We start from the raw sequence: 47,811 nt of genomic DNA on the forward strand, positions 1-47,811 counted from the left end.
CGGCCCGGCTCCAGGCGCACATAGTTGTCCCTGCCCCAGTGGTAGGTATCGCCGGTGAGCTCGTCGCGCACCGGGAAGGACTCGTGCCGGCCGAGGCCGAGTTCCGGCATGTCCAACGACACCGTCGCCTCGTGGGTGTGGTGCGGGTCCAGGTTGACCACCGTGAGCACCGTGTCGCCCCCGGCGCCTTGCCCGGCGCGTTTGGAGAACGCGAGCACGGCGTCGTTGTCGGTGTGGTGGAAGTGCAGATGGCGCAGCTGTTGCAGGGCAGGGTGCCGGCGGCGGATGCGGTTGAGGGTGGTGATCAGCGGGGCGATGGTGCGCCCCTCCCGCGCGGCCGCATCCCAGTCGCGCGGCCTGAGTTGGTACTTCTCCGAGTCGAGGTACTCCTCGCTGCCGCGGCGCAGCGGGGTCGACTCACACAGTTCGTATCCGGCGTAGACGCCCCAGCTGGGGGACAGGGTGGCGGCCAGCACGGCACGGATCTCGAAGGCGGGGCGGCCGCCTTCCTGGAGGTAGGCGTGCAGGATGTCCGGGGTGTTCACGAAGAAGTTGGGCCGCAGATAGGACGCGGACTCGCCGGTCAGCTCCGTGAGGTAGTCGGTCAGCTCCTGCTTGGTGTTGCGCCAGGTGAAGTAGGTGTACGACTGCTGGAAGCCGATCTGGGCGAGGGTGTGCAGCATGGCCGGGCGGGTGAACGCCTCGGCGAGGAAGAGCACGTCCGGGTCGGTGCGGTTGATGTCGCCGATCACCTTCTCCCAGAAGGCCACCGGTTTGGTGTGCGGATTGTCCACCCGGAAGATCCGTACGCCCTTGTTCATCCAGAAGCGCAGCAGCCGCTCGGTTTCGCGCACCAGCCCGCGGTAGTCGGTGTCGAAGGCGAGGGGGTAGATGTCCTGGTACTTCTTCGGCGGGTTCTCGGCGTAGGCGATCGAGCCGTCCACGCGGTGGTGGAACCACTGCGGGTGGAGGGTGACCCAGGGGTGGTCGGGGGAGCACTGGAGCGCGAAGTCCAGGGCCACCTCCATCCGCAGGTCGCGGGCCGTCCGCACGAAGTGCTCGAAGTCCTCGAAGGTGCCCAGGTCGGGGTGGAGGGCGTCATGGCCGCCGGCCGCCGAGCCGATCGCCCAGGGGGAGCCGACGTCGTCCGGGCCGGCCGAGAGGGTGTTGTTGGGGCCCTTGCGGAAGGAGGTGCCGATCGGGTGGACGGGCGGGAGGTACACCACGTCGAAGCCCATGGCGGCGATGGCCGGCAGCCGTTCGGCGGCGGTGCGCAGGGTGCCGCTGACCGCGGTGCCGTCCGCGGTGACGACGGCCCCCTCGGAGCGCGGAAAGAGCTCGTACCACGAGCCGTACAGGGCCCGGCGGCGCTCGACGACCAGCGGCATGGGGCGCGAGACGGTGAGCAGTTCGCGCAGCGGATGGCGGTCCAGGGCCTCGACGACCTGCGGGGAGAGCGCCGCGGCGAGCCGGGTGGCGGCGGGCAGCTCGGGGTTGCGCAGGGTGTCCACGGCGCTGAGCACCGACTCCCGGCCGTCGCTCTTGGGGACGTCGGTGGCCGCCCGCTCGTGCAGTTCGGCGCCCTCGGCGAGCACCAGTTCGGTGTCGATGCCCGCCGGGATCTTGACCGAGGCGTGTTTGCGCCAGGTGGCGAGCGGGTCGGCCCAGGCCTCGACGGTGAAGGTCCAGCGGCCCTCGACGTCCGGGGTGACCTCGGTGCTCCAGCGGTCGGTGCCGGGCGCCCGCTCCCGCATCGGGGTCCAGGGGCCGCAGCGGCCGGCGGGGTTGCGCAGCACCACATTGGCGGCGACCGCGTCATGGCCTTCTCGGAAGACGGTGGCCGAGACCTCGAACGCCTCGCCCACCACGGCTTTCGCCGGGCGACGGCCGCAATCGATCTGCGGGCGGATGTCCAGAACAGGGATGCGACCGATCATGGGCTCACCTGGGCTTGTGATGCTTTGCGGGGTTTTGTCCTTTGTATCCGCTCCGCGGCAGGGGGACCGGGTGCGGGCGGCGGCGCTCCAGCCCGCTTTCACCCGGCTGGCGGAGGGCACGGCCGGCCGGGGTGTACTCGGTGAACCTTCCCCCGGGCGGCGCCCGGGAAATCGGGGGGAAGGTGAACCACTGGTTCGTGGCCGCGGACCCGCCGTGATCCGGCGGACGTACGCCCGCCCCTGTCCGGGCGGCGGCAGCAGTGCGCTGACACGGTCGGCGTTCGCCTCCTCAACTCGGTGTGATCACAGCGGAGTTGCGGTGTGCGGATGTCCGGTGTCGCGCCGGGGCCCGTCGGCGCACACCGCAGCCTCCCCCCAGGAGGGAGTCCGTACAAGGGCGCATGAGGGGGTGGAATCAGCCATATCGGCGGACGCGGCGGTAGGGAAGGTTCCGGAGAGCGTCCCAATGGGTGAACTCCCCATGCTGGGAAGGGAGTTGGGCGTCGGTTTCAGTGGTCTCTTGCGGTCTCACCGTGCGCTTGGAGATCAGGCGGTCGTCGGTGAAGCGGAGCTCGTAGGCTGCGTCGGAGTCCGGGGCGAGGCTGTAGTACGCACAGGAGCGGCCGGGCGGGGGCGGCGGGGTGCCGTCCGGAGGGGCGTCCAGCGCGAAGAACGGCAGCAGCGGCCGCCCGGCGCGGGGGCGGGCACCGAGGCGGCACGGCGCCGGCCAGGCCCAGCGCCTCGCGCTCGCGTCCGGGTCGGTCCGCCGTCCCGGGCACGGGCGGCCACGGCCCGGCTCAACTGCCGCTACCCGCCCCGTCATACGTGCGGGCGGTGCCCGGATGATCTCCGGACACCGCCCGCGTTCTGGGGTCATCTCACCCCGGGACGATCAGCGCGCTGGGGCGCTTGCGTCACTTGACGGCGACACCGGCCCAGGCGGCCTCGACGCCCTTGACCTCCGGGCTGCCGGCCTTGTACAGGTCGGTGGCGGCCTTGACGGTCGCCTCGCGCGCGGCCTTGTAGTCGGTGTTCGAGGTCATGTACTCGGTCAGGGCCTTGAACCAGATCTTCTCGGCCTTGTCCCGGCCGATGCCCTCGACCTTGGAGCCGTCCGCCGTCGGGCTGTCGTACTTGACGCCACCGATCTCCTTCGGACCGCTGCCCTCGGACAGCAGGTAGAAGAAGTGGTTGGCGACGCCCGAGGAGTAGTGCGGGTCGAGGCCACCGGTGTTGGAGTCCCAGTTGTCCTGCGACTGACCGTCCTTGGACGGCTTGTCCATGTAGCGCAGCGGCTTGCCGTCACCGTTGATGTCGATCTTCTCGCCGATGAGGTAGTCGCCCGGGTCCTTGTCGTTCTTGGCGTAGAACTCGACCGAGGTACCGAAGATGTCCGAGGTAGCCTCGTTGAGGCCGCCGGACTCACCGCTGTAGGTCAGGTTGGCGGTGGCGGAGGTGACACCGTGCGACATCTCGTGCGCCGCGACGTCGATGGCGGTGAGCGGCTTCTTGTTGCCCTCGCCGTCGCCGTACGTCATGCAGAAGCAGCTGTCGTCCCAGAAGGCGTTGACGTAGCTGTCGCCGTAGTGGACGCGGGACGAGGCGCCCTTGCCGTCGCCCTTGATGCCGCTGCGGCCGTGCACGGTCTTGTAGTAGTCCCAGGTCTCGGCCGCACCGTAGTGCGCGTCGACGGCTGCGGTCTGCGGGTCGTCGGGCTTGCCGGTGCCCCAGGTGTCGTCGTCGTCCGTGAACGGCTTGCCCTCGCCGTTCTCGCTGTTCTCCAGGTTGGTGGTCTTGTGACCGCCGCGCTCACCGTCGGTCAGCGTGAAGCCGTTGCCCTCCTTGGAGGTGCCCAGCTCGACGCTGCCGCTGTACTCGCTCTCGCCCTTGCCGGTACGGATCTCGTCGTACTGGAAGAGCTTCTTGCCGCTGTTGGCGTCGGTGATGACGTGCATCCGGCTGGGCGTGCCGTCCTTCTGGACGCCCTTGACGACGGTGTCGTAGGCGAGGACGGGGGTGCCGGAGGCGGCCCAGACGACCTTCTTCGGGGCCTGCGCGTCGGCCTTCTTCGCGGCGAGCGACTTCGCGGCGGTGCCCTGGGCCGACGTCGCGGCGGCCGACGGGGCGATCTTCGCGGTCGTGGAGGCGACCTTGATGCTCTTGTCGGTCGCCTTGGTGGTGGACTTGATCGCGCCGCCCTTGGCGCTGTGCACGACCAGGTCGCCGCCGAGGACCGGGAGTCCGGCGTAGGTGCGGTCGTAGCGGGTGTGCGTGGTGCCGTCGGCGTCCTTGATGACGTCCTTGGCGACCAGCTTCTCCTGCGAGCCGAGGCCGAGCGCCTTGGCGGTCTGCGCCCGGACGGCGCCCGCGTCACGCAGCAGTTCCGCGCGGTGCGAGGCGCTGAGCTTGAGCGGAGAGGCGTCCTTCGCCGGCGTGGGGGCCGGGGAGGCGCCGGCGGTACCGACGGTGATGCCGGCGGCCAGCAGGGCCGCGGCCGCGAGGGCGGTACCGGTCACACGGGTCTTACGGGATATGTGGGGGGTCACGCGTGCTCCTTCAACTTTGCCAAGTGGTGGGGGTGCAAAGCGATGCGGGTGTGACATGCGTCGGGAAGACTGCCATTCGAACGCGTGCATGTCATGAGGTTGTTAACAACTTGGCCAGAAATCGTCCGTAGAGAGGGGCGCGCTGTCCGTATAACGGAGCCGGGCGCCGCCCCCGGAAATCCGGGAGCGACGCCCAACTTGTTTGCTCAGCAGACCAGTTGTGATCCTTTGCGGCCTGCCCGGCGGCTTATTTCACACCAGGGTGACGCCCAGATGATGCCGCACCGTCAGAACGTCAGCTTCCAGCCGTTGATGTAGCCGCTGTCCTGTGCGTAGACGTCCTGGACCCGCAGCTTCCAGGTGCCGCCGGCCGCCTTGGAGGAGGCGTTGACGGTGTACGTCGTCTTCACATTCGCCGCGTCGTCGTACGCGTTGGAGTTCTTCAGGCGGTAGGCCGTACCGTCCGGGGCGATCAGGTCGATGACCAGGTCACCGCGGTAGGTGTGGACGATGTCCACCCCGACCTTCAGCGTGCTCGGCGCATTGCCGCTGCGGGTGACGGCGAGCGGCGAGGTGACCGCGGCGCCCGCGTCCGGGATCGGCACGTCGTCGGAGTTCTCGAAGACGCTGCCGCCGCCGCCCGTGTTGACCGTCCAGGTGAAGGCGGCCGTACCGGTCTTCTTCGCGGAGTCGGTGACCGTCACCGTGACATTGCTGGTGCCGGCCGTGGTCGGGGTACCGGAGATCAGACCGGTGCTCGTGTTGAGCGACAGCCCGGCCGGCAGCCCGGTCGCCGCGTAGGTCAGCGCGCCCGCGGTGCCGCTGGTCGCCTTGATCTGGAGGCTCGCCGGCTGGCCCACGGTGCTGGTCTGGTTGCCCGGGTTGGTGACGGTGACCCCGCCGCCGTCCGGGACCCGGGAGCCGACGTTGACCGCCGCCCAGGTGTTGGCGACCGTGTTGTACGACGCGCTGCCCTGGCCGAAAAGGTCCGCCGCGGCCTTCAGGGTGGCGGTGCGGGCGGCCGCGTAGTTGGTGTTGGCGCTCATGTACTGGCTGAGCGCCTTGAACCACACCTTCTCGGCGTTGGCCCGGCCGATGCCCGGCACCGGCAGGTTGTCGAAGGTCGGGCTGTCGTAGTGGACGCCGCCGATGTCCTTCGGGCCGCTGCCCTCGGACAGCAGGTAGAAGAAGTGGTTGGCGACACCGGACGAGTAGTGCACGTCCTTGTTGCCGACGTTGCTCGACCAGTAGTCCGCCGAGGCGCCGTCCTTGCTGGGCTTGTCCATGTAGCGCAGCGGCGAGCCGTCACCGTTGATGTCGATCTTCTCGCCGATGAGGTAGTCACCGGGGTCGGCGGAGTTGTTGGCGTAGAACTCCACCGCCGTGCCGAAGATGTCGGAGGTCGCCTCGTTGAGGCCGCCGGACTCACCGCTGTAGGTGAGGTCGGCGGTGGCCGCGGTGACACCGTGCGACATCTCGTGGCCGGCCACGTCGATGGAGGTCAGCGGGTGGGTGTTGCCGCTGCCGTCGCCGTAGGTCATGCAGAAGCAGCCGTCGTCCCAGAAGGCGTTGACGTAGCTGTTGCCGTAGTGGACACGGGAGTAGGCGCCGACGCCGTCGCCCTTGATGCCGCTGCGGCCGTGCACGTTCTTGTAGTAGTCCCAGGTCACCTGGGCACCGAAGGCCGCGTCGGCACCCGCCGTCTGGGCGTTCTGCGGGGTGCCGTCGCCCCAGGTGTCGTCGGCGTCGGTGAAGAGCGAACCGGTGCCGGACGAGCCGTGCTTGAGGTCGTAGGTCTTGTGGTTGCCCCGGGTGGGGTCGGTCAGCGAGAAGTTCGGCGCCGAGCCCGACGATCCGACGGTGACCTTGCCGCTGTACTGGGTGTTGCCGACGCCGTTCTCGATCCCCTGGTACTGGAAGATCTCGGCGCCGGTGACGGCGTCCGTGATGACGTGCAGCTGGCTGGGCGTGCCGTCGTCCTGGAGCCCGCCGACCACCGTCTCGTAGGCGAGGACCGGCTTGCCGTCGGCGACCCAGACCACCTTGCGCGGCGCCTCGGCGGCCTCGGTCCGCTTCGAGCCGAGCGCCTGTGCCGAGGTGACGGCCTTCGCCGCGGCGGTGGCCGGCCTGACCTTCGCGGTGGTGCTCGCGACCTTGAGCTGGGAGCGTACGGCCTTGGTGACGCCCTGGAGCTTGCCGGCCTTGCTCTTGTGCACCACGAGGTCGCCGCCGAGGACCGGCAGCCCGTCGTAGGTGCGCTCGTAGCGGGTGTGCACGGTGCCGTCGACGTCCTTCGAGACGTCCTTGACGACCAGCTTCTCCTTCGCGCCGAGCTTGAGCTGCCGCGCGGTCTCGGCGGTGGTGGCCCTGGCTGCCCGTATCAGCTCCGCACGCTGGGACGGGGACAGCTTGGCAGGTACTGCGCCGGGATCCGGTACGGCATGCGAGGTGCCGGGACGTACCGGAGCCGCCGCGCCGGTACCGGCCTGTACACCGACGGCCAGCATCGCCGTGACGGCGACGAGCGCGCCGGTTGCCACGGCGCGTCTATGGGGGGTGCGTCTCACACTGACTCCTTCTGCGGGGCCGCGACGTGACGGTGCGGCCGAGGGGGACCGGAAGGCGAACGGCCGTCCGGGCAGAGCGAGGCAGAACACATGGAGCGTGTGGGGGGAGACGTACGCGAGGTACTCGAGGTGCTCGGTGCACTCGATGTACGGGTGGGACGGGTGGTGCGCTGTCGGACCGGGGCCGCAGGGAGTGGTGCTGTGGGGGCCGTGCGGCGGCGGTTGCGGGGAAGAGTCCCACTACGCACGGGAAATTGTCAGGCTCCGTTCAACTAATTGGCCGGAAAACGTCCGTTGCGCGAAATCGACGTCCGAAAGCCGGACGATGTGTGAGCGCCGTCACGGCCGCGCGGGCCCGTGCCAGGAGTTCCACAGCGCCGCATAGGCGCCGTTCGCCGCCACCAGCTCGTCATGGGTGCCCAGTTCGGTGAGCCGGCCGGACTCCATGACCGCGACCCGGTCCGCGTCATGCGCGGTGTGCAGACGGTGGGCGATGGCGATGACCGTACGGCCCGTGAGGACGGCGGCCAGGGCGCGCTCGGCGTGGCGTGCGGTGCGCGGATCGAGCAGCGCGGTCGCCTCGTCCAGGATCACCGTGTGCGGATCCGCCAGCACCACCCGCGCCAGGGCGAGTTGCTGCGACTGCGAGCCGTCCGGGCGGTGGCCGCCGGGGCCCAGCTCGGTGTCCAGCCCCTCCGGCAGCTCCTCGGCCCAGTCGGCCCCGACGGCGGCCAGCGCGGCATACAGGGCGGCGTCCCCGGCACCGGGCGCGGCGATCCGCAGATTGTCGCGGACGGTGCCCAGGAACACATGGTGCTCCTGGGTGACGAGCACGACCTGCTGCCGCAGCACTGCGGGGTCCAGCTCGGCCACCGGCACCCGCCCGACCGTCACCGAGCCGCTGATCGGGGCGTCGATGCCCGCCAGCAGCCGCCCCAGCGTGGACTTCCCGGCCCCGGAGGGACCGACCAGGGCGATCCGCTCCCCGGGCCGGACGGTCAGGTCGACGCCGCGCAGCACCTCGCCGGACGCCTGGTCGTAGGCGTAGCGGACGGCGGTGACCTCGATACGGTCGTCCTCGGGGAGCGGGCCGGCCCCGGCGGCCTTCGGGGCCTGCGGCGCGGCCCGGCCCAGGCCCTCGACGCGGGCGAACGCGGCGCCACTGGACTGGAGTTGCTCGACCCACAGCAGAACCGTCTCCAGCGGCTCGGACAGCTGCCGCAGATACAGCGCCGCGGCGACCACCACCCCCAGGCTGACCCCGCCCCGCCCGTGCAGCACCCCGCCGGCCAGCAGCACCCCCACCACCGGGACGACATACGAGACATCCACGGCGGGCAGCAGCACACTGCGCAGGAACAGCGTCCGGATCCGGGTGCGGCGGCAGCGCTCGACCGCCCGCTCGGCCGCCGCCCGCCGGCGCTCCTGGAGCCCCAGCGCCTCCACGGTCCGGGCGCCCGCCGCGGTCGCCGCCAGCAGTTCGGCGAGCTCCGACGTCGCCGCCCCCTCCGCGAGATACGCCTGGTGCGCCCGCCGCAGATACCAGCGGACCGCCAGCACCCCGCCCAGCAGCCCCAGCCCGCACAGCCCGAGCAGGGGATCGAGCACCACCACCGCGCCGAGCAGGCACAGCGCCTGCGCCGACGCGATGCACACCTCCGGTACGGCGTCCCGCAGCGTCCGGGCGACCGAGGTGACGTCCGTCGTGCCACGGGCCGTCAGATCGCCGCTGCCGGCCCGCTCCACGACCGCCGCCGGCAGCGCCAGCGCCCGGTCCACGAACTGCTCGCGGACCCGCGCCACGGTCCGCTCACCGAAGCGGTGCCCGGCATACCGCGCGAAGCGCGCGAGCAGCAGCTGCGCCACCGCGGCGGCCAGGATGACCAGCGCCAGCCGGTCGACCGTGCGCACCCCGCCGCCCGCCCGGACCGTGTCCACGATCCGGCCGAGCAGCCAGGGGCCGGCCAGTCCGGCGCCGGCGGCCAGCGCATTGAGCGTGAGCATCAGGGCGAACGCCCGCCCGTCCCGCCGGATCAGCCGGAGCGCCGCCCGCCGGGTCGTGGCGGGGTCGGCGACCGGCAGCGCGGCGCCGTCCGGCAGGGCACCGGTGCCGTTCCGCCCGCGCCGGGTCGTGGTGGCCGTCGCCGTCATCGTGTGCCCTCCTCTGCCGCGGATGCGGGCCGGGGGAGCAGGACGGTGGCGCCCGCCGGTCCTTCGCCGGCCCCGCCGGCCCGGGCGGTCCCGCCGTCCCCGCCGTCCGTGCCGTCCTGGTGTTCTTCGCCGCGCGACACCAGACGCCGGTACCCGGGCTGCTCGTCGAGGAGCCGGCGGTGGCTGCCGACGGCGGCTACCTCGCCGTCGACGAGGAAGCACACGGTGTCGGCACGGTCGAGCAGCAGCGGGGAGGTGCTGGTGACGACGGTCGTACGGCCCGCCCGCGCGGTGTGCAGCCGGGCCGCGATGCCCGCCTCGGTGTGCGCGTCGACCGCCGAGGTCGGTTCGACCGCGAGCAGCACCTCGGGGTCGGCCAGCAGCGCCCGCACCAGGCGCAGCCGCTGCCGCTGCCCGCCGGAGAGATTGCGGCCCTGCGCCTCCACCGGTGAGTCCAGCCCGTCCGGCAGACCGCGGACGATGTCCTCGGCCATCGCCGTCCGCACGGCGTCCCCGATCGCCTTCTCCGTACGGTCCCGCCGCCCGGCGGCCACCTCACGCAGCGTCCCGGCGAACAGATCCGCCTCGTTGTCCGCCACCAGGATCCGGTCCCGGACCTCGGACAGCGGGACCTCGTCGAGGCGCACCGCGCCCCAGGTCGCCGCCGAATCGGCGAACCGCCCCAGGCGGTCGACCACCGCCGCCGACTCCGCCGGCCGGGCGGCGACCAGCGCCGTCAACTGCCCGGGCACCACCTCCACGCCGGACACCGGATCCCGCAGCACGGCCGGGCCCTCGGGCGCCCGCGCCGCGGCGGCGCCGGCCTCCCGGCCGTCCGCGGTGTCCGGTTCCAGCCGGAGGAACCGCACCACCCGCCCGGCGGCCACCAGCCCCCGGGTGAGGTCGTAGCCGCCCTCGATGAAGAACGACACCGGCACCACCAGCGCCGCCGCATAGCCGTAGACCGCCACCAACTCGCCCACGGTGATCTGCCCTTGGGCCGCCATCCGCGCCGCGAGCCAGACCACCGCGGCCAGGAACAGCGTCGGCAGGCCCACCCCGAGCGCCTGGATCCAGCTCGTCACCGCGCCGACCCGGTAGCCCTCGCGCCGCAGCACCTGTGAATCGCGCCGGTAGCGGTCGGCGAACACCTCCTTGCCGCCCAGGCCGCCCAGCACCCGCAGCCCGCCGACCAGATCCGTCAGCCGCGCCGCCAGCCCGCTCTGCCGCTCGCGGTACCGCGTCTCCGCCCCCTGCAACCGCCCCAGCAGCGGCCCCACCAGCAGCGCGAGCAGCGGTACGCCCAGCAGCACCACCCCGGCGAGCAGCGGCGAGACGTCCAGCAGCAGCACGGCGACCACCCCGTACGCCACGACCCCGCCGACCCCGGGCCCGGTCATCGTCAGCGTCTGGCTGATCACGGCTACATCGCCGATCCCGATCGTGACGACCTCACCGGCCGTCACCTTCTGCGGCAGCGCCGCGCCCAGCCGCAGGGTGTGCGCCACGATCGTGCGTACCGTACGGAAGGTGGCGTCCATCCGGATCCTGGTCATCGTGCGGTGCCGCAGCGTCCCCAGCACGGCGTTGAGCACCCCGACGCCCAGCAGCGCCGCGGCCCATCCGACGAGCACCGGCAGCCGGCCGGGTGCCAGCCCCTCGTCGATCGCCCGCGACAGCACATACGGCGGCAGCATCAGCCCCACCATCCACAGGCTGCCGTACGACGCCCCCGCCGCGACCCGCCACCGCTGACTGAGCACCAGCCACCACAGATACCGCCCGGCACTGCGGCGGACACGGGCACCAGGACCTCCTGGTGTGCCGGCCATTGCTTCCCCCCGTCGTCGTTGCGCCTACCCCACGCTGTCCCGCCACGCCTGGTGCAGCTCCGCGAACCGGCCGCGGTCGGCGATGAGTTGATCCGGTGGGCCGTCCTCGACGATCCGGCCGTCGGACATGACCAGGACCCGGTCGGCCCGCTCGACGGTCGAGAGGCGGTGCGCGATGACCAGGGCGGTGCGGCCCTGGAGGACAGTGTCCATGGCGGCCTGGACGGCGCGCTCACCGGGGATGTCCAGGGAACTGGTCGCCTCGTCGAGGATCAGCACGGCCGGGTCGGCGAGGAGCGCGCGGGCGAAGCCGACGAGCTGGCGCTGGCCGGCCGAGATCCGGCCGCCCCGCTTGCGGACGTCGGTGTCATAGCCGTCCGGTAGGGCGGTGATGAAGTCATGGGCGCCGATGGCCTTCGCGGCGCGTTCGATCTCGGCGCGGGAGGCGTCCGGGCGGCCGAGGGCGATGTTGTCGGCGACCGTGCCGGAGAAGAGGAACGCCTCCTGGGTGACCATCACGACGGCGCGGCGCAGCTCGGTGGTGGTCAGCTCGCGCAGATCGACGCCGTCGAGCAGGATCCGGCCCTCCGTGGGGTCGTAGAAGCGGGCCAGCAGCTTGGCGAGGGTGGACTTGCCGGCGCCGGTGGCGCCCACCACGGCGACGGTCGTACCGGCCGCGAGGGTCAGTGCGAAGCGGGGCAGCACCTCGCCGCCGGTGCGGTAGGCGAAGCGGACGCCGTGGAAGGCCACCTCGCGGCCCGGACGGCCCTCGGCCGGCGCCGGGAGCGAGGCGGGCGCGGCCGGTTCGGGGACCGTGGGGCGCTGGGCGAGCAGTCCGGCGATCTTCTGAAGTGAAGCGGCCGCGGATTCATAGGAGTTGAGGAACATCCCCAGCCGGTCGATCGGGTCGTAGAGCCGGCGCAGATAGAGCACCGCGGCGGCCAGCACGCCGAGCGCCAGGCTTCCGGTGGCCACGCGGTAGGCCCCCCACAGGACGACGGCGGCGATCGCGACATTGGCCACCAGCCGGGAGGCGACGACATAGCGGGCCATCTCCAGGAAGGTGTCGCCGTTGACCCGCTCATGGCGGTGGTTCAGCCGGGCGAACGCGGCCTCGTTCGGCCGCTCCCGGCGGAACGCCTGCACCGGGCGGATGCCGTTGAGGGTCTCGGTGAACTTCACGATCACGTCCGCCATGGCGGTGGACTTCGCGCTGAAGACCCGGTGCGAGCGGCGCCGGTAGGAGCGTACGAGGAGGTACAGCGGCCCGGCGGAGACCAGGGCGGCCGCCCCGAAGCCGCCGTCCAGATACAGCAGGGTGGCGGTGATGTAGACCGTCGCCAGGGCGATCGTGACCAGCTCCTGAAGACCCTCCTCCAGGAGTTCGCGCAGCGACTCGACGTCGGTGGTGGCCCGCGAGATCAGCCGCCCGGACGTATAGCGCTCGTGGAAGTCCAGGCTCAGGGCCTGGCCGTGCCGGAAGATCCGGCCGCGCAGGTCGAGCAGCACGTCCTGGCTGACCCGGGCGGAGAGCTGGATGAAGCCGAACTGCAACCCGCCGGACGTCACGGCGCACACCGCGGCCACCACCCCCAGCGCCAGCAGCGGCCCGCCGTCGCCCGCCCGCAGCGCGGGCACCGCCCGGTCCAGCGCATAGGCGACCAGCAGCGGCCCGGCCTGCACGGCGGCCTGCTGGAGGAGGAGCAGCACGGTCGCCGCACCGACGCCCCGGCGGTGCGGCGCCAGCAAGGAGGCGAGCAGCGCGCGGGCGGCGCCCTTGGGGGCGGGGAGCCGGTCCTGTTCGAAGGAGTCCGCGGGCTCCGGCTGCTGCTGCGGCCCGTCCTGGCGCGGTCCGGGGCGGTTGCCTGGGCTCTCGGACGGGAGGCCGGTCGTGGTGCTCGTCATCGGGCGCCCTCTTCCCCGCCGGACATCAGCGCGGCGTACTCGGGGTTCTCCCGCAGGAGTTGGTGGTGGGTGCCGACGGCGCTGATCCGGCCGTCGGACAGCAGCGCCACCCGGTCGGCGAGCAGGACCGTGGACGGACGGTGGGCGACGACCAGGGCCGTGGTGGTCGCCAGGACCTGGCGCAGCGCCGCCTCCACCAGGGCCTCGGTGTGGACGTCGAGGGCGGAGAGCGGATCGTCCAGGATCAGGAAGCGGGGCCGGCCGACCACGGCACGGGCCAGCGCGAGCCGCTGGCGCTGGCCGCCCGACAGGCTCAGCCCCTGCTCGCCGACCTGGGTCCCGCTGCCCTCGGGTAGGGCGTCGACGAACCCCTCGGCCTGTGCCACCTTCAACGCCCGCCGGAGACCGGCCTCTTGTGACGGGGATGCCTCCTCCGCGCCCATCAGGACGTTCTCCGCGACGGTCGCCGAGAAGAGCGTCGGATCCTCGAAGGCCACCGCGACCAGCGAGCGGGCCTCCTCCCGGCCGATCGTCGCCAGATCGCGCCCGTCGAGGGTGATCCGGCCCGCGGTGGGGTCGTACAGCCGCGGCACCAGCGCGGTGAGCGTGGTCTTGCCGCTGCCGGTCGCCCCGACCAGCGCCATGGTCTCGCCCGGTCTGATGTGCAGCGTGATGTCCTTGAGGACGGGCGGGCTGTCCGGTGGCGCGTCCGGGTAGCGGAAGGCGACCCCGGAGAACACCAGCCCGTCGGGGGGCTCACCACCCCCGGGGCCGCTCCCCTCGCCGCCCCGCTCGACGCCGTCCCCGCCGCCGGGTCTCTGCCCGTCCGTCACCGCCGGCGTGTCCAGCACCTCGAAGTAGCGGTCGGTGGCCGCGGCCGCCTCGGTGCTCATCGCCAGCAGGAAGCCGATCGACTCCACCGGCCAGCGCAGCGCCAGGGCCGCCGAGAGGAACGCGACGAGGGTGCCCGCGGACAGTGCCCCGTCGGCCACCTGGACCGTGCCGAGCACCAGGGCGGCGCCGATCGCGAGCTCCGGAAGGGCCGTGTTGACCCCCCAGATCCAGGCCAGCAGCCGCGCCTTGCGGAGCTCGGACGTCCGCAGGGCGCGGGCCAGCTCCCGGAAGGCGCGGGCCTGACTCCGGTGCCGCCCGAAGCCCTTGATGATGCGGATGCCGAGCACCGACTCCTCGACCACCGTCGTCAGATCGCCGAGCTGGTCCTGGGTGCGGCGCGCCGCCTGCCCGTACTTCGCCTCGAAGACCGAGCACAGCACCATCAGCGGTACCACCGGTGCGAGCAGGACCAGCCCCAGCGACCAGCGCTGGGCCAGCAGGATCACACACCCCACCAGGATGGTCACGCCGTTGACCAGCAGGAACGTCAGAGGAAAGGCCAGGAACAGGCGCAGTGTCTGGAGGTCGGTGGTGCCCCGTGACAGCAGCTGGCCCGAGGACCAGCGGTCGTGGAAGGCGATCGGCAGCCGCTGGAGGTGGCGGTAGAGCGCCTCGCGCATCGCCGCCTCCACACCGGCCAGCGGGCGGGCGACCAGCCAGCGCCGCAGCCCGAACAGCCCCGCCTCGGCGAGCCCGAGCAGCAGCAGGTATCCGCCGCCCAGCCACACCCCGCCTCCGTCGCCCGCCGCCACCGGCCCGTCCACCAGCCACTTGAGGACCAGGGGGATGACCAGGCTCAGACACGAGGCGACCACCGCCACCACCGCGGCGGTACACAGGCGTGCCCGCACCGGGCGCACATACGGCCACAGCCGTAACAGCGCCCGCACGGCGGAGCGTTGGGAGAGGGCGGTCCGGTCGGTCTGATTCGTCGTGAGCGTCGTCTCGGCCATCACTCGCGAGGGTAAGGCGCACCACTGACAACGCTCATGTGGATTTCGGCCGCACCGCCGCGTACCGCCGTCGTACCGCCGCCGCACCGCGGCCGTACCGCAGCGTCAGCCCGGCACCGCCCGGAACAGCACCACCGACCGGCCGGCGAGCGTGAGCGTGCCGCCCGCCGCGTACGGCGGCTCCGCCGGCCCCGGCTGCTGGTCCCGGGCGGTGTCGACCAGGAGCTCGTAGGACTGCGCCCAGGGCGGGCCCGGGAGGGTGACCGCGCGGGGATGCGCGGCGGCGTGCAGCACGGCGAGGAAGCTGTCGTCGACGATGCGGATGCCGCGGTCGTCGCGCTGGGAGATGTCGTTCCCGGAGAGGTACATGCCCAGCGTGGCGCCCGGGGTGTACCAGTCCTGTTCGGTCATCTCCGTACCGTCCGCGGTGAACCAGGCGAGGTCGCGCAGGCCGCCCTGCCCGTGCGGCCGCCCGGAGAAGAAGGCGCGGCGGCGGAGGACGGGGTGGGCGCGGCGCAGCGCGATCAGCCGGGCCGTCAGGCCGGCCAGCGCGCGCCAGTCGGGGTCGTCGAGGAGCGACCAGTCGACCCAGCTGGTGGGGTTGTCCTGGCAGTAGGCGTTGTTGTTGCCGTGCTGGGTGCGGCCCATCTCGTCGCCGGCCACCAGCATCGGCACGCCGGTGGACAGCAGCAGGGTGGTCACCAGGTTGCGCAGCTGGCGGCGGCGCAGCGCGGTGATTTCGGGGTCGTCGGTCTCGCCCTCGGCGCCGCAGTTCCAGGAGCGGTTGTCGTGGGTGCCGTCGCGGTTGTTCTCACCGTTGCCGTCGTTGCGCTTGTGCTCGTAGGTGACCAGGTCGCGCAGGGTGAAGCCGTCGTGTGCGGTGATGAAGTTGACCGAGGCGTACGGGCGGCGGCCGCCCCAGGCGTAGAGGTCGCTCGACCCGGACAGCCGGTAGCCCAGGTCGCGGACGTCGTGCTGGGCGCCGCGCCAGAAGTCGCGGACGGTGTCGCGGTAGCGGTCGTTCCACTCCGTCCACAGGGGCGGGAACGCGCCGACCTGATAGCCGCCGGAACCCACGTCCCACGGTTCGGCGATCAGTTTGACCCGGCGCAGTACGGGGTCCTGGGCGATCACGGCGAGGAACGGGGAGAGCATGTCGACGTCGTGCAGGGAACGGGCCAGCGCGGCGGCCAGATCGAAGCGGAAGCCGTCCACCCCCATTTCGGTGACCCAGTAGCGCAGCGAGTCGGTGATCAGCCGCAGGACATGGGGCTGGACGACGTGCAGGGTGTTGCCGCAGCCGGTGTAGTCGGCGTAGCGGCGGGCGTCGCCGGCCAGCCGGTAGTAGCCGCGGTTGTCGATGCCGCGCAGGGAGAGCGTCGGGCCGAGCTCGCCGGCCTCCGCGGTGTGGTTGTAGACGACGTCGAGGATCACCTCGATGCCGGCGTCGTGCAGCGCCCGCACCATCCGCTTGAACTCGCCGACCTGCTGGCCGCGGGTACCGGTCGCGGCGTAGCCGGCGTGCGGCGCGAAGTAGCCGATGGAGTTGTAGCCCCAATAGTTGCGCAGCCCCCGGCGCATCAGATGGTCCTCGTGTGCGAACTGATGGACCGGCAGCAGCTCGACGGCGGTGACGCCGAGCCGGACCAGATGCTCCAGTGCGGCCGGGTGCGCCAGGCCCGCGTAGGTGCCGCGCAGCCGCTCCGGGATACCGGGGTGACGCATCGTGAAGCCGCGCACATGCAGCTCGTAGAGGACCGAATCCGGCCAGGGCGTCTTGGGCCGGACGTCGTCCTGCCACTCGTCCGCGCCGCCCTCGTCCGCGGTGCCCTCGCCGACCACCACGCCCTTGGGGACATACGGCGCCGAGTCCCGGTCGTCGCGCACGGTGTCGGCGACCTGCTGCTGCGGCCAGTCGCGGACGTGCCCGTACAGCTGGGCGGGCAGCGCGGTCCCGGCGCCGGCCGGCTCCGTACACGCGCCGAAGTCGCCGTCCACGGCCCTGGCGTACGGGTCGAGCAGCAGCTTCGCCGGGTTCCAGCGGGCGCCGGTCCACGGGTCCCAGCGCCCGTGCACCCGGTAGCCGTAGCGCCGGCCGGGGCGGACACCGGGCAGGAAGCCGTGCCAGATCTCATGGGTGAGCTCGGTGAGCGGGTGGCGCGTCTCGTGCTCCGCCTCGTCGAAGAGACACAGCTCCACGGCCTCGGCGCCACCCGCCCACAGGGCGAAGTTGGTGCCCGCGACGCCGTCGGGGCCGGTGCGGTAGCGGGCCCCCAGGGGGGTCGGGCTGCCGGGGCGGATGTCCGCAGGCGGGGCGAGGGGTTCGTCCGCCACCGCCTCCTGCTCGGGTGCGCTCGACACGTGCCGGCCTCCTGCGGCTCATGGCTCGGTCGGGCGGTGTCCCAGCAGGGGGGCACCTCCCAGCGTTGGCTGGGGGAGTCCCGGCCGTGCGTGCGTCCCCGCCCTCCCCGTTGTTCTTCCCGCAACCGGGCGTTGGCTCACGTTGTCCCGCCGCCGGGGCTCATTGTTCGTCCATGCCCTTTCGGGGCCATACCGGTGACATTCCGTTACGCGCCATACCTCCCGACCCGGGTGCTATCCGTCACAATCCGGTATATGACCGCCCATCAGCAGGACCGAGCAGGGGACCGAGCGCAGCACCGCGGGGGCATCAGGGCGCGGGGCCGGGGGCCGGACCGCGCGCGGCGCCAGGCGGCGTGCCACCAGGACGGCGGGCGGGCGGCGCGCCGTCTCCGGGTCGCCCTCGCCGCGGTGGCCGGGCTCGCCGGGGCGGTGACGCTCACCGGCTGCGCGGACTCCGCCGTCTTCGACCCGGGCATCCCGCGCTCCCCGGAGGAGACGATCCAGGTCGTCCCGCACAACGGCGCGCACGGCGTACGGGGCGACGGCCGGTTCGAGATCCGGGTGCCGGAGGGCCGGCTGGAGCGGGTCGAGGTCAGCCGGACCGGCGCGGCCGGGCGCCGGCAGTCCGTCGCCGGCCGGATCTCACCGGACGGCCTGGTCTGGCGGCCGGCCCACCGCCCGCTCCACCTCGGCGCGAAGTACACCGTCGACGCGGTGGCACTGGACGGTGCGGGCCACCGCTCCGCCCGCCGTACGACCTTCACCACCGCCGCACCCGTCCACCGCCTCACCGCCCGCTTCTCGCCCCAGCGCGACGCCACCGTGGGCACCGGCCTGATCCTCTCGATGGTCTTCAACCGGCCGGTCGCCGACCGCGCCGCCGTCGAACGCGCCGTCAGGGTCGCCGCCCGGCCGCATGCCGAGGTCGCCGCCCACTGGTTCGGCCGCCGCCGCCTCGACTTCCGGCCCCGCGACCGCTGGCGGCCCGGCACCGAGATCACCGTGCAGCTGCGGCTGCGCGGGGTGAAGGCCGGACCGCACACCTACGGGACCCAGCACCGCACCGTCCGCTACCGGGTGGCCCGGGACCAGATCAGCATCATCGATGCCGCCCGGCACACCATGACGGTGCGGCGCGGCGGCCGGGTGGTGGCGGTGCTGCCCATCACCGCGGGCGACGCCGAGAACCCCACCTACAACGGGCGGATGGTGATCCTGGAGCGGCATTCGGTGACGCGGATGGACGGCGGCACCGTCGGCTTCGGCGGCGAGTACGACATCGCGGACGTCCCGCACGCCATGCGCCTGACGAGGTCCGGGACCTTTCTGCACGGCAACTACTGGGCGCCGCCTGAGGTCTTCGGCGGCCTGAACACCAGCCACGGCTGCGTGGGCCTCAAGGACGTCAGGGGCGGCGGCACCGGCACCCCGGCCGGCTGGTTCTTCGGCCAGTCGATCCTCGGCGACACCGTGGTGGTCCAGAACTCACCGGAGCGCACGGTCGCACCGGACAACGGCCTCGGTGGCTGGAACATGACCTGGGACCAGTGGCGGGCCGGCTCGGCCCTGCGCTGAGCCGGGGCGGTCACGGCGCCGTGGCGCACGGCCGCCCGCCCCCGGCGCCCCCGCGCCACCCTCGCACTTGGGACTAAACGGTGACATTCGCGGGGAGTTGACTGTCACCGCGGTGTGGTTATCTAACGGCAAGCGCGCGGCTGTCCGCAGACGCGTGCCGGCGACCGCGGGCCGTGCGAGGGGAAAAGGGGCCAATCGTGAACGTCCAGCCGATTCGGGGGGTGCCGGCTCGCCGGCGTCGGTGGCCGCACCGGGGCCGAGGGGGCCGGGGCCCGCTCGCGTTGCTCCTCGGCGCGACGCTGCTGCTGGTCAGCGGGTGCGGCGGCGATGACGGGGAGGACGGCAAGCCGGCCGGCAAGGCGGGTGGCGAGAAGGCCGCCTCGCAGGCCGCCGTGACGATAGCGCCCAAGGACGGGGCGGACGACGTCGCCACCAGCGGTGCCCTCAAGGTGACCGCCCAGAAGGGCCGGCTGAAGTCCGTCAAGGTCAAGGACGGCAAGGGCAACGAGGTCGACGGGAAGATATCCGGCAACGGCGCCCTGTGGCAGCCGAGCGGTCATCTGGGCGCCTCGACGCACTACACCGTCGACGCGGTCGCGGTGGACGGCCAGGGCCGGGAGGCCGCCGAGCACTCCGCGTTCACCACGCTCGTCCCCAAGAACACCTTCATCGGCCAGTACAGCCCGGAGAACGGCCAGCAGGTCGGCGTCGGGATGCCGGTCTCGATCCACTTCACCCGCGGCATCACGGACCCCAAGGCCGTCGAGGACGCCATCAAAGTCACGGCGAAACCGTCGGTCCCGATAGAGGGCCACTGGTTCGGCAACGACCGGCTCGACTTCCGCCCGGAGAAGTACTGGGCGCCCGGCACCAAGGTCACCCTCAGGCTCGACCTCAACGGCGTCGAGGGCCGGCCCGGCGTCTACGGCACCCAGGCCAAGGAAGTCTCCTTCACCGTCGGCCGCAGCCAGGTGAGCACGGTCGACGCCAAGTCGAAGCAGATGACCGTGGTCCGCGACGGCAAGAAGATCAAGACCATCCCGATCACTTCCGGCGCCCCCGGCACCGAGACGTACAACGGCACGATGGTCATCAGCGAGAAGCACCCGGTGACGCGGATGAACGGCGATACGGTCGGCTTCGGCGGCGAGTACGACATCAAGGACGTCCCGCACGCGATGCGGCTGAGCACGTCCGGCACCTTCATCCACGGCAACTACTGGTCAGGGCGCCCGACGTTCGGCACCCGCAACGCCAGCCACGGCTGTGTGGGCCTGTTCGACTCGCGCGGCGGCGGTGACGGCTCCACCCCGGCGGCGTGGTTCTTCCGCAACTCGCTCATCGGCGATGTGGTCATCGTCAAGAACTCGCACGACGAAACGATCCAGCCGGACAACGGGTTCAGCGACTGGAACCTGTCCTGGGAGCAGTGGAAGGCCGCGCAGTAGCGACGGCGGCCGGAAGACGACCGGACCCGGTGCACTGTGACACAGCGCACCGGGTCCGCCGTCGTTAACGCGTACTAACCTTCCGGCATGACTGTGAATCTCGAGGTCGCCGACGGCGTCGGCACCATCCGCCTGGACCGCCCGCCGATGAACGCACTGGACATCGCCACCCAGGACCGGCTGCGCGAGCTCGCCGAAGAGGTCACCCGCCGCGACGAGGTGCGCGCCGTCGTCGTATGGGGCGGCGAGAAGGTGTTCGCGGCCGGTGCGGACATCAAGGAAATGCAGGCCATGGACCATGCGGCCATGGTCGTCCGGTCCAAGGCGCTCCAGGACTCGTTCACCGCCGTGGCCCGGATCCCCAAGCCGGTGGTCGCCGCGATCACCGGATATGCGCTGGGCGGGGGCTGCGAGTTGGCGCTCTGTGCCGACTTCCGGATCGCGGCGGACAACGCCAAGCTCGGCCAGCCGGAGATCCTGCTGGGCCTGATCCCGGGCGCCGGCGGCACCCAGCGGCTGGCGCGGCTGGTGGGTCCGTCCAAGGCCAAGGACCTGATCTTCACCGGCCGGCAGGTCAAGGCCGAGGAGGCGCTGGCCATCGGACTGGTCGACCGGGTGGTGCCGGCCGCGGAGGTCCATGAGCAGGCGCACGCCTGGGCGGCCCGGCTGGCGGCCGGCCCCGCGCTTGCGCTGCGGGCCGCGAAGGAGTCCGTCGACGCCGGCCTGGAGACCGACATCGACACCGGCCTGACGGTTGAACGCAACTGGTTCGCGGGGCTGTTCGCGACCGAGGACCGGGAGACCGGGATGCGCAGTTTCGTCGAGGAGGGGCCGGGCAAGGCCAAGTTCCGCTGAAACAGCTGGTGTTGACGGGACCTATGAGGTTTGACCGGGGTCCGATGCCTCGTGTGGGCGAATCGCCGATGACTTAATTGTGCCTTAAGGCAACCTTGTTGGCCCGCCCGGCCGGCCTCTTCGTACGCCGGGTGTCGTCGCAGGTCAGTCGCGGCATCCCGGAACCTTAACTGCCTTTGGCATATGTCCCGCCGGGGGTCTGGAACCGACGATTCCGGGCAAAGGATTCCGTTGGTTCCGCCCCCGTGACCGCCAAGTAGCAGCCATGATGGGGGGCATGGCGGGCCTCGAAGGAATGGAGCAGCCGCGGCCGCGGAGCGATCCGGCCGCCACACGATGGGGCATCCCCGGTGCGGACAGAAGCCCCGCTCCGGCTCCCCGCGGACCGGCGTCCGCGGCGCTCGATCTGGTCGGTGATCCCACTCTCGGCGAGGTCCGGCTGCCGTCCCGTCCCCAGTCCGCCGGCATCGCCCGCCGGCTGACCGCCTCGGTACTCCTGAAACAGTGGTCCCTCACCCCCCAGCTCACCGAGCACGCCGTGCTGCTCGTCTCCGAACTCGTCGGCAACGCCGTACGCCACACCGGCGCCCGCACCTTCGGACTGCGGATGCTCCGCCGCCGTGGCTGGATCCGCATCGAGGTGCGCGACCCGTCCCGCGGCCTGCCCTGTCTCATGCCCGTCCAGGCGATGGACACCAGCGGCCGCGGTCTCTTCCTCGTCGACAAGCTCTCCGACCGCTGGGGCGTGGACCTGCTGCCGCGCGGCAAGACGAGCTGGTTCGAGATGCGGGTCACCGACCGCTGAGCCGTGTCGGCGGCCGGGACCTGCGGTTCCTCCCCCCCCGCCGTGTTGGCCGGCCACGCGGCCACCCGACCGGGGCAGGCACCCGACGGGCCGCCGCTCGCCGAGCGACGGTGGGTGCGCGGGGCGGGCAAGGACGGTCCGTAGGATGGGCTGTTCATGCTCGCGGCAGATACGGGAAGGAGGGGCATGCACCAGGTGCGCCGGCCGGCGGTGATGCTGCTGCTCCTTCTCACCGTGGCCTTCGGGCCGCTGCTGTGCCGGAGCGGGGGCGACCCGGCCAGGGTGCCCGGCCCGGCCGTGCCCGCCGTGGGCGAGAGCGCACGGACGGCCGTGGTGCAGGGCGGCCGGCAGGCCGAGGCCAACCGCCCCGTCGAGGTGGTCGCCGCGCCCAAGCGGTGCTCGGACCGGCATGCCCCCGGCCCTCAGGAGTCCGCCCCGCTGCCCACACCGCACCGCGGTGAGCCCCTGGCGCCCGCCACCACCGGCGCCGGGCCGCTCGCAGCCGACCTGCCGGCGCAGTTCGCGCTCGCCAGGCCGCCGACCGACAGCGCCGCCGCCATCGACCACACCGCGCTCCTGCCCGTACTGCGGATATAGGCCGGCGCCCGCACGCGCCCTGCCTGATACCCCTCCGTACGTCTGGAGCTTTCGCATGCCCACTTCCGCCTCTCCCACCCGCAAACTGGCCGCCATCGGCGCGGTCATCGCCCTTGTCGTCGCCGTGATCGCGGTCGGCATCGCCGTCGGCAAGGCCGTCGAGGGCGGCCGGGACACCGGCCGCACCGGCGAGCCGGAGGCCGCCGCCTCCGTCGGGGCCGAGAACGACCCCGCACAGCAGAAGTTGTACGACGACCTCGCCCGGCAGACCAGCCGCCGCCAGGACGGCGACCCGCTGGCCGTGGGGAAGAAGGACGCCCCCGTGGTGCTGGTCGAGTACGCCGACTACCAGTGCTCGTTCTGCGGGCGCTTCACCCGTGAGACCCAGCCCGAGCTGATCAAGAAGTACGTCGATGCGGGCACCCTGCGCATCGAGTTCCGCAACTTCCCCGTCTTCGGCGCCCACTCCGAGCGGGCCGCCCGCGCCTCCTGGGCCGCCGGCCGGCAGGGCAAATTCTGGCAGCTGCACGATGTGCTGTACGCCAAGACCCGTAAGGGCGGCGCACTGGCCGAGGACAAGCTGGTCGAAATGGCCCGCACCAGCGGCGTGACCGACCTCGACAGGTTCCGTGCGGACCTCAAGAGCGCGGACGCCGAGCGGGCGCTGAAGAAGGACCAGGACGAGGGCTACCGGCTCGGGGTGCAGTCCACGCCGTCCTTCCTGGTCAACGGCCGGCCGGTGGCCGGGGCCCAGCCCACCGAGGTCTTCGCGCAGGCCATCGAGGACGCGGCGGCGAAGGCGGGTGCGAAGGCCGCGGGGGGCAAGAAGTGACGACCGACATCGGCTACCTCGCGGCGTTTCTCGGCGGGACGCTCGCCCTGGTCAGCCCGTGCAGCGCACTGCTGCTGCCGGCGTTCTTCGCGTACTCCCTGGCGAGCCCCGGCCGGCTGCTGGCCCGCACCGGCGTGTTCTACCTGGGGCTGGCCACGACCCTGGTGCCGCTCGGCGCGGCCAGTACGGCGGCCAGCCGGCTGTTCAACGGCCACCGCGAGCTGCTGGTCGCGGTCGGCGGCTGGGTCGTCATCGCGATGGGCCTCGCCCAGATCCTGGGCCTGGGCTTCGCCTCCCGGCGCGCCCAGTCCGCGGCCGCCCGGATCACCCCGCGCTCGGCGGTCTCCACCTTCCTGCTCGGCTGTGTCTACGGCCTCGCGGGATTCTGCGCAGGACCGATCCTCGGCGCGGTGCTGACCGTGACGGCGGTCAGCGGGAATCCGGTGTACGGGGCCTCGATGCTCGCCGTGTACGCGCTGGGCATGGCGCTGCCCCTGTTCGTCCTCGCGCTGCTGTGGGACCGCTTCCGGCTCGGCAGCCGCGGCTGGCTGCGGGGCCGTGAACTCACCCTCGGCAGGCTGCGGTTGCACACCACCTCGCTGCTGTCCGGGGTGTTCTTCATCGGCATCGGCGTCCTCTTCCTGCGCTTCAACGGGACCAGCGCGCTGCCCGGAATCCTCGACGCGGACGCCGAATTCCGGGTCGAGGAGTGGGCCACCCGGATCGGGGCCGGCGTACCGGACTACGTACTGGTCGCGGTGGGCGCCCTGATCGTGGCCGGGGTGCTGGGACGGATCGCCCTGCGGCCGGAGAAGCGGCGGGGCGACGGGGCGGAGTAGCCGCCCGGCACGGGGACGCGCAGGACCGGGCGGGGCGGGCCGGAAGACCCGCCCCGCCGGCCTCCGGACCCCTCAGAGCCACACGTTGTCGTTCACCGAGCCCAGACCCGTCCCCGACAGCCGCCGGTGCAGCGCCAGCGCCTGGTCCTCGGTGAGCGAGGCGACATGGTCGGCCGCGGCGCGCAGCGGGTCGCCGTGCAGCGCCAGTTCCTCGGCGCGGTCCGGCGGCAGCAGCTCGGGTGCGTCATGGGTCCAGCGCAGCAGCTGGCTGACGATCCGTCGCTTGCCGTGCTGCTGAGTGGCGAGCGCGGGCCGGTCGATGACGTAGCACCACACCAGCTCCTTGAGGAGATCGCAGGCGGCCCGGCGGTCCTCCGGGATCACCAGCCGCGCCCCGTACCGGATCGCCGCGGTACCGCCCACCTCCAGCTCGATGCCCCGGGTGAAGTACGAGATCAGGTCGGCGGTGCGGCGGTTGACCGCGACCGCGTCCTCATGGCTGCCGCTGTACGGGGCGGGCACCGCCAGCCGCTTGCCGATGTCCGCCATCATCACCAGCGCCGCCTCGCGCTCGAAGGGCTCACCCGCGCGCGCCCGCTTGGCCTGCACATAGTCCAGGAAGCGGCGGGTCTCCCGTTCGGTGTCACCGCCCGCGGAACCGTCCGGCGGGAAGAGCGCGGCCAGCGGGATCAGGCCCGTACGGTAGAAGTCCTCCACGTCATGGCAGGCGTAGGTGACATCGTCCGCCCAGTCCATCACCTGCTCCTCGACCGGTACGGCGGTGTCGTCGCGGCCGGCCCGCACCCAGGAGAACGCCTCCCGGTCGGCGACGTAGACGCCCCACTTCACATGCCGCGCCGGATCCTGGTCGACCGGCGCGCGCTCCCACGGGTACTTGGTGGCGGCGTCCAGACAGGCGCGGGTCAGATGCAGTCCGCGGTGGCCCGGGTATTTGTGGGCGGCGAGGAAGGTCAGCACCCGCAGGGTCTGGGCATTTCCCTCGAAGCTGTCCAGCACCCCGTCCGCGAAGTGCAGTTCGTCCATCGTGGCGCGCAGCGCCAGCTCGCCGGCGTGTCCGAAGGGCGGATGGCCGATGTCGTGCGCCATGCACGCCGCCTCGACGAGGGCCGGGTTCGGACCGCCGTACTTGCGCTCCAGCCGCTCCGCCATCCGGCGGCCGAGCTGGGCGACCTTCATCGAGTGCGTCAGCCGGGTGTGGTACGCGCCCAGCTCGGCGCTCGCCACCACCTGGCTCTTGCCGGCCAGCGCCCGCCACTGCGTCGAGTACAGGATCCGGTCCACGTCGTGCTCGAATCCGGACCGCTGCCCGTCGTCGGAGACCCGTCGGCGCAGGGAGTGCTGTTCGAGATCCTCATCGCTGTATCTGGCAGGTCGCATGCGCGGATGGTAGTCCGCTCCCGCTCCGGCCCCGGTAAGTGTCCAGGCCCGTCCGGTGCTCGGATCAGGGCCTCAGGCGCTGAGTGGGCGACGCCAGCGGGGGTGTGGGCGGGCGTGCGGCCGTACATGCGGATGGTGGGCGTCGGCCCGGCGCCGGCGGTCGTTGCACAGCAGGCACTTGCCGTAGCCCGGCGGGAGGGGGTCCTCCGGGTCGCCGTACAGCGGGTCGACCGCGCCGTGCGGATGGAGGGCGCAGCCGGTCGGGCCGGTCTCGGCGCCCAGTGAGCCGGCGGCGGTCAGCGCCTGGCGGAGGACGTCGACGAGCCGGTCCGCATCGTGCCGGGTCGGCGCGGATTGCAGAGTACGGGCGAGGTCGGAGGCGGTGGTCAGCGCGGTCTGGAGTTCGCGCAGGTTTGCGTAACCCATGTCCCGGAGCGTAGGCGGCCCCACTGACAGTTGATCTTCCGATCGGACTTCGCGGCTTCCCATGGCCGGATGCATGCCCGCTCCCGCCCACGATTTAGCACCGGGAGGGTGACTGTCCTCTTGCGGAAGCGTGACATGCGGGGTTCGGCTCTCCCGGCGGGGGTCGGTCCCCTTCCACCGGGGGGGCGGCTCCCCTCCGCCGGGATTCGGCTCCCCTCCGCCGGGGTTCGGCTCCCCGTACCGGGGCGGCTCCCCCCACCCGCGAACCCACCCCCCGCCCCCTCCCCCGGAGGGGGAGGGGGCGGGGGAGAGCTACGAAGGCCGGCTCACGGCGCGATCGGCAGGGCCCGCTTGTGCTCGGTGAAGCGGTAGCGGCGGACGATCGCCTGGAAGGCGGTGGCCTCGACCGGCTTGCCCTCCAGGAAGTCGTCGATCTGGTCGTAGCTCACACCGAGCGCGACCTCGTCGGGCTTGCCCGGGTCGAGCGTCTCCAGGTCGGCCGTCGGCACCTTGGTGACCAGCTCCTGCGGGGCGCCCAGCACCGCCGCCACCGCGCGCACCCGGCGCTTGGTGAGCCCGGTCAGCGGCACCACGTCCGCCGCGCCGTCACCGAACTTGGTGAAGAAGCCGGAGACCGCCTCGGCCGCGTGGTCGGTGCCCACGACCAGACCGTCGTGCGCTCCGGCGACCGCGTACTGCGCGATCATGCGCTGCCGCGCCTTGATGTTGCCCTGGACGAAGTCCTGGTGGTGCGCGTCGCGGAAGGTGAGCCCGCCGTCCAGCACGGACTGGAGCGCCGCATCGCTCGCCGGGCGGATGTCGACGGTCAGCTCCCGGTCGGCCCGGATGAACTCCAGCGCCCGCTGGGCGTCCTTCTCGTCCGCCTGGACGCCGTAGGGCAGCCGCATCGCGTAGAACGTCGCGTCGTGCCCGGTGGCGCGGGCCCGCTCCACGGCGAGCTGGCAGAGCCGGCCGGTGGTCGTGGAGTCGACGCCGCCGCTGATCCCCAGCACGAGCGAGCGCAGGCCCGTGGAGGTCAGCCGCTCTGTGAGGAAGGCCACCCGGCGCTCGATCTCCTGCTCGGCGTCGAAGGACGCGGTCACCTGGAGATCCCGGGCGATCTCCTGTTGCAGGGCCTTGGACGCCGGGTCGGTCACGGCTGCTCCTCTTGGTTCTCTCGCTGCACCGTATGGTGCTCTTCGCGGCTTTTGTCACGGCGTTCGCCGCGGTATGTGCCGCGGCGTGTCGCGGTGGTGTCACAGGCTGTTCCCGGGGCGTGTACGCAGGGTGCGTCGTGGGCGTACGCGCGGTTCCCGGAGGCATGACATCCGCGTGCCGGTAGGAAACCTTATGCCGGGTGCGCCCATTTCTTGAGGGCGGCCTTGCTGGAGAAGTCCGCGACGTCCTTGTCCAGTGGTCGGTCCGTGTACTGGTGGATGCGCCACTTCGCCTTGATCCGCGGATGCCCGGCGGAGACGTAGTCGGCGATCCACAGGCCGTCGGCCGCGTAGGACGTGGTGTCGTGGTGGAGCCAGAAATCGCGGTTGCAGTAGAGCATCACGCGGTGCGTGGGGCGCAGCTTCTTCACCGCGACCAGGAACTGGTCCTTCTGCGCATTACTCGCATATGTCCCCTCGCCGGTGCGCTCCCAGTCGCACGCCAGGATGTCGCCCTGGACCGAGGCGCACTTCTCGACGAAATACCGCGCCTGGGCGGCGATATTTCCGGGCCAGAGAAAGTGGTAGAAACCGACCACGCAGCCTGCTTTACGGGCCTTTGCCGCCTGCGCGTTCTGGTGCGGATTGATGTAGGAGCGGCCTTCGGTCGCCTTGACGAAAACGAAGTCCAGCCCCTCGGCGGAATACGAGGAGTTGTAGGAGCTGACATCGACACCGTGCAGCATGAACGGCCTCCTGCCGATCGGACCTGCGGATTCGAAGCGCCAACTGCTCGAACGGGCAACAGCGTTGAAACGTGTTCCGGTGGTGCTCGCGTTCCGGTGTGTTCCTGTGTTCTGCGTGCCTGCGTTACTGCGTACCTGCGTCACGTTGCCGGCCGGGGCTCTCGGCGGCGATGCGTTCCGTATGCGCCCTGCGTTCCCTGCGTCACCGTGCGATATGACGGTGTGTCGGTTCGTTCCAGCAGTTCAGCATGTCCGGTACCGGAGACGCCAGATACGGGTCGGGAAGTTCCTTGAGAGGCGGTCCTGTTGAAGGCCGCACAACTCGGCGGGCCGCCGTACGGAACGGCCGCCCCGCGGCATGCCCGCCCTAACGCGGACGAGTTCCCCGCAGAGTTCCCGGCAGCGTCCGCCGCAGCAGCCGGCGCGCGCGGGCCCGGGCCCGGCCCAGGGAACGACGGCCGGCGCGGCCGATGCGGGTCGAGCGGAGCTCCTGGAAGAGGAGTTGGTAGCGCTCGGCGATGGGTTCCGGGTCGTAGCGGTGCGCGCTCTCCAGCGCGGCCCCGGCCATCCTCCGGCGGCGCCCGGGGTCCTCGATGAGGTCGAGCAGACCGGTGGCCAGCGCCTGCCCGTCGCCGGCCGGCACCAGCAGTCCGTTCCTGCCGTCGTCGATGATCTCGGCCGGGCCCAGCGGGCAGTTGGTGCTCACGACGGGCACCCCGCAGCGCATCGCCTCGACGAGCGTCATGCCGAACGACTCGGCGTCCGAGGCCGAGGCCACGATCGATGCCTTGGCGAACTCCGCCTCGATCGGCGACCGGGGGCCGGTCAGCTCCGCGTGTCCGTCGAGTCCGAGCTCGTCGATCAGCTCCTGGAGCCGTGCGCGTTCGGCGCCGCCGCCGTGTATGCGCAGCCGCCAGTCGGGGTGCTTGTCGGCGACCGTGGAGAACGCCTCGATGAGCAGGTCGAAGCGCTTGCCGCGGACCAGCCGCCCGGCCGCGGCGATCACCTTCGAGGTGCCCTCGGACGGCGGCCCGGCCGGGGCGGGCACGATGTTGGGCACCGCCAGTACCCGGACGCCCGGCAGCGGCATCCGTGCGCGGTAGACGGCGGCGTCCGCCTCGGTCGTGGTGACCAGGGCGTCCAGCGTCCGGTAATGGCGGGCGAGTTCGGCGCGCAGCCGCTTGCCGTGCGCATCGTGACGCAGATGCTCCTGCGCGATCCGCAGCGCCCGGCGGGGGCCGAAGCGGGCCAGGTAGACGTTGATGCCGGGCCGGGTGCCGATCAGTACGTCCGCGTCCGTGCCGCGCAGGAACTCCGCGGCGCGCAGGTCGATCAGCCGGCTGTACTGGTCGTACCGCTGCTCGGCGAGCGGGAAGTCCCGTGCGGGCTCGCCGAAGAGCGGATCCGCCATGTCCGCGCTGCCGACCCGGGTGTCCACCAGGGGGATCAGCCGCACCCGGGGGTCCACGGTGAACCGGGGGACCTCGCGGTGCCGCATCATCGACACGATCTCGACCTCGTGCCGGTCGGCGAGCGCGGCGGCGAGGTTGAGGGTGGTGCGGATGGTGCCGCCGATGGCGTAGGCGTTGTGCAGCAGGAGGGTGATCTTCATACGGTGCGGCGTCTTCCCGAGAGGCGACCGGTCAATCAGGTCGGCCGGGACCCTGGTCGCGGCCGGGGCGCCGTAACCGATCCGTCCGGCACCGGGGCAACCGTGGCGGTAAGGGGTAAGCCGAGGACGTGCCCGGAGTGAGAGGCCGGTAAGAACGACGGGTGAGAGCCGGGTAAGAGAACCACCGCGGGCCCGCTGCGCTCCCTGCACGCGGCCCCGGCCGGGCGGGGGGACCCCCTCGCCCCCTGCGTGATCTTGGCAGACTTGCCGCGTGACCCATTCCGTATTGCTCGCCGAGGACGACCGCCCCATCCGCACCGCGCTGGAGCGTGCCCTGACCCTGGAGGGGTACCGGGTCACCGCCGTCGCGGACGGCATCCAGGCGCTCGCCGCCGCGCACCGCGAGCGGCCGGATGTGATCCTGCTGGATGTGATGATGCCCGGCATCGACGGGCTCCAGGTGTGCCAGGTGCTGCGGGCCGAGCAGGACCGCACCCCGATCCTGATGCTGACCGCCCGGGTCGAGACGGCCGACCGGATCGCCGGACTGGATGCCGGGGCCGACGACTATGTGGTCAAACCGTTCGAGGTCGAGGAGGTCTTCGCCCGGCTGCGGGCGCTGCTGCGGCGTACGGCGGGGGACGGCACGGGGGAGGCGGCCGGGACCGGGCCCGGGGCGGAGGCGGCCGGTGAGGCGGCGGAGCCGGACGAGGCGTACGGGGACCGGATGGCGGACAGCGGTGTGGTCGAAGCCGCCGATCTGCGGATCGACGGGCCCTCGCGCCGGGCCTGGCGCGGCGGCAGGGAACTGGAGCTGACCCGCACCGAGTTCGAGCTGCTGGAGCTGCTCGCCAGGAACGCCGGGATCGTCCTCGACCACTCGACGATCTACGACCGGATCTGGGGCTACGACTTCGGGCCCGGCTCCAAGAACCTCGCGGTGTACGTCGGTTATCTGCGGCGCAAGGTCGATGTCCCGGGCAGCCGGCCGCTGATCCACACGGTGCGGGGCGTCGGCTACGTCCTGCGGGAGGACTGAGATGCCCGGGCCGCGCGGCGGTACCGGGACCGGAGAGCCCGGCACCCGGCGCGGGCGCCGGCCGTACGCCCGGCTGCGGTCCCGGATCCGTTCCTGGCGGCGCGGCGGGCAGGCCGCCTGGCTGCGCACCCGTAGGCCCGCCAGTCTGCGGACCACCTTCGCGGTGGCCTTCGCCGTCGGGGCCGCGGCGGTGACCGTGCTCGTCGGGTTCCTCAGCTATGACGCGGCGGCCCGGCTGGTGCGGGTGGACGAGAAGTCGGTGTTCTCCGAGGTCGTACGGGATCTGCGGACCCAGGTCCAGGAGAAGCAGTTCGAGCCCGCCGACTATGCGAGTTCGGACCCCGACCACGACGGGCCGCGCGACGACCTCACCCGCCCCACCCGTACGGACGTGCAGATCCTGGGCGCCGGCGGCCGGATCGTGGAAGGCGGGCGCCCCGCCCTGCCGGCCGGTCCCGCGGAACGCCGGATCGCCATGGACCGGCACGCCGGCCGGCACATGCAGCGCGAGGCGGACATCGGCGACGAGGAGTACCACGTCGCGACCGTCGCGCTCGGCGGCGGCCGCGGGGCGGTCCAGGTCGCCCAGAAGTTCAGCGAGACCGAGGACCTGCTCTCCGCGCTCCAGCAGCGCACCGCGCTGCTGGCGGCCGCGGTCATCGCGCTGGCCGGGGCGGCCGGGTGGTGGCTGGCGCGCCGGATCACCGGCCGGCTGGTGCGGCTGACCTCGGTCGCCGAGAGCGTGGCCGAGCACGGCCGGCTGGACGTACCGGTTCCGGTGGCGGGCCGGGACGAGGTCGCCCGGCTGGGGCGGGCCTTCGACGACATGCTCGGGCGGCTGGCCAGCGCGGTGCAGGACCAGCAGCGCCTCGTCCAGGACGCAGGGCATGAGCTGCGCACACCGCTGACCTCGCTGCGTACCAACATCTCGCTGCTCAAGCGGTTCGACGAACTGCCGCCGGAGGCCCGCGAGGAGCTGCTCGCCGACCTCGCGGGCGAGGCCAGGGAGCTCACCGACCTGGTCAACGAGCTGGTCGACCTGGCGGCCGGACAGCACGACGACGACCCGCTGGCCGAGGTGGGACTGGCCGAGGTCGCACAGAAGGCGGCCGCCTCGGCCCGCCGCCGCACCGGCCGCGAGATCACCGTACGGACCGTGCGCCCGGCCGTGGTCGAGGGCCGGCCGGGAGCGCTGAACCGGGCGCTGACCAATCTGCTGGAGAACGCCGCCAAGTTCGACGCGGGCGGGACGGAGCCGATCGAGGTCCAGGTCACCGGCGCCCGTATCGCAGTCCTCGACCGCGGCCCCGGCATAGCGGAGGCCGACCTCACCCGGGTCTTCGACCGCTTCTACCGGGCACCGGCCGCCCGCGGCCTCCCCGGTTCCGGGCTCGGCCTCGCCATCGTCCGGGAGATCGCCACCGCACACGGCGGCCACGCCTTCGCCGCCCACCGTCCGGGCGGCGGCGCGACCCTGGGCTTCACGGTGGGGCGGGGGAAGCACACGGGGGCCGCGGCAGGCGACCGGGGCAGGGCGGGCGACTGAGGGCGGGGCGGGGTGTCGGCCACGGCCGGGCGGGCGACCACGGCAGGGCGGGCGACCGCGGCGGTGCGGCGCCGCTCAGTGGGCGGCCGGTACCGCCGCCAGCGGCATCAGCGGCGGAACCCCTGCCGTGACGATCATGGTGCGGCGCCGGGGCGCGGGCCGGCGTCCGGCGCCTGGTCCGCGCTGTCCTCCGCGCCCACCAGGAGGGAGCGCAGCAGCTGTTCGTCCTCGCTGGTCAGCTGGGAGACGAAGCGGGCCAGTGCGGTGCCCCGGTCGTGCTGCTTGTCGAGTTCGCTGCGCATCCGCCGGGCGGTCAGCCCCGCGGAGTCCTGTATCGGCGAGTAGGCGAAGCCGCGGCCGGCCCGGGAGCGGGACACCGCGCCCTTGTCGTGCAGCCGGGTCAGGATCGTGGTGACGGTGGTACGCGCCAGCCGGCCGCCCAGTGCGCTCTGCACCTCGGCGGGGCTCAGCGGCCCCTCGGCCGCCCAGAGCGCCGCGAGCACGCTCGCCTCCAGCTCGCCTGCGGGGCGCCGCTGCACGGGTGATGTCTCCGACATGGAACGCCCTTCGCCTGCAGGTCGTCTACAGTTCCGTAGACCGTCTACGTGACTGTAGTCGGTCGGGCCGGCCGTTCAGCAGGCCCGCAACCCATTATGGGAGGGCCCACCGACATGGCCGTAGCCGCCGCATTTGCGCAGGTGACAGGCGGGATGACAGGCGGGAAGGCGGGTGCGGCGGCGGTCCGGACGACCCGGTCCCGCTGATCCCTCGCCCCCGAAGTGCTGCGCTCCCGCCGCCGCCCGGCAGCGACGTCCGCCGACGGCACGACGTCACCCCGCAGCCGACCCACCGTGCCCGCGCGCCCCGCACCACGTACGACCTCGCATGCCGCCAAGGAGCACCCGTGAACCACCTCGCCTTCGGCGGAACCCCGCTCGACCGCCGCGCGGCCCCCGCCGTCGAGCGGATCCGCGCCACCCGGCTGCGCCCTGTGGGGGCCGCGCGGTGACGGGGCCCGAACGCGGACCGGAGCCCGGACCGGAGCGGGCGCCGGGAACGGGGCCGGGGCGAGGCTCCGTTCCGGAGGCGTGGGGTGGTCCCCCCGACTCACGCCCCGGACCGCACGCCCGCCCCACCGCCCGGTCGCTCCTCACCCTCGCCGCGCTCTGGGCGGTGCTGTTCACCGCCGTGGCCGTCACCGTCTCCGTACGGCACGGCCTTCCGCTCGCCCCCGAACAGGCCGCCCTGCGCTGGTCGCTGGCGCACCGCGGGGAACCGCTGCGCTCGTCGGCCGAAGCGCTGACGGCCACCGGGTCCGGCATGGTCCCGTATCTGATGGCGGTACTCGCGGGCCTGCTGGCCGGACGCGGCAGCCTCGGCCGGCTCCGCGCGGTCGGCGCCGCCGCGGTCGTCCTCGCCGTCGGCCAGGCGCTCCGCTACGGCCTGATGGAGCTGTTCGCCCGGCCCAGGCCACCCGCAGCCGACTGGGCAGGACGCGCCTCCGAGTACGCCTTCCCCTCCGGACACGCCACCACCGCGGCGCTCGCGGCGGGCATCCTGGCCTGGGGCATCGCCCGCCGGGCCCGCCCCTCCATCGCCCGCACCTGGTGCGTGGTGCTCGCCGTCTGGGCCGCCGCCGTCGGCCTCACCCGTGTCTACCTGGGTGTCCACTGGCCGGGCGATGTCCTCGGCGGCTGGCTGCTGGCCGCCACCGTGCTCACCCTCGCCCTGCTGATGGAGCGGTACCTCGACCTGGCCCCCGGCCGCCGCCCGGACCGCTCCCGGCACGGTTCCGGTACGGGGCCCGTGGGGCCCGGGTGAGTCGCGCCGGACGGTGCACGGCTCGCCGCGCGCCCTATTCGAGCGCCCCGCGCCCCTCTGTGGCGCACATTCCCATGAAGAGCTGACGATCCGACCAGGTCTTCCCCAAGGCGGCATGGACGGCGCCCGCACCGAGCACCACTGTCCTGGGTGCCGGGACCGCAGCAATCGCGCCACCGGCACCGCTCATGGCACGCACCACCGCGCCACCAGGGGGACACCACGCAATGAACCAGCCGCTCGACGCCTCCGCCCCGTACCCGACAGCCGAGGGTGAGCCCACCGCACCCCCGGCCCGCCAGGACCGCTGCCCGGCCGCCGCGGCCAAGGACCCCGCGCCCTGCGAGGGGCCGCACGACGCCGCCACCATCGTCGACCGCCACGGCAAGGAGGTCGCCGGCTGCATCCAGCACTGCGCCCGCCTCCTGGCCGGCCTCGAAGGCGCCCGCGTCCACCCGTTCGTCCCCACGGACCAGGCCCTGGACGTCTACTCCCGGGCCCGCGAACTCCCGCCCTTCGCCTGGGAGATCGGCAGATAGCCGCCCGCACGGGAGCCGGCGGCCGTCCGGCCGCCGGCCCGGGCCGTCAGGTCCTCAGCACTCGATGATGTTGACCGTTCGATCGCCCTACCGGGCCGCTGTACTCGTCATGCGTAGGTCTCGGGTTCGAACCCCGAAGGCGGCTCTTCTCAAGACCAGGTCAGATGCCTTCTGACCTGGTCTTCTGTGCTGCGCTCCCGAGGGCTGGTCAGCTGATGAAGTGGCCGCGAGGGAACGCGAGGGGTACGCATTCAGGGGCATCGGCTCTCAGCTCTTGACCTGGGGCTTCTCGCTCTTCGTGCTGCTTCGTCCGGGCGGTAAGACGCTTGATTGAAGCGGGAATATCGGAGAAAAGCCGCTATTTCCCGGCCCGGATCTCCACGGGGCCGGTGCCGGATCGCCATGGGATCGGCGCTGGGTCGCTACGGGACGGGGCGCCGGATCATGATGCGTCGCAAGCTGATCGTCGCGCATCGTCCCGGAGTTCCCGCAGTCGTATCCGCCCCGGTCCCGGATTGAGTCCGTCCTGCCCCTCCCCACCAGGGGGTACCCGGCGGTAATGTCACCGCCCTCCTAAGAGGAGGCGGCGCTTCCGGGGCCGCGGGTATCGATCTCGACAGTGCGAGGGGACCTGATGGCGGCGAACAATCATCCCGCGCATTCCCGTGGGTCGTACGGCGGCTCCGAGGAGCGCTGGCAGCGGATGTGGAGCCATCGCGAGCAGTTGCTGAAGGTGGCTCGCCGGAGGTCCATGAGCCTTGAGGACGCCGAGGACGCGGTGCACGAGGCCATGTTGCGCGCGGTGGAGAACCCCCATGTCGACGAGGAGCGGCTCGGGGCGTGGCTGACGACCGTGACGATGCGGCTGTGCGCCGACCGGTACCGGCAGGTCAACCGCGAGGCACAGGTGGGCAGTCGGTCGACGTTCGCCGTCCCCCCGCCCCCGCCCGTCGAGGAAGAGGTGTGCGACCGCGCGGAGGCCAAGTGGCTGGCGAGCCGGAGCGGTGAGCTGCCCGCGCGGCAGGCCGAGGCGCTCTGGCTGAAGTCGGAGGACCTGGACGTCGGTCAGGTCGCCCGGAAGATGGGGCTGAGCTACCGCACGGTCGAGTCGCTGCTGGCGAGGGCACGGCGGACGCTGCGCAACTCGCTCGCCGCGACGCTCGGGGCCGCCCTGTGGCTGGGCGGTCAGGGACGGCACCGAGCGGCCGGCGGAGGCGCGCAGGTCGCGACCCTGGTGTCCACGGCGGCGACGCTGGCCGTGCTGGGATTCGCCGCGCCCCACTACCCGTACGCGCCGGACGAAGCCCGCCCCGGGACGGCCTCCCCGAAGGAGACGGCGGAGTGGCCCACGGCCTCGTACGACAGCGATGCGCCGGCGTCGCCCTGGGGTGCCACCTCCACGCCCGGCCGTGCGGGTGGGGAGCTCGGCATCGATCTGACCTCGGGAGTGCAGGCGATGCTGCCCGAGGTGGTGACGCTCCCGGCGCTGACGGTTCCCTCCGTGCCCGCCGCCCCGCCCGCTCTGCACATACCGTCGGTTCCGACCGTCCCCTCGGTCCCGTCCGTGTCGTCGCATCCCGACATCCCGGATGTTCCCGGCACCCCGTCGGTCGGTGACGTTCCGTCGGCTCCCACCTCCGACTCGGCTCGGTCGCAGATCTCGAACTTGTCGGATCTGTCCGGACTTTCCGGGCCGTCCGGCCCCTCCGCTTCGAGCTCCCCCTCGGGCGTCGACCCGTCGGCCGGCCTGGGCGGCAGCGCCACCGAGCCGCCCGCCGACTCGCTGCCCACGGGCTCCTTGCACACCCACGTTCAGCCCTGATCAGAGCGCGATTGCGAGCCCGTAAAAAATTCGGATTCCTCGCGACGGACGGGCCGCCCGCCCCCGTAGAGCAGATGACAGAGCTGCTCCCGGGGCTGAAGGGCGGACCGAATGGGTGTCGAGATCTGTGTGGAAGGGTTGACGAAATCCTTCGGACACCAGGTCATCTGGCAGGACGTGTCCCTCACGCTGCCCGCAGGGGAGATCTCCGTCCTGCTCGGCCCGTCCGGCACGGGTAAGTCCGTCTTCCTCAAAACGCTCGTCGGCCTGCTCAAGCCCGACAGAGGCTCCATATGGATCGACGGGAAGGACGTCACCCGGCTCCGCGAGCACGACCTCTACGAGGTGCGGAAGCTGTTCGGCGTCCTCTTCCAGGACGGCGCGCTGTTCGGCTCGATGGATCTCTACGACAACATCGCCTTCCCGCTGCGCGAGCACACCCGCAAGTCCGAGCGCGAGATCCGGCAGATCGTGCTCGAGAAGATGGACATGGTCGGTCTGCTCGGAGCCGAGGCGAAGCTGCCCGGTGAGATATCCGGGGGTATGCGCAAGCGGGCCGGTCTTGCGCGGGCCCTGGTGCTCGATCCGGAGATCATCCTGTTCGACGAGCCCGACTCCGGCCTCGACCCGGTGCGCGTGGCCTATCTGAACCAGCTGATCGTCGATCTGAACGCGCAGATCGACGCGACGTTCCTGATCGTCACGCACGACATCGCCTCGGCCCGCCTGGTGCCGGACAACATCGGGCTGCTGTTCCGGCGCGAGCTGGTGATGTTCGGGCCCAGGGAAGAGCTGCTGTCCAGTGACGAGCCGGTGGTCGGCCAGTTCCTCAACGGGCGCATGCAGGGCCCCATCGGGATGGCCGAGGAGAAGGACGCCGCCCAGGTCGAACAGGAGCTGGCCGAGCTCGATGCCGGCAACCACCGCGGCCCCAAGGGCGGCAAGGGCGCGTCCGGCGCGGGCGTCACCCCCCGCCTGCTGCCCAGCGAGGGCATCGTCCGCCCGCCCCGCTGGGAGGAGATCGCCGAGCACGAGGAGAAGATGCAGCGGCTGCGTGACCTGCGCGTCGCCGCGGAGGGTGCGGTCGGCGTGGACGGTCGGGGGGTGACCGGCATATGAGCCTGTCGCCCACCAACGCGCTGAAACATTCCGGCAGTCTGTTCGCGCTGTTCATGGACGTCCTGCGGACCCTTCCGCGACGTCCGCTCCAGATACGCGAGTTCATCCAGCAGTCCTGGTTCATCGCGAGCGTCACGATTCTGCCCACCGCGCTGGTCTCCATCCCGTTCGGAGCCGTGATCGCGCTCCAGATCGGCAGTCTGACCCAGCAGCTGGGGGCGCAGTCGTTCTCCGGCGCCGCCTCGGTCCTCGCAGTGCTGCGCGAGGCGTCGCCGATCGTGACCGCGCTGCTCATCGCGGGCGCCGGCGGCTCCGCGATCTGCGCGGACCTCGGGGCGCGCAAGATCCGCGAGGAGATCGACGCCATGGAGGTGCTCGGGATCGACCCGATCCACCGACTGGTCGTCCCGCGGGTGGTGGCCTCGATGGCCGTCGCGGTGCTGCTCAACGGACTGGTCTCGGTGGTCGGCGTGGCCGGTGGCTACTTCTTCAACGTGGTCCTCCAGAACGGGACCCCAGGCGCCTATCTGGCCTCCTTCACCACCCTGGCGCAGTTGCCCGACCTGTACTGGGCCGAGCTGAAGGCGCTGCTCTTCGGCGCCATCGCCGCGCTCGTCGCCTCGTACAAGGGCCTGACGGCCAAGGGCGGACCCAAAGGCGTCGGCGACGCGGTGAACCAGTCGGTCGTCATCACCTTCATGTTGCTGTTCGTCGTCAACTTCGTGATGACAGCGATCTACTTCCAAATCGTTCCGCAGAGGGGTTAGTCGATGGCGCTGTCGGAACGATTCCTCTCAGGCCCCCTCCGCTCCCTTGAGGAGCTCGGCGGCCAGCTGACCTTCTATGGCCGCTCGCTCGGCTGGACCGCCCGCACGCTGCGCCGCTACAAGAAGGAAGTCCTGCGCCTGCTGGCCGAGGTGAGCTTCGGCCGCGGGGCGCTGGCGGTCATCGGAGGCACCGTCGGGGTCATCGCGTTCCTCACCTTCTTCACCGGAACCGAGGTCGGCCTCCAGGGGTACACCGCGCTCAACCAGCTCGGCACGTCGAACTTCGTGGCGTTCATCTCCGCCTACTTCAACACCCGGGAGATCGCGCCGCTGATCTCGGGGCTCGCCCTCTCCGCGACGGTCGGCGCCGGATTCACCGCCCAGCTCGGCGCGATGCGGATCAGCGAAGAGGTCGACGCGCTGGAGGTGATGGGCGTCCCCTCGCTGCCCTTTCTGGTCACCACGAGGATGATCGCCGGTTTCGCCGCGGTGATCCCGCTGTACGTGATCGGGCTGCTCTCCTCGTACTTCGCCGCCCGCACGATCACCACCGGTTACTACGGGCAGTCGGCAGGCACGTACGACCACTACTTCCAGCAGTACCTGCCGCCCATCGACGTGTTGTGGTCCTTCGGCAAGGTGATCGTCTTCGCCGTCGTGATCATTCTCGTCCACTGCTACTACGGCTACTACGCGAAGGGCGGCCCGGCGGGCGTCGGCGTCGCGGTGGGCCGGGCGGTGCGCACCTCCATCGTCGCCGTCAACATCATGGACTTCTTCCTCAGCCTGGCGATCTGGGGAGCCACCACGACTGTGCGGATCGCGGGGTAGTGGACAGATGCCGATACTGACACCGACACGGATGCAGACGCCGGCGCCGGCGCCGTCCCCGGCGAAGGCCCGGACGCCCGCCGCCAAGCTGCGCCTCTACGGCATCGTCTTCCTCGTCGTCCTCGGGTTGCTGCTGACGCTGGCGGTCGCCATCTACCAGAAGGCGTTCACCCCGTCCGTCCCGATCACCCTGCAGGCGAGCACGACCGGCAACCAGCTCGATCCGGGCGCCGACGTGAAGCTGCGCGGCCTGCTCGTCGGAGAGGTCCGGGACGTACGGGCCGACGGTGAGAAGGCGACGCTCGACCTCGCGCTCAAGCCCGAGCACGTGTCCCACATCCCGGCCGACGTCCAGGCCCGGCTGCTGCCCAAGACGCTGTTCGGCGAGAAGTACGTCGACCTGGTCGTCCCCGACCACGCCCCGCAGCCGCCCATCCAGGCCGGAGACGTCATCACCCAGGACCGCACCAAGGCCGGCATCGAACTCCAGAAGCTGATGGACGACCTGCTGCCGCTGCTGCGCGCGGTCCAGCCGGGCAAGCTGAACGCCACGCTGTCCGCGTTCGCCGACGCGCTCGAAGGGCGTGGCGACGAGATCGGCACCAACCTCGTCCGGGTGGAGCGCTATTTCCACGAACTCAACCCGCACATGCCTGCCATGCAGGCGAACATCTCGAAGCTCGCGGACGTGGCCGAGATCTACGGGGACGCCGCCCCCGACCTGTTGAGGACCCTGCGCAACACGATCACCAGCAGCAAGACGCTGGTGGAGAAGAAACAGGCGTTCGCCTCTGCCCTGACCGGGACCACCACCTTCGCGGGCACCGCGGAGAACGTGATCGACGACAACTCCGAGCGGCTCATCGGCCTGGCCCGGGTCTCCCGGCCCACCCTGGCGCTGCTCGCCCGCTACTCGCCCGAATACCCCTGTCTGCTGCGCGGCCTGGTGAAGTCGGAGCCGCTGTCCGAGCAGATCTTCGAGGGCGGAAAGATGCACATCACTCTGGAGGCCGCCCTGCCCCGCTCGCCCTACCGCCCCGGCGAGGAGCCGCGATACGCCGATCGCTCAGGACCGAGCTGCCGGGGCCTGCCCGGTCCGCCCAAGCCGTTTCCAGGGGCCGCGTTGAACGACGGCACCAAGGGCTCCGGCTCCGCTTCCCACTCCACGCCCGGCCCGCTCGGCGGCATCACCGGTACGGCCGCGGAGCAGCAGGTCGTCGGTTCGCTCGTGGCCCCGGTCATGGGCGTGCCCGCCAATGAGGTGCCCGGCGTGGCGACCCTGCTCTTCGGCCCGATGGCTCGCGGAACGGCGGTGAGCGTCGCATGAAGGCACGGGAAACGGCCGCACCGCTGATCAAGTTCGTGCTTTTCGCCGCGGTGACCACCCTGGCGACAGCCCTGCTCGCGGCCACCATCGTCAACATCCGGTTCACGGACGAGGACACCTACCAGGCGGTGTTCAGCGACGTCACAGGCCTGGAGAAGGGTGACGACATCCGGGTGGCCGGGGTCAGGGTCGGCGAGGTCCAGGACATCCGGATCAAGGACCGTACGCTGGCCGAGGTCGAGTTCACCGCCTCCAGCGACCGGCCGCTGCTCGCCTCCTCGGGCGCTGTCATCCGCTACCGCAATCTCGTCGGACAGCGGTACATCACGCTGACCGAGGGCGCGGGGAAGAGCAGCGAGCGGCTGCGGCCCGGAGCCACCATCCCGCTCTCCAGGACCCAGCCCGCTCTCGACCTCAACGCGCTGCTCAACGGCTTCAAGCCGCTGTTCGCCGCGCTGAGTCCGAAGGACACCAACCAGCTGGCCACGGAGATCATCAAGACCCTCCAGGGTGAAGGCGGCACGATCAACAGCCTGCTCGCGCACACCGCGTCGCTCACCACGACCCTCGCGGACCGCGACGAGCTGATCGGCTCGGTGATCGACAACCTCAACGACGTGCTCGGCACGCTGGACCGGCGCAGTGCGCGCTTCTCCGGCCTCCTCAAGCAGCTGCGGCGGGTGATGTCCGGGCTGTCCGCCGACCGCAAGGCGATCGGCGACTCGCTGGGAGGCATCAGCGAGCTGGCCGACGCCACCTCGGGCCTGCTCGAGGACGGACGTCCGGCGCTGAAGTCCGACATCGCCCAGCTGTCCCGGCTCACCGGAACGCTCAACAAGAACGAGAAGACCGTGGAGGGCGTCCTGAAGCGGCTCCCGCGCAAGCTCAACAAGCTGACCGCCACCGGCTCGTACGGCTCCTGGTTCAACTTCTACCTGTGCGACTTCGACGGCCGTGTCGTGCTGCCGAACACCGCGCAGACCATCACGCCGCGGCTCCACGTCGACCAGGCGAGGTGTGGTCGATGATCCCCTTCCGCGAACGCAACCCCGTAATGATCGGGGCGGCCGGCCTCACCACCATCGCGCTGCTGATCGCCGCGGCGTTCAATGTGGACAGCCTTCCGCTGATCGGCAGCGGCGATCAGTACAGCGCCGCCTTCTCCGAGGCGGGCGGGCTGAAGGGCGGTGACGAGGTCCGGATCGCCGGGGTCAAGGTCGGCAAGGTCGACGACGTCGAGCTGGACGGTGACCACGTCAAGGTCACCTTCCGGGTCAAGGGCGAGCCGCAGTTCGGGACCCGGACCGGCGCCGCCATCCGGGTCAAGACGATCCTCGGCGCCAAGTACCTGGCCCTGGAGCCCAAGGGGGCCGGGCAGTTGGAGGCCGGCAGCGAGATCCCGATCCACCGGACCGTCTCGGCGTACGACGTGGTGCAGGCGTTCAGCGACCTCACCACGACCAGCGAGAAGGTCGACACCAAGCAGGTGGCCAAGGCGATGGACACGATCTCGGCGACGTTCAAGGACTCGCCGCCCGAGGTCAAGGCGTCGCTCAACGGTCTGTCCCGGCTGTCCAAGACCGTGGCCTCGCGCGACAAGGCGCTGGGCGATCTGCTCAAGCGCGCCAACGGCGTCACCGGGGTGCTCTCCGACCGCTCGGACGAGCTCATCTCCATGATGAAGGACGGCAACGCGCTGTTCGAGGAGATCAGCAAGCGGCGCCAGGTCATCCACACCCTGCTCGTCAACGCCACGACGCTCGGGGTGCAGCTCTCGGGGCTCGTCGAGGACAACCGGAAGCAGATCGGCCCGGCGCTGGCCCGGCTGAACACGGTCGTCCAGATGCTTCAGCGCAACGAGAAGAGCCTGAACCGCAGCGTCAAGCTGATGGCGCCGTTCGCCCGGGCCTTCACCAACACCCTCGGCAACGGCCGCTGGTTCGACACCTACATCCAGAACATGGTCGCGGCTCAACCCGCCTCGCCCCGCAGCGGCGGATCCGCGCAGACATCCCCGGGAGGGTCGCAATGAGGGCCGCCTCCTGGAGGAACAGAACGGGAACGTGGCGCAAGCTTCAGAGCAAACTGCAGCGCCGTATCGCGATCGCCGTCGCGCTGGCGCTCGTCACGGGACTCACCATCGCGCTGTGGCCGCAGAAGGACAACGTGCAGGTCACCGCGTACTTCCCGCGTACCGTCGGCATCTACCCCGGCTCCGACGTCCGCGTGCTGGGCATCCGGATCGGCGAGGTCAAGAAGATCACGCCGCAGGGTTCCCGGGTGCGGGTGGAGCTGGAGTACGAGGCGGACAAGAAGGTGCCCACGGACGCCAAGGCCGCCATCATCAACTCCTCCGTGGTCAGCGACCGTTACGTCCAGCTGCTGCCGGTGTACCGCGGCGGCCCGGAGATGAGGAGCGGCGACGTCATCCCGGAGAACCGCACGGCCGTCCCGGTCGAGCTGGACCGGATCAACGACAGCCTGCACACCACGGCCGAGGCGCTCGGCCCGCGCGGCGCCAACAAGGACGGCGCGCTGAACCGGCTGCTCGGGGTCAGCGCGGACAACCTGAAGGGGCAGGGCGGGAAGATGCACCAGACGGTGAAGAACCTCTCGCTGGCCGTCTCCACCCTTTCGGACAGCCGCAAGAACATGTTCGGGACGGTCCGGAACCTTCAGGTGTTCACGTCCGCGATGGCGGCGGACGACAAGAGTGTCCGGACCTTCAACGACAGCCTGGCCGGCGTGGCGGGCCAACTCTCCGGTGAGCGCAAGGAACTCGGGGAGGCGCTCAGGCAACTGTCGTTCGCCCTCAAGGACGTGGCCGGATTCGTCAAGGGCAACAAGAAGTCGCTGACCTCCAATGTGAAGGGTCTCAGCGAGGTGACGCGTGTGCTGGTCAAGCAGCGCGCCGCGCTGGAGGAGCTGATGGACGTCGCACCCGCCGGTCTCGGCAACCTCAACAACGCGTACAACCCGGCGTCCGGCACGCTGGACACCCGCAACAACAGCGAGCAATCGCATGACCCGGGCAGCGCGCTGTGCTCGATCCTCAAGACAACGGGGGACAGGTCCGACTGCGGGGAGCTGCGGAAGCTCTTCGACTCGCTCCCCGAGCTGCCGAAGGGCGACCCCCTGACCGGAGCGCCCCAGCAGGCCTCCGCGGGGACCGCCACAACGGACAAGACGCTCGGCGGGATTCTGGGGGCCGGCGCATGACCGCCCCGAACGCGGCCGCCCGCCCCGCACGGCGGCACAAGACCGGCTTTGCGCGGAACGCCCGGCGCACGGCCGCCCTGTGGGTGGCCGCCGGGTCGGTGCTGCTGTCCGGCTGCGAGTTCAACGGCCTGTACGACGTCCAGCTGCCGGGCGGCGCCGCCGCGGACGACGACGCGTACCACGTCACCGTCGAGTTCCGGGACGTTCTCGACCTGGTGCCGCAGTCGGCGGTGAAGGTCAACAACGTCACCGTGGGCGCCGTCGAGAAGGTGGAGCTCAACGGCTGGCACGCCAACGTCCGCCTGCGCCTCGCGGACCATGTGAAGCTGCCGGAGAACGCGGTCGCCGAAATGCGGATGACCAGTGTGCTCGGCGAGAAGTACGTGTCGCTGGCCAAGCCGGCGGGCGTCCGGCCGGTCGGGAAGCTCAAGGACGGCTCGCGCATCCTGATGTCGCGCAGCAGCCGTACACCGGAGATCGAGGAGGTGCTCTCCGCCCTCTCCGCGTTGCTCAACGGCGGCGGCGTGGCCCACCTTCACACGATCACCAAAGAGCTGAACAGCGCGGTGGGAGGCCGAGAGGAGCGGATCAAGAACCTGCTCACGGAGCTGGACACGTTCGTCGGCGGGCTCGACCGGCAGCGCTCCGAAATCGTCCGCGCGCTGAAGGGCATCGACCGGCTCTCCAAGCGGCTCCGGAAGGAGAAGACCGCGATCGGCGAGGCCGTCGACGCCATCCCGCCCGCGCTCAAGGTGCTGGCCGACCAGCGCCGGAACCTGACGCGGATGCTGCGTTCCCTCTCCAGTCTCGGCAAGGTCTCGACGAAGGTGATCAATGCGTCCAAGGACGATGCCATCGCCAACCTCCGGAACCTGCAGCCGATCCTCACCAAGCTCAACCAGGCGGGCAACGACCTGCCGAACGCGCTGGAGCTGCTGACCACCTATCCGTTCCCGCGCAACGCCCCGGACGCCATCAAGGGCGACTACACCAACCTGCACATCACCGCCGACCTCGACCTGAAGAGCATCTACGGAAACGTCACCCACGAGCCGAAGAAGCCGGGCGAGGGCAAGAAGGACGACGGCGGGAAGCCCGGCGTGCCGGAGGTACCGGAGGCGCCGAAGCCACCGGACGTGCCGGAGTTCCCCGGTCTCCTCAATCCGACGTCGCTCCCGAAGCCGGACGGTGACGGGGGCCAGGACACGGGCGGTGGCGACGTGCAGTGCCTGCCGCTGTGCACCGGAATCCGGACCTCGTACAGCGCCTACTCCGGCGCCGGCGGACCGGTCCGTCCCGGCGGTTTCGACCTGGCTCTCGCGAGGCTCATGACGAAGGGGATGCTGTCGTGATCACCCGTATGGTCAAGGCGCAGCTCATCGCCTTCTCCGCCATCACCGCCGTAGGCGTGTCCTACGTCGGCGCGGAGTACGCCGGCCTCGGCGACCGGATCCTGGACCACGGCTACACCGTGCGGGCGAACTTCGCCGACTCCGGAGGCATCTACTCGGACGCCGAGGTGACCTACCGAGGGATCCCGGTGGGCCGCGTGGGCGACCTGCGCCTCGGCGGCTCCGGAAGCTCCGTCGGTGTATCGGTGGACCTGCACATCGAGGACGGCTCGCGCATCCCCTCCGACACCCTCGCCGTGGTGGCCAACCGCTCGGCGGTGGGCGAGCAGTACGTCGATCTGCAGCCGCGCGCCAGGAGCGGCCCGTATCTGCACGATGGCTCCGTGATCGCCCAGAAGGACACCCGTACCCCGCTGCAGACGACGCAGCTGATCAAGGGGCTCGACCGGTTCGTCGCGTCCGTCGACAAGAAGGACCTGAAGATCACGGTCGACGAGCTGGGCAAGGCGTTCGCGGGCACGGGGCCGCACCTGTCCCGGATGGTCGACTCGGGCAACGCGCTCGTGAAGGAGGCGAGCGACTCGCTCCCCCAGACGATCAAGTTGATCGAGGACTCCCAGGGCGTGCTGCAGACCCAGATCGACAAGGGCTCGTCCATCAAGTCCTTCTCCCGCGATCTGGCGGACCTCACCGAGCAGATCAAGAACAGCGACGGCGACGTCCGCAGGCTGATGGACGGCCAGACGTCGGCCGCGCATGAGATGGACTCGCTGCTGAAGGCCAACCAGAAGGCGCTGCCGGTGCTGCTGGGGAACCTCATCAGCGGAGGCCAGGTCAGCGCGGCTCGGCTGCCGGGCATGGAGCAGACCCTGGTGACCTTCCCGGCCGTCGTCGCCGGCAGCTTCACGGTGCTCCCGGGGGACGGCACCAGCCACTTCGGTATGGTCCTCAACTCCGACGAGCCGCCGTCCTGCCGGCAGGGGTACGACAGCACCCGGCGCCGCTCCCCCAAGGACACCAGCGAGCGACAGGCGAACACCTCGGTCCGCTGCACGGAGCCCCGCGGCAGCAAGACCTCAGTGCGCGGTGCGCAGAACGTCCCGCAGCCGGGCGGCTCCGGGAGCCAGGCCGACCTGGCGTCGTATGTCGCGCCCTACGATCCCGCGTCCGGCCTCATCCAGGGACCGGGCGGAGGGGCTGTCCAGATCGGCTCGACCGGGGGAGAACAGAACGTGTTCGGAAAGGACTCATGGCAATGGATGCTCGTTGGACCGATGGCGTGAATGTCATGAATGTCCGGCTGCTGGCCGCCCGCGCCGGCGGGCCGCCGCTTCGCCTCCTCGTCAAGGGGGTGCGCTCGGCCCGCCGCGGCAGGGCGCTCCCGGTGGGGCTGGCCGTCGCAGCCGTCCTGCTGGTGGCCCTCTCCGGCTACCTCGGCGTGCAGAAGTATCAGCACCACCAGGTGGACCAGCGGGAGCAGGAGGCGCTGGCTGCGGCCCGGCAGTCCGTGCTCAACTTCACCTCGCTCGACTACCGGCACTACGGCCGGGACAGCAAGAACGTCCTGGACGGCGCCACCGGTGACTTCAAGAAGCAGTTCGCCGAGCAGGACAAGCAGCTCACCAAGCTGGTGGCCGCCAACAAGTCCGTCTCGCAGGGGCAGGTGCTGGAGGCGGGGATCATCCGGGCCGACGAGAAGTCCGCGCGGGTCCTGGTCGTGGGTGACAGCAAGGTCACCAACGTCGCCGCCCCGAAGGGGCAGGCCCGCAACTACCGGCTACAGCTCGACCTCGTGCACGAGGGCGGGCGATGGCTGACGTCCAACGTCGAATTCGTCGGCTGACCGGCCGGTAAGGAGAAAGACCGTGGCGAAGCTGTCCGTTCGAGGGAGTGCCGGCAGCGGCACGACCCGGTCCCGTTCCTCCTTCGCCGCGGCTGCCCGTGCCGCGGCGAAGCGAGCCGATAAGGCGCACGGCTCAGTGGCGGAGGAGCCCGCCGGGGAGCCGCGGCGCAGGGGTCTGATCGACGCGCTGAAGGCGGACACGTCCGCCGACAAGGCGGCCGCCGAGCCGAAGCCGAAGGCGAAGTCCGAGCCGGAGGCGGCGGCGGAGCCGAAGCGCAGCCGGTCCGGCCTGCTCGGCTCCGGCCTGCTCAGCGCCGGACTCGCGCTCCTCGTCGTGGCGGGTCTCGCCGCCACGACGGTGCTCGGGCTCGACTACCGGGACGCGGAGCGCACCAGCGAGGCCCGTACGGAGGCGCTCGCCGCCGCGCAAAAGGCGGCCCCGGCGATTCTGTCCTACGACTACCGGCACCTCGACAAGGACTTCGCCGCGGCGCGCAGCCACATCACGGGCGACTTCGGGGACAAGTACCGCAAGACCACGACGACGGTGGTCGCGCCCACCGCGAAGCGCTACCACGGGGTGGTCAAGGCCACGGTGGCGAAACCGGCGTCCGGCGACCCGGCGGCGTCGGTGGTGTCCGCGTCGCCGGACAAGGTCGTCGTCCTGCTCTTCATGAACCAGGTCACCAACAGCACCCAGGTCTCGGGCCCGCGCCTCGACCTCAACCGGGTGCGGATGACCCTGCAACGGACTGCCGACGGTTGGAAGGTCGGCGCGGTCGACGCGCTGTAGCCCGGCGAAACGGAGGGGTCCGCGGCCGGGCCGAGCGACAGCTGCCGCGCGTATGTGTGCTTCGCGCTTCGCGGCCGGTCCTCCGTGCAGGCATCGCCTACCTGGTCGTCACTGTCCCAGGGAGGTTCCAGGGACTTTCCGCTGGGTAAGCGGGGAAGGCCCTGACAGCGCCGAAAGGCACGAACGCGCTGGTCAGGGCCAGTTTCCTCAGCACTCGATGATGTTGACGGCCAGCCCGCCCCGCGCCGTCTCCTTGTACTTGACGCTCATGTCGGCGCCGGTGTCCTTCATGGTCTTGATGACCTTGTCGAGGGAGACGTGGTGGCGGCCGTCGCCGCGCAGGGCCATGCGGGC

38 protein-coding genes (1 of these 38 only partly in view) are annotated in these 47,811 nt (G+C 71.5%); 23 read left to right on the top strand and 15 right to left on the bottom strand.

Going from position 1 to position 47,811, the window contains the following annotated elements:
• The 8 genes from ACZ55A_RS19790 to glgX all read right to left on the bottom strand — a co-directional run.
• Positions 1–1,937 carry the 5' portion of an alpha-1,4-glucan--maltose-1-phosphate maltosyltransferase gene (locus ACZ55A_RS19790; RefSeq protein ID WP_468841477.1) on the bottom strand. Its footprint begins 67 nt before the window's first position, so only the first 1,937 of its 2,004 coding nucleotides appear in the window; it begins with the start codon at positions 1,935–1,937; its stop codon lies beyond the left edge, outside the window.
• Positions 1,938–2,851: 914 nt separating this feature from the next.
• Positions 2,852–4,483 carry a M4 family metallopeptidase gene (locus tag ACZ55A_RS19795; RefSeq protein WP_468841479.1) on the bottom strand — a complete coding sequence of 544 codons (1,632 nt, stop codon included), beginning with the start codon at positions 4,481–4,483 and terminating at the stop codon, positions 2,852–2,854.
• Positions 4,484–4,770: 287 nt separating this feature from the next.
• A complete protein-coding gene (locus ACZ55A_RS19800) occupies positions 4,771–7,050 on the bottom strand; it encodes a M4 family metallopeptidase (RefSeq protein WP_468841481.1) in 2,280 nt (759 codons plus the stop codon).
• Positions 7,051–7,389: 339 nt separating this feature from the next.
• The gene (locus tag ACZ55A_RS19805; RefSeq protein WP_468841483.1) at positions 7,390–9,201 is read right to left on the bottom strand and encodes an ABC transporter ATP-binding protein; all 1,812 of its coding nucleotides are present in this window, start codon (positions 9,199–9,201) and stop codon (positions 7,390–7,392) included.
• Positions 9,198–11,033, bottom strand: a complete 1,836-nt coding sequence (locus tag ACZ55A_RS19810) for an ABC transporter transmembrane domain-containing protein (RefSeq protein ID WP_468841485.1) — start codon at positions 11,031–11,033, stop codon at positions 9,198–9,200. Before ACZ55A_RS19810 ends, ACZ55A_RS19805 begins: the two co-directional genes overlap by 4 nt.
• Before the next feature lie 24 nt (positions 11,034–11,057).
• Positions 11,058–12,938 (bottom strand): ABC transporter ATP-binding protein, encoded by a 1,881-nt coding sequence (locus ACZ55A_RS19815; protein WP_468841487.1) that lies wholly within the window; start codon positions 12,936–12,938, stop codon positions 11,058–11,060.
• Entirely contained in the window at positions 12,935–14,785 is a 1,851-nt protein-coding gene (locus tag ACZ55A_RS19820; RefSeq protein ID WP_468841489.1) for an ABC transporter ATP-binding protein, read from the bottom strand. Before ACZ55A_RS19820 ends, ACZ55A_RS19815 begins: the two co-directional genes overlap by 4 nt.
• Positions 14,786–14,890: 105 nt before the next feature.
• A complete protein-coding gene (gene glgX, locus ACZ55A_RS19825) occupies positions 14,891–17,146 on the bottom strand; it encodes a glycogen debranching protein GlgX (RefSeq protein WP_468841491.1) in 2,256 nt (751 codons plus the stop codon).
• 255 nt (positions 17,147–17,401) lie between these two features.
• Here glgX and ACZ55A_RS19830 point away from each other — a divergent pair, with 255 nt between their 5' ends.
• The 7 genes from ACZ55A_RS19830 (at position 17,402) to ACZ55A_RS19860 (ending at position 24,100) form a co-directional block, all read left to right on the top strand.
• A complete protein-coding gene (locus ACZ55A_RS19830; RefSeq protein ID WP_468841493.1) occupies positions 17,402–18,724 on the top strand; it encodes a L,D-transpeptidase in 1,323 nt (440 codons plus the stop codon).
• A gap of 197 nt (positions 18,725–18,921) precedes the next feature.
• Positions 18,922–20,172: a L,D-transpeptidase gene (locus tag ACZ55A_RS19835; protein WP_468841495.1), complete on the top strand. Its 1,251-nt coding sequence runs from the start codon at positions 18,922–18,924 to the stop codon at positions 20,170–20,172.
• Positions 20,173–20,259: 87 nt separating this feature from the next.
• On the top strand, positions 20,260–21,027 hold the full coding sequence (locus ACZ55A_RS19840; protein ID WP_468841497.1) for an enoyl-CoA hydratase/isomerase family protein: 768 nt from the start codon (positions 20,260–20,262) through the stop codon (positions 21,025–21,027).
• 277 nt (positions 21,028–21,304) lie between these two features.
• Positions 21,305–21,832, top strand: a complete 528-nt coding sequence (locus ACZ55A_RS19845; protein ID WP_468841499.1) for an ATP-binding protein — start codon at positions 21,305–21,307, stop codon at positions 21,830–21,832.
• A gap of 186 nt (positions 21,833–22,018) precedes the next feature.
• A complete protein-coding gene (locus ACZ55A_RS19850; RefSeq protein ID WP_468841501.1) occupies positions 22,019–22,429 on the top strand; it encodes a hypothetical protein in 411 nt (136 codons plus the stop codon).
• A 55-nt stretch (positions 22,430–22,484) separates the two neighbouring features.
• The gene (locus tag ACZ55A_RS19855; RefSeq protein ID WP_468841503.1) at positions 22,485–23,261 is read left to right on the top strand and encodes a DsbA family protein; all 777 of its coding nucleotides are present in this window, start codon (positions 22,485–22,487) and stop codon (positions 23,259–23,261) included.
• Positions 23,258–24,100 (top strand): cytochrome c biogenesis CcdA family protein, encoded by an 843-nt coding sequence (locus ACZ55A_RS19860; protein WP_468841505.1) that lies wholly within the window; start codon positions 23,258–23,260, stop codon positions 24,098–24,100. Before ACZ55A_RS19855 ends, ACZ55A_RS19860 begins: the two co-directional genes overlap by 4 nt.
• 72 nt (positions 24,101–24,172) lie before the next feature.
• On the opposite strand, the gene dgt is transcribed toward ACZ55A_RS19860, so the two are convergent.
• The 5 genes from dgt to ACZ55A_RS19885 all read right to left on the bottom strand — a co-directional run bounded on the left by dgt (position 24,173) and on the right by ACZ55A_RS19885 (position 29,439).
• Positions 24,173–25,498, bottom strand: a complete 1,326-nt coding sequence (gene dgt, locus ACZ55A_RS19865; protein WP_468841507.1) for a dGTP triphosphohydrolase — start codon at positions 25,496–25,498, stop codon at positions 24,173–24,175.
• A 72-nt stretch (positions 25,499–25,570) separates the two neighbouring features.
• Complete coding sequence (locus ACZ55A_RS19870; protein WP_468841509.1) at positions 25,571–25,924, bottom strand: hypothetical protein; 354 nt, start codon at positions 25,922–25,924, stop codon at positions 25,571–25,573.
• A 326-nt stretch (positions 25,925–26,250) separates the two neighbouring features.
• Entirely contained in the window at positions 26,251–27,081 is an 831-nt protein-coding gene (nadE, locus tag ACZ55A_RS19875) for an ammonia-dependent NAD(+) synthetase (RefSeq protein ID WP_468841511.1), read from the bottom strand.
• 191 nt (positions 27,082–27,272) lie between these two features.
• On the bottom strand, positions 27,273–27,827 hold the full coding sequence (locus ACZ55A_RS19880) for a GH25 family lysozyme (protein WP_468841513.1): 555 nt from the start codon (positions 27,825–27,827) through the stop codon (positions 27,273–27,275).
• 367 nt (positions 27,828–28,194) lie between these two features.
• On the bottom strand, positions 28,195–29,439 hold the full coding sequence (locus tag ACZ55A_RS19885) for a glycosyltransferase family 4 protein (protein ID WP_468841515.1): 1,245 nt from the start codon (positions 29,437–29,439) through the stop codon (positions 28,195–28,197).
• A gap of 271 nt (positions 29,440–29,710) precedes the next feature.
• Here ACZ55A_RS19885 and ACZ55A_RS19890 point away from each other — a divergent pair, with 271 nt between their 5' ends.
• Positions 29,711–30,478, top strand: coding sequence for a response regulator transcription factor (locus tag ACZ55A_RS19890; RefSeq protein WP_468841517.1), 768 nt, complete (start codon positions 29,711–29,713; stop codon positions 30,476–30,478).
• 1 nt (position 30,479) lies between these two features.
• Positions 30,480–32,024 carry a sensor histidine kinase gene (locus ACZ55A_RS19895; RefSeq protein ID WP_468841519.1) on the top strand — a complete coding sequence of 515 codons (1,545 nt, stop codon included), beginning with the start codon at positions 30,480–30,482 and terminating at the stop codon, positions 32,022–32,024.
• 134 nt (positions 32,025–32,158) lie between these two features.
• On the opposite strand, the gene ACZ55A_RS19900 is transcribed toward ACZ55A_RS19895, so the two are convergent.
• Entirely contained in the window at positions 32,159–32,581 is a 423-nt protein-coding gene (locus tag ACZ55A_RS19900; protein WP_468841521.1) for a BlaI/MecI/CopY family transcriptional regulator, read from the bottom strand.
• A gap of 448 nt (positions 32,582–33,029) precedes the next feature.
• Between ACZ55A_RS19900 and ACZ55A_RS19905 the strand changes: the two genes are divergently transcribed.
• The 14 genes from ACZ55A_RS19905 to ACZ55A_RS19970 all read left to right on the top strand — a co-directional run bounded on the left by ACZ55A_RS19905 (position 33,030) and on the right by ACZ55A_RS19970 (position 47,457).
• Entirely contained in the window at positions 33,030–33,845 is an 816-nt protein-coding gene (locus ACZ55A_RS19905; protein WP_468841523.1) for a phosphatase PAP2 family protein, read from the top strand.
• Between the two features lie 227 nt (positions 33,846–34,072).
• Positions 34,073–34,384 carry a hypothetical protein gene (locus ACZ55A_RS19910; RefSeq protein ID WP_468841525.1) on the top strand — a complete coding sequence of 104 codons (312 nt, stop codon included), beginning with the start codon at positions 34,073–34,075 and terminating at the stop codon, positions 34,382–34,384.
• Positions 34,385–35,018: 634 nt separating this feature from the next.
• On the top strand, positions 35,019–36,206 hold the full coding sequence (locus ACZ55A_RS19915; protein WP_468841527.1) for an RNA polymerase sigma factor: 1,188 nt from the start codon (positions 35,019–35,021) through the stop codon (positions 36,204–36,206).
• A 111-nt stretch (positions 36,207–36,317) separates the two neighbouring features.
• On the top strand, positions 36,318–37,325 hold the full coding sequence (locus ACZ55A_RS19920) for an ABC transporter ATP-binding protein (RefSeq protein WP_468841529.1): 1,008 nt from the start codon (positions 36,318–36,320) through the stop codon (positions 37,323–37,325).
• Complete coding sequence (locus ACZ55A_RS19925) at positions 37,322–38,092, top strand: MlaE family ABC transporter permease (protein WP_468841531.1); 771 nt, start codon at positions 37,322–37,324, stop codon at positions 38,090–38,092. Before ACZ55A_RS19920 ends, ACZ55A_RS19925 begins: the two co-directional genes overlap by 4 nt.
• 3 nt (positions 38,093–38,095) lie before the next feature.
• Positions 38,096–38,923, top strand: coding sequence for an MlaE family ABC transporter permease (locus ACZ55A_RS19930; RefSeq protein ID WP_468841533.1), 828 nt, complete (start codon positions 38,096–38,098; stop codon positions 38,921–38,923).
• Positions 38,924–38,954: 31 nt separating this feature from the next.
• The gene (locus ACZ55A_RS19935; protein ID WP_468841589.1) at positions 38,955–40,250 is read left to right on the top strand and encodes an MCE family protein; all 1,296 of its coding nucleotides are present in this window, start codon (positions 38,955–38,957) and stop codon (positions 40,248–40,250) included.
• A complete protein-coding gene (locus ACZ55A_RS19940) occupies positions 40,247–41,278 on the top strand; it encodes an MCE family protein (protein WP_468841535.1) in 1,032 nt (343 codons plus the stop codon). Before ACZ55A_RS19935 ends, ACZ55A_RS19940 begins: the two co-directional genes overlap by 4 nt.
• A complete protein-coding gene (locus tag ACZ55A_RS19945) occupies positions 41,275–42,282 on the top strand; it encodes an MCE family protein (RefSeq protein WP_468841537.1) in 1,008 nt (335 codons plus the stop codon). Before ACZ55A_RS19940 ends, ACZ55A_RS19945 begins: the two co-directional genes overlap by 4 nt.
• Entirely contained in the window at positions 42,279–43,469 is a 1,191-nt protein-coding gene (locus tag ACZ55A_RS19950; RefSeq protein WP_468841539.1) for an MCE family protein, read from the top strand. The genes ACZ55A_RS19945 and ACZ55A_RS19950 overlap by 4 nt, the downstream gene beginning before the upstream one ends.
• The gene (locus tag ACZ55A_RS19955; RefSeq protein WP_468841541.1) at positions 43,466–44,821 is read left to right on the top strand and encodes an MCE family protein; all 1,356 of its coding nucleotides are present in this window, start codon (positions 43,466–43,468) and stop codon (positions 44,819–44,821) included. The genes ACZ55A_RS19950 and ACZ55A_RS19955 overlap by 4 nt, the downstream gene beginning before the upstream one ends.
• Positions 44,818–46,104, top strand: coding sequence for an MCE family protein (locus tag ACZ55A_RS19960; RefSeq protein ID WP_468841543.1), 1,287 nt, complete (start codon positions 44,818–44,820; stop codon positions 46,102–46,104). The genes ACZ55A_RS19955 and ACZ55A_RS19960 overlap by 4 nt, the downstream gene beginning before the upstream one ends.
• Positions 46,077–46,664 carry a hypothetical protein gene (locus ACZ55A_RS19965; protein WP_468841545.1) on the top strand — a complete coding sequence of 196 codons (588 nt, stop codon included), beginning with the start codon at positions 46,077–46,079 and terminating at the stop codon, positions 46,662–46,664. The genes ACZ55A_RS19960 and ACZ55A_RS19965 overlap by 28 nt, the downstream gene beginning before the upstream one ends.
• 22 nt (positions 46,665–46,686) lie before the next feature.
• Positions 46,687–47,457: a hypothetical protein gene (locus tag ACZ55A_RS19970; RefSeq protein WP_468841547.1), complete on the top strand. Its 771-nt coding sequence runs from the start codon at positions 46,687–46,689 to the stop codon at positions 47,455–47,457.
• 207 nt (positions 47,458–47,664) lie between these two features.
• Here ACZ55A_RS19970 and ACZ55A_RS19975 read toward each other — a convergent pair.
• A partial coding sequence (locus tag ACZ55A_RS19975; RefSeq protein WP_468841591.1) for an L-serine ammonia-lyase, iron-sulfur-dependent, subunit alpha occupies positions 47,665–47,811 on the bottom strand: 147 nt, incomplete at its 5' end.

The organism is Streptomyces sp. NPDC034111 (genome assembly GCF_055575375.1).

Coding starts and splice junctions, on each gene's coding strand:
- ACZ55A_RS19805 (WP_468841483.1), bottom strand. CDS start 9,201: ATGACGGCGACGGCCACCACGACCCGGCGCGGGCGGAACGGCACCGGT.
- ACZ55A_RS19810 (WP_468841485.1), bottom strand. CDS start 11,033: ATGGCCGGCACACCAGGAGGTCCTGGTGCCCGTGTCCGCCGCAGTGCC.
- ACZ55A_RS19815 (WP_468841487.1), bottom strand. CDS start 12,938: ATGACGAGCACCACGACCGGCCTCCCGTCCGAGAGCCCAGGCAACCGC.
- ACZ55A_RS19820 (WP_468841489.1), bottom strand. CDS start 14,785: ATGGCCGAGACGACGCTCACGACGAATCAGACCGACCGGACCGCCCTC.
- ACZ55A_RS19830 (WP_468841493.1), top strand. CDS start 17,402: ATGACCGCCCATCAGCAGGACCGAGCAGGGGACCGAGCGCAGCACCGC.
- ACZ55A_RS19840 (WP_468841497.1), top strand. CDS start 20,260: ATGACTGTGAATCTCGAGGTCGCCGACGGCGTCGGCACCATCCGCCTG.
- ACZ55A_RS19845 (WP_468841499.1), top strand. CDS start 21,305: ATGGCGGGCCTCGAAGGAATGGAGCAGCCGCGGCCGCGGAGCGATCCG.
- ACZ55A_RS19850 (WP_468841501.1), top strand. CDS start 22,019: ATGCACCAGGTGCGCCGGCCGGCGGTGATGCTGCTGCTCCTTCTCACC.
- ACZ55A_RS19855 (WP_468841503.1), top strand. CDS start 22,485: ATGCCCACTTCCGCCTCTCCCACCCGCAAACTGGCCGCCATCGGCGCG.
- dgt (WP_468841507.1), bottom strand. CDS start 25,498: ATGCGACCTGCCAGATACAGCGATGAGGATCTCGAACAGCACTCCCTG.
- ACZ55A_RS19870 (WP_468841509.1), bottom strand. CDS start 25,924: ATGGGTTACGCAAACCTGCGCGAACTCCAGACCGCGCTGACCACCGCC.
- ACZ55A_RS19880 (WP_468841513.1), bottom strand. CDS start 27,827: ATGCTGCACGGTGTCGATGTCAGCTCCTACAACTCCTCGTATTCCGCC.
- ACZ55A_RS19885 (WP_468841515.1), bottom strand. CDS start 29,439: ATGAAGATCACCCTCCTGCTGCACAACGCCTACGCCATCGGCGGCACC.
- ACZ55A_RS19895 (WP_468841519.1), top strand. CDS start 30,480: ATGCCCGGGCCGCGCGGCGGTACCGGGACCGGAGAGCCCGGCACCCGG.
- ACZ55A_RS19900 (WP_468841521.1), bottom strand. CDS start 32,581: ATGTCGGAGACATCACCCGTGCAGCGGCGCCCCGCAGGCGAGCTGGAG.
- ACZ55A_RS19910 (WP_468841525.1), top strand. CDS start 34,073: ATGAACCAGCCGCTCGACGCCTCCGCCCCGTACCCGACAGCCGAGGGT.
- ACZ55A_RS19915 (WP_468841527.1), top strand. CDS start 35,019: ATGGCGGCGAACAATCATCCCGCGCATTCCCGTGGGTCGTACGGCGGC.
- ACZ55A_RS19920 (WP_468841529.1), top strand. CDS start 36,318: ATGGGTGTCGAGATCTGTGTGGAAGGGTTGACGAAATCCTTCGGACAC.
- ACZ55A_RS19925 (WP_468841531.1), top strand. CDS start 37,322: ATGAGCCTGTCGCCCACCAACGCGCTGAAACATTCCGGCAGTCTGTTC.
- ACZ55A_RS19930 (WP_468841533.1), top strand. CDS start 38,096: ATGGCGCTGTCGGAACGATTCCTCTCAGGCCCCCTCCGCTCCCTTGAG.
- ACZ55A_RS19935 (WP_468841589.1), top strand. CDS start 38,955: ATGCAGACGCCGGCGCCGGCGCCGTCCCCGGCGAAGGCCCGGACGCCC.
- ACZ55A_RS19940 (WP_468841535.1), top strand. CDS start 40,247: ATGAAGGCACGGGAAACGGCCGCACCGCTGATCAAGTTCGTGCTTTTC.
- ACZ55A_RS19945 (WP_468841537.1), top strand. CDS start 41,275: ATGATCCCCTTCCGCGAACGCAACCCCGTAATGATCGGGGCGGCCGGC.
- ACZ55A_RS19950 (WP_468841539.1), top strand. CDS start 42,279: ATGAGGGCCGCCTCCTGGAGGAACAGAACGGGAACGTGGCGCAAGCTT.
- ACZ55A_RS19955 (WP_468841541.1), top strand. CDS start 43,466: ATGACCGCCCCGAACGCGGCCGCCCGCCCCGCACGGCGGCACAAGACC.
- ACZ55A_RS19965 (WP_468841545.1), top strand. CDS start 46,077: ATGGATGCTCGTTGGACCGATGGCGTGAATGTCATGAATGTCCGGCTG.